This is a genomic window from Acinetobacter sp. YH12251, assembly GCF_013417465.1.
Lineage (GTDB): Bacteria > Pseudomonadota > Gammaproteobacteria > Pseudomonadales > Moraxellaceae > Acinetobacter > Acinetobacter amyesii.
Window position 1 is genome coordinate 57672 of record NZ_VPDZ01000015.1, and the last position, 57671, is coordinate 115342.

Below are 57671 nucleotides of genomic sequence, written 5' to 3' on the forward strand. Positions count from 1 at the left end.
GGTATGTAATGATTGATACTGTTCACCCTGTAATACATGTACAGCATAACGCATCACTGTATCAGGTTGAAATGGTTGATAAATTGGTAATAAGGTGTGGTGGTTGATTAAATAGAGTGCATCATAGCAATCGGGTAAATAACTAGCCAATTTTCCTATATGAGATGGTAAATCGTAAGTTGGCGTCAAATTTCTATTATTGAATAATTCTTCAGTAAGGTATTTGGGACTTAAAATTCCATTGTGAATAGCATAACGTGCAATCACGCTGTAAATTAACTCATCTGGATATGGTATTGGAAAATTTGAAATCATAATACACTTACTCTCTATTTTTTGTTTAATGCAACACAGGAGAGGTGGGATCAAACAAATAGTGAGATGATTTTAATAGCTCATAAACATCTACTTCCTTTTCTTGTGCTTGACTGAAAAAATTCCGTAAGTCATTGGCTTCAGTGCTCTTCCATTCTTCTGCTTTCATGACTTTGCGTGATGTTCTTGGTTTTCTTACCGAAGTTGTGGTCTGAGGCTGGTCCAATTTATCTTTTGCTACAGAGCCGTCTAATACTTCCAGAATATGCTGGAGTAGTACCTGTAAGTTCTCGTTTGGATATTTTTTTAATGCAGAAGTGACATGCAGATCTATTGTAGCAGCGGGGTGACCTAAGGCCGTTAGCATACCTATAAGTGTGGAATAATGTGGTCCTAGATCTTTACGCTGTATTTCCGTTTTTAATGCAGCTTTTAAACGGTGTTGTTCAACATATTCCTCAATTTGAACTTGAGGGATAGTTAAGTCAGAATACCGTGCAATACGTGTGGGGTTGCCTGAGCGGAGTGCATCCAAAATATCGTGGACTGGCTGTAATTGTTCTTCGTAGACTTTTTTAAAAAGTTCAGATGTAATTTTTTCCAGACCAATGGTGATTGCATGAATCTGCACCAAGCAGAACAGTTTAACCACTAAATCTGGAATGCCCTGCGTATAATAATACCAAGTGTTTCTTAATTCATCGGTCAGTTCAGCTGGTTGTTGAACCCATTGATATTGCCACAGCTTGTTGGTGAAAGCATACCATTCAGAAATGATCATTTGATCAGGGGTGCTAGGATCGGGAGTGGGTACTTCATTGCGCATAGGTTCCCAGATTAAAGAGCCTAATCCCGCACTGCGTCTAGCTGATCTTAAGTCTTCTTGCAGAATTTCATTGGCTTTGGGTGTCCCAATCATCACAATTGGAATGGATGCCACATTCACAAGGGTGACAAAGAAATTAAGAATGATTTCAGCCCCGCCAGATTTTTTTGTATTCAAATGCTGGATTTCATCAATGATTAAAAGTCCAATTGAATAATTATTTGCGATAATTTTCATCTGCTGCAGCATGGCATTCACATTTAAGCGACTTCTGGTGAAACGATGCTCGAAGTTCGTATCTCCTAATGCTAAATCTACTGCTCTAAAAAAGTTTGAGCATAAGTTTTTTAAAGAGCTGTCATGTGGACAATCAATTTTAAGGTAAACAATTTGTTTTAATCCCAGCTCTCTATGTTCAATCACTTGCGGGTAATAACGCAAAATTTTGTTCATTGTCGTTGTTTTACCGCTTCCCGAACATCCTATAATTGACATGCTGGTTGCAGTCGACTCTGGAGGTGCATAGCGGTAAGAGCTTTCATTTGATGGTTCTAGTTGCTGAAAAGCAGCGTGTAAATGTCGATGTCTATCCCCATTAGTGATGTTTCTACTCACATAACCTTGCCGAATCATAATAGAAATTTTTTGCTCAAGGGATAGATGTTTGGTCAGTGGTTGAAAAAAATCATGAGGCAATTGAGCAATCAGATGGATTCTTTCGGGTTGGGGCAAGAAACGCTGCTCTGGAATAAATTTCAGTTTCCCTCGTAGGTGTTTAATGACCGACTTAGTGTCAAGGATAGGCGGTAATTGAGTAATAAGAGGATTATCCCCATAGATGTCTTCTATTGATGTGTTGACCGCGAGTTCATTATTATTCATTCTTCATCGTCCTCTTCAAATAATTGTCTCATTAAGTCTGGTTGACTGGTCAAATCCAGATTGCTGCTGTGAGATGGGGGTGTTGGAGTATTGTCTTGGTTGGAATGGATAGTCCGGATAGAATTGACGGACCTATTTTGGAGATGTTCCTCACGTTCCACCTGAATTGCTTCTTGTTTGTTCTGACGAATATCCCGAGTACGTTGTGCTTTAGAAAGTTGGTGAACTCCTGCTTGAGCCTGCCGGCTCTGTGCTGTGTGGATGATTTTGTCAGTAAAATCCTGTAATTCACTAATGGCTACAGACTTTAGTTGTGAATGTTGTTTTTCAACAGTTTTGATTGCTTTTTGAATTTGTTCAGCTTCCCACCAGGTCAGATGCTGATATTGACGTGAGGCATCACTTAAGTGCGCTTCCCAGTATTCCAACTTATTTTCATCAAAGAAAACATAAATGGTATTTACTGAGTATGGGTCAAAACCAATCCGCAACTTTTTCGGGCGGGATTTGGTCGTGTTACGAATAAACCAGCCTTGTTGATGCATTTCCAGACATTGATAGAGTAAGCCTTTGACTTTAAGTCCCTTGTCACTTAAGGAGGCGTCGGTCCTAGGTAACAAGCCAACATATAGTGATTTGTTATCCACTTGTCTTAACATCCCAGTACGGTGCTGTAGACCCCACTGCCAGAGCTTAAGGGGGGTAGAAGGCAGGTCAGTCGGCATATCGGCACTACGATCGTATTTCGTCAAAATATCAAAATTATTGCGTAACAAGACGCAGCTTAAGATGATTTTTCTGAACTCTTCCAGAGTTAGACAAGCTTCTAGTCGATAATCATGTCCGCCTTTCTTTTTTTCCTTGAATCCAGAAACAACACCAATATTCTCGTAGGATTTAAAGCGTGACTGAATGATTCCAAAAGCCCTCTCCACAATACCTTTGGCATCGCTTCGATACGGTGGCGCATTTTCAATACGAACAGAAAAGTTTTTTTCAAGAAGTTCAATTTGATAGCCAATTAGTTCACCGCGGTCTGCAAGTATGGCACCAGGTAAACCATAAATAGGCCAGTCTTCTGGTTGTATTTGCAAGCCATAACTCTGACAGAATGTCACTTTATCTTGGATTGCAACGCTGAGGCATTGTATAGCTGTGTTAAATGAACTGTTTTCCATACCGACATAAAGTCCAGTAATCATCCTGCTGAATACATCGATAACAATATATACGGTAGGTCGGCCAATAATCTGTGATGGATCTCGTGATGATACTAGATAGATGTCAGCGACTGTTGAATCTATCTCATAACGTGCACCAGGACCATTTGCTTGCTTGGTCGCTGTTGAAGTCAGAGGTTTGTGATCTTTCAGGGTTTTCTGATTCTTCAGAATTTCCTTGGAATTGTTCTTATTTCTATATCGCGTATTATAAAAGTAGTAGAATTGAGCATACGTTGGAATATCTCCAGCTTGCACTTGATGAAAGTGCTTGGAAAATAAATTTTTAAACCGAAGATAAGTTTCGTTAATGGATTGTTTTTTGACAGGAACTAAATACTCTTCGATGGCTTTCTTAAAATATAATTCAACCTGTTCAGTAACATTCTTACCTTCATTTGATTCATAGATGCGTGGTCTGCCAATTTTTTTATCACCTATCGTTCTTTTTTGGCCTTTTCCACCTGAGTTTTCATAGTCCGGTACCAAAGCATTTATCGTTTGACCACGCTGCCAGTAGCGTCTTAGGAGTCGTAGAATTTTATTAATTGATACTTCTTTCTCTAGATGTAGAGTTTTAATTTTTGCAGTCCTGATTTTTGCATTGATAAGAACTTGTTCATCATTAATTAAATCTTGAATAATTGAAAAGTTTTCCTCTCTTTTTTTGAGTTGAATAGAATCTTCACTCAAGTTTAATCGTTTTAAGTATTCATAAGGATCTTGTGCTGGTATCAGGCTTTGATCATCTGAGAGAGTTTGAAGTTCCTTAGACAAAATGAGTTCAGGAAAAGCATTTTTATTATCAATAGAAATCCATACCGTATACTGCGGTAGGAATTTGAGTATTCGGTATTGTGTTGAATTCAAGATGTAAACTGAATTAATTAGTTGCATGGACTGTATTCTCATTCTGGAGCAAATTACTTGCATGAATATCAGAGAGTTTAAGCTCCAAGTACGAAATTTCTAAATTAAATTGCAGTATTCGCAGTGCAAATAGTTTTCTGAACAATGCGAGCGTCGTTCCGATACCCATTTTTTGAGTTTGGTCAAAATGCTTACAAAATTGGATTAATGAGCTTTGAGGGTACTGGCTAATTTCTTCCATAAAATAAACTGCTAGATCGATCATGTGATTTGTTATTTCAAGGTCATTTTTTTCTACATACAACCATTTAATGTTCTCTAGTACCGTAGCAGGAATGTCTTTTTCAGTAATCAACTTGAACGGCGTATTGTGCTCTTCTTCCCAGTAGCGACGTTTAATTTCTAATGACTCAATAACATGAGCTTTATTCAGATCTTTGCTGTAAAGAGTGTCAAGGGCTATAGAAAACTTACCAAAATCAACTAAAAAATCTGAAGATAGGGTAAAAGGTATATAGTCAATCGACACTTTTTTCATTCGGAAACGAGAACAGATGGAGTTAAGATCATAGATATCCAAAGGATAATGCTCGCGAATATCTGTAACGTTCTGATTCCAGTCAAGCAGTAAAAAGGTAGATAGCTCTAGATCAGAAAATAAGTGATGAAGACGTTTACTGACACGGCCTTGTACTCTGTGAGAGCGACCAATTGAACTGAAGTTTTGAACAGTTTTACAAGGTTTATAATCGCGTCCATGGCCCTGGCCATACCCTTCTGTTACTAGTTCTTCATAGTTTTTTATAATTTTTGCCATACAGAAGACCTGTGGGTTTTGGTGGATAATTAATCATATCTGAAGCGGGTTAATTTTGTATTTAGCAAAAACATACAAACTTAAATATATTTATATACAAACAAAATTTTATAATTTTTATTTAATTATTTATTTAATTCAGCAACTTAATAATTAATATGGTATTTTAATACTCAATTAATGAGTTTAAAAAAACGTTGATGATAGGCAAAAGTATTCAAATTACATCTTAGTAAACATCGTTGCATATTCTTATGTAAACCAATTGCATATTCAGACTCAAACCCGACCATTCATTCTGGTTCATAGTAAAATGCTTATTTTCTATTCCAAATATTTTAGAACAAAATATGTAAATTTGGATCTTAAAGTACTACCTTAATCTGCTATAATTTGTACATCATTATGATGTACAAATTGGTGGAAAATATGGCTAACTTAGCAACAGAACGAATCAATGTTCGTTCAACCGTAGATGCAAAGAATGTAATTGAGCAAGCTGCGAATTTATTGGGTCTTAGTGTGAGTTCCTTTATGATCCAATCCTCATTTGAACGAGCAAAAGAATTACTTAAATCTAATCACGAGTTAAAAGTAAATAATGCTGATCGTGATATGTTAATGAATTTGCTTGAAAATCCACGCCCTGCAAATGAAGAGATGAAAAATTTAATGAGTTTATTGGATGAAAATTGAGGTTTTACAAGCCCATCATCAGAAAAAATCATTTAATTGTGGGCAAGATGATTTAAATAAGTTCATAAAACAATACGCATCCCAACATCAGAAATCAGGAACAAGTAAAACCTATGTTGCTATTGATGATGCACAGGTGAGGGGATTTTATTGTCTATCAAGTACCTCTATAGGATTTGATGGGGTTGATGCTGTTCTCACTAAACGATTACCTCGTTATCCCTTACCTTGTGTGGTTGTGGGTCGCTTTGCCGTTGATCAAGCAGCACAGGGGCAAGGAGTTGGAAAAGTACTTTTAGCACATGCTCTTAAACAAGTTTCAAAAGTTGCTCAAATTATTGGCGTAAATTTTGTTGTAATACATGCTAAGGATCAAAAAGCTATGGAGTTTTATCAGCGGTTTGGCTTTATCTCATTAACATCAAATCCATTAACATTAATATATCCAGTGAATGAAATACCTCATTTTAAATAAGGTGGGCTGCTAGTAACAGGAATAGCTAATAGACTTATTCAGAGTTTGCACATAGTTCCTTATCCCTTATTTTGCTTTATGACCAAATACTGCGTCTAATTATGGTAATTTAATTAAGTTTGTTTTATTTTTTATCTTAAGTTGTTGATATATCTTATTCATTGTTTTTTATTTTTAAAATTAAGTTTGTATTAATATTTACTATCTTTAATTCTAGATGAAATTAAGTTTGCATAATATTCTTCCGCATTTAAAATGCGAATTCTTGCGCAGAAAGGCGAAGCATACTTTAAATAAAAATGAAATTTTTTCAAGGTGAGGTCAAAAAGGAATGCTTTTTGAATCTAGGGTGAGATTTTTATATATCTATCTAATTGAATATATTAGTAATAATTTTATATTTCTGGTTTGACTCTAATTTGAATTTAATTATATTAAAAACCCTGTAGACTTGGTGAAGAATCACTGGTTCTACAGGGTGGGGGGTTATTCGTTTACTTCATTAATATCCAAACTTAAATAATTAAATCTAAACTTAATTATTTGGTACAAACTTAATTATACGAACACAATTCCAGCCCTTGATCAAAAATTATTATTCCACCGTCACGGATTTTGCCAAATTACGTGGCTGATCGACATCTGTTCCACGCAGCACTGCAACATGGTATGAGAGCAGTTGTACTGGAATGCTATACACAATTGGTGCCAAGATTTCATTCACACTTGGCACATAAACCACGTGTTGACGATCTTTCGCTTTGATCCCGCTATTTTCATCTGCAAAGACAAATAACTCACCACCACGCGCTTGAACTTCTTCCATGTTCGATTTGAGTTTGTCCAACATGTCATCTTGTGGAGCTAGAATCACCACAGGCATGTCGTTATCCACTAAAGCCAATGGACCATGTTTTAATTCACCAGCCGCGTAGCCTTCTGCATGGATGTATGAAATCTCTTTAAGTTTTAAAGCACCTTCAAGGGCGATAGGGAACTCAGTTCCACGACCCAAGAATAGGCAGTGATTTTTTTCAACAAATAATTCTGATAGACGTAGAATCTCAGCATTATTTTGTAAAGTATCTAAAATCACTTTCGGTGTATGCCAAAGCGCTGCAATAATTTCAGAGACACGGTCATTTGAAATGCTTTGCTTAATTTGACCAATTTTCAATACCAATAGCATCAATGCCGCAAGCTGTGTGGTAAAGGCTTTAGTCGACGCAACACCAATTTCAGGGCCTGCGAGTGTTAACAAACTGTAGTTGGTTTCACGTACCATCGACGAGGTTGCCACGTTGCAAATGGTCATGGTGGTGATATTCAAGCTTTTCGCTGCTGCACGTTTTTGCGTATCACGCAGTGCAGCTAAAGTATCGGCTGTTTCACCTGATTGAGAAATACAAACATACAGTGTGTTATTCACAATCACAGGCGAGCGATAACGGAATTCACTGGCAATTTCGACTTGGCAAGGTACATCGATCAGTTGTTCAAACCAATATTTGGCAATCATGCCGGCATGGTAGCTGGTACCACATGCGATGATTTGCACTTGTTGAATTTGGCTGAAATCTTGAGCTGCATTGGCAAGGAAATCATCACGAAGCGCATTACCATTTAATGCTTGTGAAATCGTTTGCTTAATCGCTTCAGGCTGCTCATAAATTTCTTTGAGCATATAGTGTTTATATTCACCTTTTGAAGCATTGCTTACAGTCGCATCAAGCTCTTTGATTGGACGATTCACCAATTTACCATCGACGAATACTTCAATAGTATTACGTGTCAAACGTGCAATATCACCTTCTTCAAGGTAGATAAAACGGTTGGTAATTGGTAAAAGTGCCAATTGATCCGAGCTAATAAAGTTCTCGCCAATACCGACACCAATCACGAGAGGTGAACCTTCACGCACCGTGATTAATTCATCAGGATGGTCTGTATGTACGATACCCAGTGCATAAGCACCTTTGAGTTGAGGTACGACACTTTTAACCGCTTCTAAAAGACTCGGAGTGGTTTTTAAAGCGTCATTGACTAAATGTGCAACAACTTCTGTATCTGTTTGTGAGGTAAAAACATAACCAAGCGCTTCAAGATCATCTTTAAGTTCTTGATAGTTTTCAATAATACCGTTATGAACAACAGCCACATTGCCTGAAATATGCGGATGGGCATTATTTTCAGTTGGTTTACCATGGGTTGCCCAGCGCGTATGTGCAATACCGACCGAACCTGCGATATCTGCTTCTTCAACGGCTTGTTCAAGATTTGCAACTTTACCTACGCGACGTTCACGTAGAACATGGCCTTTATTAATCAGCGCTAAACCCGCAGAGTCATATCCACGATATTCAAGACGCTTTAAGCCTTCAATTAAAATATTGGTAATACTACGTTCTGCAACGCCACCGACAATACCACACATAATTTAATCCTCTTATTTCTTCAATTTTTGGGGACGTTGATAGTTTTCTTTGGCAAATTGCTTCGAACGTTCTACCGCAAGGCTATTGTCTGCCACGTCACGTGTAATGGTTGAGCCAGCACCCACTGTTGCACCATGACCAATGGTGACAGGAGCGACTAATGAGCTATTTGAGCCGATGAAGGCTGAGTCACCGATAATGGTTTTAAATTTGTTTGCGCCATCATAGTTGCAGGTAATGGTGCCTGCGCCAATGTTTGAACCTGCACCGACTTCTGCATCACCTAAATAAGTAAAGTGGTTGGCTTTTGAGCCTAACCCGACAGTGGTATTTTTAACTTCAACAAAGTTACCAATATGTACTTCTGCAGCTAATTTTGCGCCAGGGCGTAAACGTGCAAATGGACCGATTTGAGCGTCTTCACCAACAATGGCACTGTCAAAAACGCTATATGATTGAACTTTAGTGCCTGCCGCAATCTTGGAGTTTTTAATGATACAACCTGCACCAATTTCAACGTTATCACCGAGTTCAACATCACCTTCAATAATCACGTTGATATCGATACGGACATCTTGACCAACAGTCAGTGTGCCACGTAAGTCGAAACGTGCAGGATCAATCAGGTGAACGCCTTGTTGCATCAGTTGTTTAGCTTGGAATGCTTGAAATTCACGCTCAAGGGCTGCCAATTGTACGCGGTCATTGACACCTTCCACTTCGAATGCACGCTCTGGTTCAACAGATGCCACTTCGAGACCGTCGGCAATCGCCATGGCAACGATATCGGTCAGGTAATATTCACCTTGCGCATTATTATTGCTTAATTTTGGTAACCATTCATGCAATTTGGCATTGCTTACTGCATAAATACCGGTATTAAATTCTTTGATTTTACGTTGTTCTTCAGAGGCATCTTTGTGTTCAACAATAGCTTGAATTTTGCCATTTTCACGTACAATACGACCATAACCTGTCGCATCATTAACCGTTAAAGTTACTAAGCCAATACCTGTTTGAGTAGATGCATCTAATAGTTTTTGTAATGTTGCTTCAGTGATACAAGGCACATCACCTGAGAGAATCAAAGAAATCCCAGTTTTTGCGAGAACAGGGAGAGTCACTTTGACTGCATGGCCTGTACCCAATTGTTCTGCTTGTTCAACCCATTTGACATTTTCATGTGCAAACGCGTTTTGAACCAATTCACCGCCATGCCCATAGATGGTAATTATTTCTTCTGCATTTAATTTTTTCGCAGTGTTGATGACATGGCCGAGTAAAGGTTGTCCTGCGAGTGGTTGTAATACTTTGGGTAAACGAGAACGCATACGTGTCCCTTTACCTGCAGCAAGAATAATAACGCTAGTAGACATGTTTAATCCTAGGTGTTTCTATTACATAGACAAAATATAAAAATAAATACAGATGCAAAGCGCAGCCCAAAGGCCCGCAATAATATCGTCAAACATGATGCCAAAGCCACCACCGACTTGACGGTCAATGACACGAATAGGCCACGGTTTCCAGACATCAAATAAACGGAATAAAGCAAAACCAATCAATGCCCAAGTCCAGCTCATTTGCCCAAGATATAAAATTGGGAGGAAGGTAATGGACTGACCGGCAAATTCATCCCATACGATGCGGCCATCATCATGAACACCCATGACTTTGGCGGTTTGACCGCAAATATAGATCCCAATAATCGACATGATGATCATGACTATAATGGAGTTGAAAAAGCCGATTGCAAGCCAACCTGGAATAAACAACAAAGCAAAAGCAGAGCCAAAGGTGCCCGGTGCTTTGGGTGCAAGACCCGAGCCAAATCCCACGCCACAAAAGGCGATGACTCGGTTAAACCAAGACATGGATTTAAAGTTAATGGCTGGCTTATGCAAAATGCTGGTATCCCTTAAATTTTATGACTTGGTCCACACCGTGGTTGTTATAACGGATTCCCAAATTTGGGGTGATTTGACCGATTTTACTAATGTTTACATCTAATTTTAGTTGCAGAAGTTTTTGATAATTCTGCGGACTTATTGTAAAGCATAACTCATAGTCATCTCCACCCGCGAGGGCGTATTGCCACTGCTTTTCTTGTTGTAATTGTTTTACATCGTGATCGATAGGAAGTTGATCTAATTCAATTTCTGCACCCACTTTAGAGGCATGCAAAATATGTCCTAAGTCCTGAGCCAAGCCGTCAGAGACATCGATCATGCTATGAGCTAAGCCTTTGAGCTGTTGGCCCAATAAGCAACGTGGTGTGGGATAATCTAAACGGCGTTGTAAGCGATGACCTAAATGGTTTAAGCCAAATGCAGCATCACCGACTTGTCCGCTGACGCAGATATAATCACCGACTTGGGCACCTGAACGTGGGACAGCTTGTCCTGATTCTACCCAGCCGAGGGCTGTAACTGAAATCGTCAGATGAGGACTTTGAGTGGTATCCCCACCAATTAAACTCACACCAAATTGATCGCAACAATCATATAAACCCTGACTAAAGCCTTTGAGCCAGTCATGATCAATTTGGGGTAGGCTCAATGCCAATAAAATACTGTGTGGTTTGGCACCCATTGCAGCAATGTCAGATAAATTGACGGCAACAGATTTCCAGCCAATAGCATGTGGGTTGGTGTTGAGAGGAAAATGACGTCCAGCAACGAGAGTATCGGCACAGATGACCAATTGTTGCTGTGGAGGAGGGGTGAGCAAGGCTGAGTCATCACCGACTCCTAAATCGACAGCACTACTGCTGTGACGATTAAAATAGGTATCAATGATAGAGAACTCAGCCATACAACGTACTACTTAATAAATTAATTAATTAGCTTGTTGCTTTTCTGCTGCACGCAATGTAGTCGCTAAACGATCCAATACACCATTGATGTACTTATGGCTGTCTGCACCGCCAAAATGTTTAGCTAACTCGATCGCTTCATCGAGTACGACACGGTAAGGAATCTCAAGGTGTTCTTTGAGTTCATACGAGCCTAAACGAAGGGTTGCAAGTTCAACGCCATCTAAGGCTTCAACTTCGCGATCGAGTACAGGGATTAAAAGCGCATCCAATGCTTCATGATTGGCAACAACCTCGGTCAATAACTCGTGGTAATAGCCGAGATCTACCTTGTGCATGGCATTTTCCACACGCGTACGTGCTTCAATCTCATGCACAGGATTGCGGCTCATTTGCCATTCATAAATTCCTTGTACAGCAAAGCGACGTGCTTTACGTTTTGCTGCATAAGTTGCTTGAAGTGTTTGCGACATAGCGTTAAATAGCCTTTAACAAGTTAACCATTTCAATAGCAGTCAAGGCAGCTTCACTACCTTTATTGCCTGCTTTTGTACCCGAGCGTTCAATCGCTTGTTCAATACTATCCGTAGTCAATACACCATTAATTACTGGTAAGCCAGTGTCTAAACCAACAACGCCTAAACCTTTGGCACATTCGCCAGCAACAAAATCGAAGTGAGGCGTGCTACCACGAATCACTGCGCCAAGCGCGATGATGGCATCGAAACGATCTGAAGCTGCAAGTTTCTTTGCAACCACTGGAAGTTCCCAAGCACCCGGTGCATGAACAATAGTGATATTATCCTCTGATACGCCATGACGTTTCAATGTATCAACGGCACCTTCTAGCAAATGTTCAACAACAAAGCTATTAAAACGACCAACTAAAATCGCATAACGGTCTTCGTTCGCGAGATGTAACATACCTTCAATACGGCGAACTGCCATAGCAACCTCGATTATTTCTCTGATGTTTGATTTGCGGTGATGTATTCCACCACTTCTAAGTTAAAACCTGATAATGCATTAAAACGTAATGGCGAGCTAAGAAGCTTCATTTTTTCCACGCCTAAATCACGTAAAATTTGTGCGCCGACACCAATGGTTTGATACTGCTGTGACAGTGCTGCATTGGATTTAACATTTTTCGGTGCAGTTAAATTTTCTAAAGCAGGACCTAAGTCCTGTAAATGACGCTGACCAATCCACACTAAAACACCACGATCGCTGGATGCGATTTCTTTGAGTGCTTTATCGAGATTCCACGCGGGAGCGCCATCTTGTTTATTCAGTTTTAGTAAGTCGCGAACGGGATTGAAACCGTGTACGCGTACAGTGGTTACACCTTGTTTTGGTTCGCCTTTAACCAGTGCCAAATGAATGTCTGGATTACCAATTTCACGGTAACGGAACAATTCAAAAGTACCATATTCAGTATCTAAAGTTTGTTGATCAATGCGCTCAACGGTTTGCTCATTGGTCATGCGGTAGTGAATTAAGTCCGCAATCGTCCCCATTTTTAAGCCATGCTTTTCAGCAAATACTTCAAGATCAGGGCGACGTGCCATAGTGCCGTCTTCATTGATGATTTCACAAATCACCGAAGCTGGCTCAAGACCTGCTAAACGCGATAAATCACAACCGGCTTCAGTATGACCTGCACGGTGAAGGACGCCACCAGGCTGTGCCATCAGCGGGAAAATATGGCCTGGCTGTACGATGTCAGCTGGTTTAGCATGTGCAGCTACCGCTGTTTGAATGGTGTGCGCACGTTCAGCAGGTGAGATGCCTGTTGAAATGCCATTTGCTGCTTCAATAGACAAGGTAAAGTTGGTACCGTGCTGCGCACCGTTTGCATCGACCATTAAAGGTAAATTTAACTGTTGGCAACGCTCTTTGCTGAGCGTTAAGCACACAAGACCACGCGCATGCGTAATCATGAAGTTGATATCTTCAGGGCGTACGTGGGTCGCAGCGATAACAAGGTCGCCTTCATTTTCACGATCTTCATCATCCATCAGGATGACCATTTTTCCTGCACGAATATCAGCTACGAGCTCTTCAACAGTATTGAGCGGCATCAATCTTCACCTTTTTGTTTGTCTCGAATGACATTTACTTGCATTGATTGTTGCATAGTCTAACGTTTTTTTGCGTTCTTTGCCTATGCTTATCATTTTCCTTTAATGGCTCATTGTTATACACAGTCCTCAGAACCTTGAAAAGAGGACTTTATTTGAATTGTGCCATTTATGCCCAATCTTTAAGCGATTGAAAAGCATAAAAATGGGTAAGCTTATACAGATTTTAAATAATTCAAATGAAAGAGATGAACAGTTTGTCGGAAAACTGTCGGTCTTTAACTCCATGAACTGTCACATAAAAATCAATCACGTTGATGCAGCCACATGGCTCTCTAAATATTGCCGAATCATCATCTTATTGGCGTTTAAAATAGTTTTTTGCAAATGTGGATCTGCGGCTGCACGCGCAATTAAAATTGCACCAGCAAGTTGGGACATTATGGCCCAAGCTTTTTCTTCACTCGCCAAATGTGCGCTAAATAAAGCATGACCGCGCAGTAATTCCTTTTCATAGGCCTGTTTAATCGTGTCATCTGCGCGAGCTACTTCGGTCGCAAGTGTTGGCAAAACACAGCCTTGTTCAGGATGTTCAAGGTGGGAAGGGGTTAAGTAACGGTCTAATTCAAAATTAATCCAGTCGGCTGCATTATGATGCGGGTTGCTTTGCCACATGTTAAAGCTTTGCTGCAATTCATATTCAACCAATGCTTTGAGTAAATCCTGTTTTGACGAAAAATGTGAATAGAATGCGCCACTAGTTACACCTGCAGCTTTCATTAAGCTGTCAACACCTGTTGCAGCAAAGCCATTTTTTTTCGCAATTTGCCCCGTAATGTTGAGCAATTCTTGTCGTTTTTGTTGTTTGTATTCGGGTTTATAGCGCATGTGCATGACCCTAAAAAATTATGATTGACGATAAATTAATCATAACATAGTATTCGTTATAGTAACGATCGTTATTTAATAAAGTGTGGTTTAAAACCGACGCGTAAATAAAATGAGCGTGGAATAAAAATAAAACAGCAATGGAGTGAGACTATGCAACAAATCAACAAGACTTCAGCAAAAGTCGCTTTAGTGATTGGTGCAGGTGATGCAACCGGCGGTGAAATTGCCAAGCGTTTTGCGCGAGAGGGTTATCTTGCTTGTATGACACGACGAAATGCAGACAAATTAAAGCCTTTAATTGCTGAAATTCAAGCACAGGGAGGGACTGCTTTTGGCTTTGGTTCTGATGCTCGAAAAGAAGAGCAAGTGATTGAACTCATCGAGCATATCGAATCAAACATTGGCCCGATTGAGGTGATGGTCTTTAATATTGGTGCCAACGTCCCTTGTAGTATTTTGGAAGAAACCGCACGTAAATATTTCAAAATATGGGAGATGGCATGTTTCTCGGCTTTTTTAACTGGTCGGGAAGTGGCAAAACGCATGGTGACACGTGAACGAGGCACGATTATTTTTACTGGCGCAACAGCAGGTGTGCGCGGTGCGGCTGGCTTTGCCGCTTTTGCTGGAGCAAAACATGCGCTTCGTGCCTTGGCACAAAGTATGGCACGTGAACTTGGACCAAGAAATATTCATGTAGCGCATGTGGTGGTTGATGGTGCAATTGATACCGATTTTATCAAAGATACATTCCCTGATCTTTATGCTAAAAAAGAGCAAGATGGTATTTTAAATCCAGTACATATTGCAGAAAATTATTGGCATCTCTCACAGCAACCACGAGATGCATGGACGCATGAATTAGATCTGCGACCGTGGATGGAGCGCTGGTAAGCACTGATTTAAAAATATTAGGAAAAACAAGCAAAAAAAGGACGAAAAAAATGAAAGTCATTGAATTTTATTTTGATGTCGGCAGTCCATATAGCTACATTGGATTTCACCGTATTCAACAGATTGCGCAGCAGTATCAAGCCGAGCTGATTTGGAAGCCAATGCTTCTCGGTGGAGTGTTTAAAGCCACAGGCAATAGTAGCCCAATGGCGGTACCTGCGAAGGCACGTTATTCCATGATTGATCTTCAACGTTGGGGAAAGTTATGGCAGATACCCGTACAGATGAATCCGTATTTTCCAATCAATACTTTGCAGTTGATGCGTTTGATAACCGCAGTCCAATTATTTCAGCCTGAAGTATTTCTCAATGTACTGACGGGTATTTTTAACGCAATGTTTGGTCAGCCACGCAATTTAAATGATCTCACCACCTTCATGCAACTCTTGCAAGAACTGGGGCTAGGTGCAGAACAAGTGAAACAGTGGTTGGATGATGAAAAAGTCAAATCTGAGCTGAAAGTGGTGACCGAAGAAGCTATTGAACGTGGTGTGTTTGGGGCGCCAAGTTGGTTTGTCGATGATGAGTTATATTGGGGTGTTGATCATTTACATTTTGTTGAGTATGCCTTGTCTGCAAAATGAATGACCCAGCGCGGTAGACCGTTCATTCAATTTAAAAGCAGCACTAATAAAAAAGCGAACCGAAGTTCGCTTTTTGTTTTTTGATACTAAGACTTAGAAGAAGCCCATTGGTTTAGTGTCATAGCTCACCAAGAGGTTTTTGGTTTGTTGATAATGATCAAGCATCATTTTGTGATTTTCACGGCCGATCCCTGATTTTTTGTAGCCGCCGAATGCAGCGTGTGCAGGATAGATGTGATAACAGTTGGTCCATACACGGCCCGCCTGAATGGCACGACCCGCACGATATGAAGTATGTGCTGAACGCGACCAAACCCCTGCACCTAGACCATAAATCGTGTCATTGGCAATTTTAATGGCATCATCAAAGTCTTTAAAGGTTGCTACTGAAAGCACAGGGCCGAAGATTTCTTCTTGGAAAATCTTCATGTCATTGGTGCCTTTGAAAATGGTTGGTTCAATATAGAAACCTGTACCGACTTCATTGCGTGGATCACCACCAGTAATGAGCTGTGCACCTTCATTTTTACCTGTAGCGATACAACCTAAAATTTTGTCTTGCTGCTCTTGCGATGCCTGTGCACCAATCATGGTATCGGTATCGAGTGGATGACCCGTCTTAATACGTTTCACACGCTCTACTGCCATTTCCAAGAATCGATCTGCAATGCTTTCTTGTACCAATGCACGTGATGGACATGTGCAAATTTCACCTTGGTTGAGCGCAAACATGGCAAAACCTTCGAGTGTTTTATCTAAGAACTCATCGTCTTTGTCCATGATGTCTTCAAAGAAGATATTTGGTGATTTTCCACCAAGTTCTAAAGTCACAGGAATGATATTTTCAGTCGCATATTGCATGATCATTTGACCGACAGCGGTTGAACCTGTGAAGGCGATTTTTGAGATGCGTGGATTGGTCGCCAATGGACGACCGACTTCAACACCATAACCATTCACAATATTCAGCACGCCCGGTGGGAGTAGGTCTTGAATGAGTTCAGCCAAGACCAAGATGCTGACAGGCGTTTGCTCCGCAGGTTTCAACACGATGCAGTTTCCCGCAGCCAATGCTGGAGCAAGTTTCCAAGCCGCCATCAAGATTGGGAAATTCCACGGAATAATTTGACCGACCACACCAAGTGGTTCATGGAAATGGTAAGCAATGGTATTTTCATCAATTTCAGAAATGCCACCTTCTTGCGCACGGATACAGCCGGCAAAATAGCGGAAGTGATCGATACACAGTGGAATATCAGCAGCTAAGGTTTCACGAATTGGCTTACCGTTGTCCCATGTTTCTGCGACCGCAAGGAGCTCTAGGTTTTCTTCAAGTCGATCGGCAATTTTTAATAAAATATTTGAGCGTGTGGTTGGGGAAGAGGCGTTCCATTGGGCTTTGGCTTTATGCGCTGCATCCAAAGCCAATTCGATATCTTCAGCAGAAGAACGAGGCACTTTGGTAAAAACTTTACCGTCTACAGGGGAGATATTTTCAAAGTATTCACCTTTCACTGGCGCGACCCATTGGCCACCAATCAGGTTTTCATACTGAGCTTTAAACTGAACTTTTGAACCGGGTTGATTAGGATCGACATAACGCATATGAATTTTCCTTTGCTTGTTTATTATGATCTTGTTGGGCTGCCCATCTGTGGCAATCTACAGCTTTGGTATAAGGTACTTTTGTACATTATTTGATTAGCATAGCCTGTATAAGGTTGGAAAAAGGTTGGAGACAAGAAGGTTTACAATATTTTTTTTCAGTCTTAAAAACAAAAGCCGGGAAACGGATTTTTAGTCATGAATTGTTGTGAGAATAATGAATGATGATACAGAAGGATTTATCTGAAAAACGACAGAATGTCGAACGGTTAAGGCAGGGCATGAGTCTGTCAAAGCAGCAAACCTCGCAATTGAATGAGAGCATTGCGAGTTCTTGGCAGCGATCGGCGCAGGCGGAAATTCCGGAAAATCGGAGTGCTGCGCCTTTGGTGAATTTGAACCCTCAAAGTCAACAACAGTCGGCATTGCATCATGCCTTACAACATTGTGCAGAAGATTTAAAACACATAGCCGAACAGTCGTCGATGGTACTTGCCGTGGGCGATGTAGGTAGCACGATTATTTGGAGTGCGTCGAGTCGGCAAATGCAAAGTGCTGCGGAAAGTGTGCATTTTATTGCAGGTGGGCAATGGCGCGAAGAATTGGTCGGCACCAATGCATTAGCGTTGTCTTTAAAAACTCAGCAGTCGAGTTGTGTGTTTTCAAATGAACATTACATGCCATCAGTACATGAATGGGTCTGCTATGCAGCACCGATTATCGATCCACATACGCAGCAAATTTTGGGCGTGGTTGATTTATCCACCGTGTGGAAAAACCACAATAGTTTAGGGCTACTTGCGGCTGAACGCTGCGCTTCGATTATTCAATCGGCTTTACTCGATTTTCAAAAACAGCATTTGTATATTCGGGCCTTTGCTGTGCCGCAAGTGTTATTTAATGGCAAAGTGATGGTGCTGACCCCGCGGCAAATAGAAATTTTGACCATCTTGGCGCTATGTCCGCAAGGCATGACCTTAGATACTTTGCATCAAGCCTTATATGGTGAACGCAAGGTAAGTGTTGGGACTTTAAAAGCGGAAATGTCGCAGCTTCGTGATATTTTGGGCGGTATGTTAGGCTCACGTCCCTACCGTCTATTGGCGCAAGTCGAAGCCGATTTTTTGCAAGCCGAGCAAGCTTTAGATGCAGGTTATCTCGATTCGGCGTTAAAACTGTGTTCAGGGGTTTTCTTGGCTAAAACTGAAAGCCCATTTTTAGGGGCATGGCGTGATTGTCTTGAGTCACGATTGAGCCAAGCAATTTTTAATGCCAAAGAAACAGATGTTCTGCTCAAGCATGTCGCGCGTTTTCCTGAAGCTATTGATGCGGTTGAACGTCTGATCGAGCTGATGCCGAGATCGCATCCCGTACATCAGACCTTGTTGAAATTAAAACAGTAAGTTGCAATGTCATTCGGGTTGTTAAAGACCTTTATTGGCCAGCCATTGAAAGAGCTGGGTATAGACTTGTTCTCGCGCAGTTTTTTCCGAAAGTACTAAATCATGCAAGCCATTGTGAATGCTTTGAATGGTGACATCGCCTTGAATTTTCTTGGCATATTTTTGGATATCTTTTACACCTAAAATCACATCACTGGTCTGCGCTGCTTTACCCCATTTTTTGGGATTTTTAGTTTGATGCGAGTGCATCACTAATACCAGTACATCAATCGTCACACCTTGATGAATTTCCTTTTGAGCTTCATAAATACTGCGGACGAAACTGATGTATACCATTGGATAGCGGGTCTTTTTCCAGTCTAAATTGAAGTCCCATTCACCCTTGAGTTCATGGTGTAAGCTGGCGGTGTACCATTTATTCAGTTCACTCGGAAATTTTAAATTGGGAAAGGTTTTTGCCAATTTACTCAGCTGTGGAATACCCAGTGCGCGTTTCACCGGATTCATGTTGAAATCATAAAATGGGCTATTGACCCAAAGGGCTTGAATTAAAGGATGATTTGGATGATGGGCTGCATACAAAGTGGTGGTTAAGCCACCGGTAGAATGACCACAGAGCAGCAAGGCATCATGACCTTCATCAGCAATGATTGTTAGGGCTTGATCTATTTCGGCATCGTATTCAGACAGTGCATGCACATTATAGTATTTTTGATGCGGGCGGATTGAGCGACCATATTTTCTTAAATCCAAGGCATAAAAGTCGAAACCGTGCTGATTGAAGCGTTCCGCCATTTCGGTTTGGAAAAAATAATCGATAAAACCATGGATATAGAGCACCGCTTTGGAGGTTGGAGCCGCTGCTTTTTTGCGAACCAGTGTGGCAACCACTGGGCCTTCATAATCATCTGGGAAGGTCAGCGTGGCTTGTTCATAGCCTGCGCCCAAAATGTCAGGCTGATACTGAATATGTGAATGGCTCATTATTATACTCATTAATATTATTGGACATTATGCTTTATCCTTGATGAGCTATGAGCTTTTGTCAAATGAATAATCGATGCTGATATGCGGACTAAAAAAGAGTGACCTCAGTATGAAAGCAACCAATCTATGGTCGCTTTCCTGAAATAAAAGGTGAAATGGATTCAGTTGAGCCTACATCACCAGACTCAAAGGATAATGTAGGCACTTGGGTCACTTAAACATGAAGACCTATTGGGCTTAACTTAAACGGCTGCTTTGAAGTCGACCACAGAGGCATTGGCTTTAAGCGCTGCCTTGAAAATATCAACCACTTGAGCATGAGTCGCTTTACGTGGGTTGGTGAGCATACAGGCATCTTTTTGCGCATTTTCAGACATGATGCTGAGGTCTTGTTCTTTCACACCAAGTTCAGAAAGGCTCGATGGAATACCAATGGATGCTGAAAGTTCACGAATTGCTGCAATTGCTGCATAAGCTGCTTCAGTTACAGTAAGACCGTCAGTTGGTACACCCATGAGCTGCGCGATACGTGCATAGCGGTCAGGGCAGGCGATCAGGTTAAATTCGCAAACGTGTGGTAACAGCACGGCATTACATACGCCATGCGGCAAATTGTAGAAGCCGCCGAGTTGGTGCGCCATCGCGTGGACATAACCTAAAGATGCATTGTTAAATGCCATCCCTGCTAAGTACTGTGCATAGCTCATCGCATCACGCGCTTCTAAGTTTTCGCCATTGGCTACGGCAGGGCTGAGCCATTCACTGATCATGCTGATGGCTTTTTCTGCACAAGCATCGGTAATAGGATTGGCTGCTGTAGAAACATAAGCTTCGACCGCATGCGTTAACGCATCCATACCGGTTGCTGCAGTGAGCGCCGCAGGTTTCGCAATCATCAGCTTCGGGTCATCAATAGCGATAAGTGGGGTACAACGCCAATCGACAATCGCCATTTTTACATGGGTTTCAGTATTGGTAATGATACAGAAACGGGTCATTTCTGATGCCGTACCTGCGGTGGTATTAATCGCAATGAGTGGTGTCATTGGAACTGTGCTTTTATCGATGCCTTCATAGTCACGAATATGACCACCACCTGCAGTGACTAAGCCAATGCCTTTGGCACAGTCATGAGAAGAGCCGCCGCCGAGAGAGACAATAAAGTCACAGCCATTGTCATTGTAGGCATCTACACCGCTATGTACGTTGGTGTCAGTTGGGTTGGGTTCTGCGCCCGGGAATATGTGACTTTCTACGCCAGCTTCAGTTAAATATGCGGCAATGGTGTCTGCCACACCAAATTTGTATAAACCGGCATCGGTCACGATAAGCGCTTTCTTTGCGCCAAGATTTTGCGCCTTTGCACCAATTTCTTTAGCACAGCCGGGGCCAAAAAGTGAAACACAAGGGATGTAAAAACCGTTTGTTTGATCTGCAATATTTTTAAAAGCCATGGTGCGATTCCTTCTACCATTCATTGTCATTTGTTATGGGTGATACTCACCTAAACTGAGTATTGCGAGGGATGTTTTAAATTCACACCTACCAAAGACCTACCAAATTTAGGGCTTTGTATTGAACTTATTTAATTGATTGAAATTTAATCATTAATTATTTTTGCTATTTTCTGAGATTCGCTAAAAGTCGTATACATTTAAGCCAAAATAGGCGTTGCTGTGACTAGATGTATGATCGAGTTATCAGATTATAAAATCTAACTAAAACTACTATCAATTTACTAAATGCCCCAAAGCGCTCGAATCAGGATAGGCTATAACAAATAACGAGATAGTCACTTTTGTGCATTTCGCTTTTTGCAGTGCGAAACAAAAGATTAATTAAACGAGTTAAATAATGCCTAGTGAAAATTTGAAAACGAAACGTCCTTTATATATTCCTTATGCCGGAAATACACTTTTAGAACTCCCACTTTTAAATAAAGGCTCTGCGTTTAATGAAGATGAACGTAAGAGCTTTAATTTGCACGGTTTAATTCCACACGTCACGGAAAGCATTGAAGAGCAAAGTCAGCGTTCTTATCAGCAATATTGTGCATTTAATAGTGATATCAATAAGCATATTTACCTGCGCAATATTCAAGACACCAATGAAACATTGTTCTATCACTTAATTGAAAACCACCTCAGTGAGATGATGCCGATCATCTATACACCAACAGTGGGTGAGGCTTGTCAGCGCTTCTCAGACATTTACCGTCGTCATCGTGGGATTTTTATTTCATATCCTGACCGTGATCATATTGACCAAATTATTCATAACGTGAATAAAAAGAACGTGAAAGTGATCGTTATTACGGACGGTGAACGTATTCTTGGTCTTGGTGACCAAGGCATTGGCGGGATGGGGATTCCGATTGGTAAGTTGTCACTGTACACCGCATGTGGTGGGATCAGTCCAGCTTATACATTGCCGATTACTTTAGATGTCGGAACTAATAACCAACAGCTGTTGAATGACCCGATTTATATGGGATGGAGTCAGCCTCGTATCAGCGGTGAAGAATATTATCAATTTGTCGATGACGTGATTAAAGCCATTCAACAACGTTGGCCAAAAGCGCTGATTCAATTTGAAGACTTTGCACAAAAAAATGCGATGCCTTTATTGGAAAAATATCGCGATAAAATTTGCTGCTTTAATGATGATATTCAAGGAACAGCAGCGGTGTCTGTCGGAAGTTTAATTGCGGCATCACGTGCAGCAGGCAAGCAGCTCAAAGATCAAATCGTCACATTCTTAGGTGCAGGTTCAGCAGGTTGCGGGATTGCAGAGCAGATCATCAAGCAAATGGTGGCGGAAGGTTTAACCGATGCTCAAGCGCGTGCGCGGGTGTTTATGGTCGATCGCTTTGGTTTAATTACTGAAAATCAGCCGAATCTTTTAGATTTCCAACGCAAACTTGCGCAAGCACCGGATAACGTTGCTCATTGGGCAAATGCAGATTCAGTCATTTCGCTATTGGATGTAGTTACACATGCTAAACCGACTGTATTGATTGGCGTTTCGGGACAACCGGGACTGTTTAGCCAAGAGGTCATTGAAAAGATGGCTGCGAATTGTGAACAGCCTATTGTGTTGCCACTGTCTAATCCAACATCGCGTGTCGAAGCGGTGCCTGCAGATATTATCGAGTGGACCAAAGGTAAGGCCCTGATTGCGACTGGCAGTCCATTTGCACCAGTGAATTATCATGGCAAGATTCATCAGATTTCACAGTGTAATAACTCCTATATTTTCCCGGGGATTGGTCTCGGTGTGATTGCATCTGGGGCGAAACGTGTGACGGAAAATATGCTGATGGCATCGAGTACGGCGTTGGCAGACTGTTCACCAAAATTGGCAGATCCAAATGCCGATTTATTGCCAAGTTTGGATTATTTACAGGATATTTCGAAGAAAATCGCATTGAAAGTGGCATTAGCTGCGATTGCTGATGGTGTTGCGCCAAATGTCAGCATTGAAGTACTAGAACAGGCGATTGAAGAGAATTTCTGGAAACCTGAATATCGTGATTATGTCCGTGTGACTTATTAATTTGGTCTAAAGATGCTGATTGAACAGAATCGATTTTGCATCTAATTGAAAAAATACCCTAATCCAGATTAGGGTATTTTTTTATGTGTAGCGACACGCTTTGTTCTAAGAAATACGAAAAATAATCGTGAGGGTCGCTTTAAATTTTGCGTTTATCCAATTGGTTGGAAATGTGATCTCCACAGGCTTGAACCAGCATTACGATCGCGACCAAGACCACTATCACTGCCAGCATGATTTGCATATCAAAGCGTTGATAACCGTACCGATAAGCAATATCCCCCAAACCACCTGCACCGATCGCCCCTGCAATGGCAGAAGAATTAATCATGGTCACCAAGGTCACGGTAAAGCCTGCGACGATGCCGGGAAGCGCTTCAGGGAGCAGCACATGCCAAATGATTTGTTTGCGATTACAGCCGATGGCTTGAGCGGCCTCAATCAGACCTTGATCGACTTCACGTAAACTCACTTCTGCAATGCGTGCAAAAAAAGGCGTGGCCGCAAGGGTTAAAGGTACGACGGCGGCCCAAACGCCATAACTGGTGCCCACGATAAAGCGCGTGAGCGGAATGAGCGCCACCATTAAAATCAGAAAAGGCACCGAACGGGTAATATTGACCAACCAACCTAGGGTGTGGTTTAAGCTTTTTGAGGGATAAATCCCGTGTTCAGCACTACACACCAATACGACCGCTAAAGGCAGGCCGATCAGAAAGGCCACAAAGGTTGAAACGCCGACCATCAGTAAAGTATCAATGGTTCCACTAATCAGTAAATCAATGAGTTGGTCGTGCATAGCCAAGTACCTCAATCTGTGCGATATGGTGTTTAAGTTGTTCAGATAAGGCGTTGATCTCTAAATGGCTGCGGTCTACAGCAACAATCAACGAGCCAATTAAATGCCCTTGAATACTATCGATATGACTTTGATACAGATGTACTGGCGCCTGAAATTGATCAAAAATAAACTTTAAGTCAGGCGACTGTTGTAGTGTCGATTCATATCGTAATTTTAAAATGATTTGATCATTTGAATCTGACGGTTGTGGCTGAATGTCGCTTGGTAAATCAAGTTGTTCAAGGTTGAGTAACTCTTGTGTGATCTGCTGCTGAGGCGTAGAAAACACTTTCCAAACCTGTCCTGCTTCTACAATTTCGCCTTGATCGATCACCACAACTTGATCGCAAATCTCGCGAATGACCTGCATTTCATGGGTAATCAACACAATGGTGATACCAAGCTTTTGATTAATTTCTTTAAGCAAAGACAGCACAACAGAAGTACTTTCAGGATCGAGTGCAGAAGTCGCTTCATCACAGAGTAAAATTTCCGGATGATGAACTAACGCTCGTGCAATCCCGACACGTTGTTTTTGCCCGCCCGAAAGTTGAGAAGGGTAGTGCGCTGCTTTATTTTCAAGACCGACCAACTTCAGCACTTCATTCACTCGCTGAGCGATATCGGCTTGACTGAAATTGGCGATTTTAAGGGGCAGCGCGATATTGTCATACACGGTTTTGGCAGACATCAAATTAAAATGCTGAAAAATCATCCCAATACGCTGACGCAGAGCAATCAACTCTGCGTGATTTAAGCTTGATAATTCCTGTTGATGGATGTGAATACTGCCATCACTGATTTGTTCTAAGCCATTCAGCGTTCGAATCAGCGAAGATTTACCCGCGCCGCTTTTCCCAATAATGCCGAATATTTTGCCTTGTGGAATATTCAGATTGATATCTTTTAAGGCATGCACTTGTTGTCCTTGCACATCATAAAATTTATTTAAATTTTTGATTTGGATATGCGGGACGGCAAATTCAACCGATAAACCGAAACTCACCATGAGTGACTCCTTATTTCCAACCAGGGAACCACAGTTTTGCACCAAAATCTGCGTCCAATGCCTGTTTAACTTTAGGTGAGTTTTGATAAATATCGACAAATTTACGCAGTTTATCGTCGCGATCTACATAGTCATCACGTACGGCAAATAAGATGGCAAAACGCTTGTCAGTATTGGAGTCAAACAGTAAGGCATTTTCAGGATCGGCAGTTTTTGCTAGACGTAAATAATGTGGATAGCCAAAAGCCAGATCGACATCATCAATTGCACGTGCCGTTTGAGGGCCTTCCACCTCAATAAATTGAAGCTGTTTAGGATTCGCTGCAATGTCATTTAAAGTCGATAAAAAGTTATCTGGTTGTTTCAGTTCAATGAGCTTGGCTTGCTGTAACAGTTGTAAGGCACGGCCCTGATTGACCGGATCATTCGGAATCACCACTTTGGCTTTATGGGGTAAATCAGCAAAGTTTTTATACTTTTTTGAATACAGTCCGACATGGGTAGCAGCACCGACATCAAAGGCTTTGATTTTAAAATCCGTTACTTTTTTTGCATTGTCTAGAAACGGCTGATGTTGAAAAAAGTTTGCATCAATATCACCATGATTTAAGGTGATATTTGGGGTATTCCAGTCTGAAAATTCCACCAATTTCACATTCAGCCCTTGCTGCTTGGCTTCATCTGCAGCGACTTGTAAGGGTTTAGCAAAAGATGGGCTAATCCCAATCACCAATTCACTTTGATGACTTTTCTTTTGTTGATTCCAAATAACTAAGCCAATCACCAATATGGCCACGATTACACCAATCAGTGTGAATTTAGATTTTGCTGTTTGTGCCATGGCACACCTCTATATTTCGAAATAATTAAATTTTTTGTCTAAAATATTGTTTTTTAATTGCAGCTTATGCTGTCTCAACGTTTTTAAGTGCTGCCTGAGATGACGTGTCTGAAGTGGGACATCGGTAGCGATGAGCAGGATGTGTCGTCGCTAAATGGTCACCTTGTTGAAACAGTTTTTGCCTTAAACTGCCAGTGTCATACGCAGTTTTATAGCGACCACGTTGCTGTAATTCTGGAATGACCAAACGGATAAAATCTTGATGTGACTCAGGTGCGACGGTGCGAGTCAGATTAAATCCATCGATGCCAGTTTCATCCAAATAGCCAATCAACTGTTCTGCAACGTTGGCACCACTCCCAACAAAGAGCGGATAACGCCCACCTAGAACGTGCTGAGCACGCAAATCTTGGCGAGTGATTTTTTGCTCTTTAAATTTTTGATTGACCGATGCGATGCTATTGGTCTGCTGATATGGAATGGCTTCATCTTCTGCAAAGTTGGCGAGGTTCATCCCAATCGAGCTGGAAAAGTGTGCTAGTCCCGCTTCAGGGTTGGCATAGCGAATGTATTCAGCCAATTTCTCTTGGGCGAGTTCATCGGTCTCTGCGGTCACCACCGTAATGCCAACAAAGAGTTTCACAGCTTGTGGGTCACGACCTTGCGCTGCAGTTTGGCTGCGAATTTTTTGTACCTGATTTTTGACTTTTTCAGCGCTGTCTGCACCGATAAACATGCCTTCCGCATGTTGTGTGGCAAAAGCTAAGCCACGTGGTGAAGCACCGGCCTGATACAACACAGGGGTGCGCTGAATCGATGGGGAAACTTGAAATACCCCTTGGCTTTGATAGAACTTCCCTTGGTGTTGAATGGCATGTACTTTTTGGGGGTCGCTAAAGATGCGATTTGCTTTATCTTTTTGAACCGCATCATTTTCCCAAGAGCCTTCCCAAAACTTATAGCAAAGCTGCAAAAACTCTTCAGCTTGTTCATAGCGTAGATCATGATCTTTCAGGCCTTTTTGCCCAATCAAGCGTTCTGCACTGTCTAGATATCCAGTCACGATATTCCAGCCGATTCGACCTTGGGTCAGGTGGTCTAGGCTGGCAAATCGACGTGCAAATTGATAAGGCGTTTCATAGCTCAAATTGACTGTTACACCAAAACCTAAGTTTTCAGTGACCGCAGCCATTGCAGAAATCAGGGTGCTGGGGTCATGGCTCGGCAGTTGGATCGACTCTTTAAGTGTGAGATCGATATTGTCTTCATAAACATCATAGACCCCGGTGATATCCGCAATAAATAGCCCGTCAAACAGCCCTTGCTCCAAGGTTTTGGCAAGATCGGTCCAATAGCTCAGTTCATTAAAGCGGTGTGACTCATCGCGTGGATGGGTCCATAAGCCATGATTGATATGGCCGACACAGTTCATGTCGAAGGCATTCAGTAAAATTTTCTTGGCTGGATGTGATTGGGTATCTGCTGTGGTGATTTGGCTCATTACAAGGTCCCTCGACGTGGGGGCAATACGCCATTTAGGAGGTAATTGGCAATGAAGAAATATTTCCAACGCCCTGCATCATGCAAGGTGTGGACACGTGCATTACGCCAAAATCGATCTAAGCCATCTTCACGCTGACTGCCACGGCTGCCTGCAAGCTCAATCAATTTTGATGCCGCTTTCAGTGCGGTTTCAGTACTATGCGCACGCACTTTCGCGACATCTAGAGAAGCTTTTGCGATGTTTTCAGCATTGGGCTGTGGGCGAGCAGCATCGATGGCACGAGCGGCTTGTTTCAGCAAGACCTCACTGGCGCGAACATCTGCGGCAATGCGACCGAGTTCGTATTTGGTTAAAGGATCTTCGCTTGCAAGATCAAGACCTGAATCAATCCATGGTCGAGCTTGGTGTACGCGGCTCAAACTTTCTTCAAAGGCTGCGTGGGCTATACCAACTTCAATCGCAGCATGCATAATTTGCGCAAATGGCCCAACCAATGTCGGCTCCGTAAATGCCCGATCAAAGGGAATGACATCTATGGCAGGAACTGCAACTTGGTGAAATTTTACAGAGCCGCTACCCGTGGTGCGCTGTCCAAACCCTGTCCAATCATCGATCAGCTCTAAACCTGTACTTTCACGTGCAATAAAGGCTAAATATTCACGACCATCTTGGTCTTTGACCAATGTGGGAATACGATGTGCAAATAAACTGCCGGTGCAATAAAACTTTTCACCATTCACTACAAAACCCTCGTCATGAGGGCGAATCGACGTTTGTTTTTGCGCAGCGGTTTTGGTTTTAAACTCGGCTAAGGCATTGCCAAAACGAGCGCCAGCAAGTACTTCGGCATAAAGCTTTTGCTTTTGTTCAGTTGTGCCGGTGTTTCGTAATACTTCCAATGCATAAAAATGGTTTTGTGGAATTTGTCCAATTGAGCCATCTACACCACTCATAAGCGCAATCACTTGCGCCACGGTATAACTTGAAACTTCGGCACCGCCAAATGCCTTGGGAACCGTGATTGCCCAGAGACCAGATTGGCTATAGGCCTCAATTTCATCAAACGGCAGTATGCGTTCGGCATCACGTTGCACCGCATTTTTTCTAAATTGTTCGGCTAATTGTTTTGCAATTTCAAGTGCTTCTGCATCGGACTGAATAATATGCGCAGGTGTTGTTGATGCGGCCTGTAGCGAATTAATATTTGGAAATGAGGTCATCAGAATTCTCCTTAAATCCACGCATGGCGTGCAGGTAATTTATGATTTAAGTAATAGTCGCCTAAGGTATGCAGCTTCCAGCGCACAGGATCATGTAAGGTGTGTACTCGGGCATTGCGCCAGTGTTGATCAAGGTTATGGGCACTCAAACTTGCACGGCTGCCGCCTAATTCAAGGAGTTTTTCAGAGATCTGTAAGGCTGCATCATTGGCATAGATTTTGGCTTCTGCGACACGAATCGAAGCCAGAGCAGCTTGTTGTTCACTCACCTGATCAAGCTGATCTAATTCATCGAGATAATCTGCGGCTTCATCTAAAAGTAAAATCGCAGCATCCAATAAAACTGCAGATTTACCCACCTCTTGTAGGGTGTAGGGCTCAAAACTGGCTTTCTCAACTTGTGCATCCACAATCGGACGGGCTTTTTGTACCGCAGAAAGGGTGTCTGCAAAGGCAGCTTCTGCAATCCCGACATCGATCGCGACTTGCATCAATTGTGAAAAGGCACCGCGATACGTTGGCCCTGCAGAAAGCTTACGTTCATCAAAAATTAATAGGGGGTCTACTGCCACATGGTTTAGTTTGACGGTGCCACTAGACGTTGTGCGCTGACCAAAACCATTCCAGTTATCAATCACTTCTACGCCTGTAGCGTGTCGATCAATGATGGTCAGGACAACATGACCTTCAGGGTGAACGGCTTTAATCGCCAACCAATCTGCAAAACTACTGCCGGTTGAATAGAACTTTTCACCATTAACAACATACTTTCCATTTTCAATGCGCAGCGTTGTGTTTAAGGTTTTAGTGTCTTTGGTGTTGCGCTCTGGCCCACCATTAGCTAAACGTTTTCCCTGTAAAATTTCATTAAAAATAAAGGCTTTTTGCTCATCCGTTCCCATGAGGTCAATCATATACAGCAAGGCAATTTGGTTTTGTGGAATTTGGCCCACGCTAGAATCTGCTTTATTGATAATGCGAAAAACCTGCGCCAGTGTCTTGTTGGACACGTAGGCACCGCCAAATTGCTTGGGTATACGAATGCCACCTAAACCTTTTTGACTGAATAAGTCGATTTCTGCAAAAGGCAGCAGGCGGTTCTGATCACGTTCATTTCGACCTTCCAAAGCAAAATCTGCAACATGATACGCTGCATGGATTGCTTCTAAGTCATTTTCAATAACATGAATATTTTCAGAGATTAAATGAGACATAATGACACCTTTAATAGATATCAAAACGCTACTCGTAAATCCGTGATTCTTTAAATGATGGATTATTCTTAACTTAGCAAAATGTCTGTTTAGCATTTAATCTGCATAAAAAATATGCAAATTTGATAAAATAAGTGTTTGATTTAAAACAATAGATGTAGGAAAAACAACAAGAGGATTGATGATGAAAATCTGGTGTTAGCAACTTTGTAGATATTCAACTTTAAAAATAATATATCTAAGACAGGGGCTTAGCTGTTTTTTTTAATACTTTTTATTAATGGTGATCAATCAGCTTGAACTCCAATAGATGCTCAATATCATAGAACTATGCAAAGATTAAAAAAGGGCTATAAATTGATTCAAATGTTTTTCAATCTGCAATAAAAAAGCCCCCATCTTTCGATGAGGGCTTTTTGAATTTGGAGCGGGAAAGGAGACTCGAACTCCCGACCCCAACCTTGGCAAGGTTATGCTCTACCAACTGAGCTATTCCCGCGGAGTCTATCCTGTTTTTTTACTAAAAAACTGAATCGAAAAAAATTTGGAGCGGGAAAGGAGACTCGAACTCCCGACCCCAACCTTGGCAAGGTTATGCTCTACCAACTGAGCTATTCCCGCGGAGTCTATCCAATTTTTTAAATAAAAAACCGAATGAAAAAATTTTGAGCGGGAAAGGAGACTCGAACTCCCGACCCCAACCTTGGCAAGGTTATGCTCTACCAACTGAGCTATTCCCGCATAGCCACGTATAATACATTAAGGATTTTTCAGGTCAATAACTTTATGAAAATCTGTGCATCGTTTGCATAAAATAAAAACAATTTGTTTGAAAATTGGAAGATTTTTGCAGGTTGAAGGCTTCCATTTTGGTGAAATCATGCAATTCAGATGGTTTCAGCAACTTTGCGACACAAGAACTTCAACAAATACAGGCTATACTAAGACCAGTTGAACCTTTTTTGAATTTGGGAGAGCCGTTTTGAGTTTAGAACAGCAATTAATTGAGCGTCTACAGACATTAGCGCCTACACATCTTGAAGTGGTGAATGAGTCCGCAGGTCATGGTGGTTATTTCCCAGGTAAAGAGTCGCATTTTAAAGCGGTGATCGTGAGTGAGGCTTTTACAGGCTTGCGTTTGGTGCAACGTCATCAAAAAGTCTATGCCGCAGCCGGTGATTTACTTAGTCCGGGGCAAATTCATGCCTTGGCCATTCATGCGTTTTTACCTGAAGAATGGAAAGGTCAAGACACCACTAGCCCTGAATGTGCGCATGCACCTAAGTCATCTTAAGGTGAGCCATGGAAACGCAATTAATCATTAAAATCATTCATATGTGTGGCGTGGCTTTAGGCTGTGCTGCCATTTTCATTCGTGCTTTTACGCTGTTTAAAGGGACGCAGGGCAATTTACCGAATCCATCAGGTCGTAAGTTTTTTGTTGCATTGCAACATGGCTCAATGGCTTTAATTGCCGTGACGGGAATTATCTTATTGTTTATGAAGAACTTTGATGTGCAGCCATGGTTCTATGCCAAAGTTGTACTATTTCTAGCGTTGCTGTCTTCTTTATCTAAAGCGTATAAAAAAGATGACAGTGTTTTATTGGTTCAGCGCCGTGCGGGCTTATTTATTGCAGCTGTTGCACTTATTTTCATCATTACATTGGTTATAATTAAACCAGTTTTTGGATAAATGGCTTATCCACATGGCCGATTTCAAGGCTTGAGTAAAAAAACAAAGATTAGAGGGTTTTGAATGCGTACGCGTGTGGTATTTAACCAAAAAGGTGGTGTGGGGAAATCGAGTATTACGGTCAATTTAGCTGCGATAAGCGCGCACCAAGGTTTAAAAACTTTGGTGATTGACCTCGACCCTCAAGCCAATTCAAGTCAATATTTGTTGGGGGATGATGCGACCTACTCAGCAGATAAACCTGCCTTAGAGCCAAATATTGAAAATTATTTTGATGAAGTATTGGGTTCGCAGCAAAGCAAAGGTTTGTTGGGAAATGCCATTGGTTCGATTTTAAAAAATCGTACTAAAGGTCTAGAAAGCTATGTACATCAATCACCGTTTAAAAATTTAGATGTAATTCCTGCAAGCCCAAATTTGGGTGCGTTGGCACATGCCTTAGAATCTAAGCATAAAATTTACAAACTGCGTGATGCTTTGCAGCAGATGAGCGGTCAATATGATCGAGTGTTTATTGATACACCGCCGGCCTTTAACTTTTTTACTTTATCTGCGTTGATTGCGGCAGATCGCGTGCTGATTCCATTTGACTGTGACGTGTTTTCAAAACGAGCTTTACAGACCCTGATCGAAAATGTGTTGGAAACGCAGGATGATCATAATGATCGTTTGGAAATTGAAGGCATTGTGGTCAATCAATTTCAAGCACAGGCGAAGTTACCGCGTGAAGTTGTACAACAACTCAAAGATGAAGGTCTTCCTGTATTGGACAGCATGTTACCGCCTTCAGTGCTGATGAAAGAATCTCATCATAAAAATCAACCTTTAATCCATTTGGCTGCAGATCATAAATTGACGCAAGCCTATCAATCATTGTTCAATGAAATTGAGCAAAAGTAGTATCGAGAAAAGTATGAATGCACTTAAATGTGGTCTAGTTGCTTTCACTGCTGTTGTATTGGGTGCATGTGCAAGTACGCCTAAACCTAGCTATGTTTCACCTACACAGTATCAGTCTTTGAGTTGCCAGCAATTGCAAAGCGAATACAACCGAATCCACGACTATATTCAAAATGGTGTAGAAACGCCGAAGCGCACAGGCGTTGGTGTCGGTGTTGGCCTTGGTGGTGGCTGGGGCAGCCGTGGAGGTTGGGGCATTGGTCCGAGTATTTCGGTCAATATGGGACAATCTTCGAATACTAAACGTACCGAACTTTCACGTGTTTTAGGTGAGCAAGAAGCGATCGTACAGGCAGCAAAATTTAAAGGTTGTCCGATTATCGTTCGCACAAATTCGGCTACCGCATCAAAATCATAAGCGGATCATGAGCAGAGGCTTAGGCCTGTGCTATGAGAAAAGTGTAATAAAATTTGTCAGTAGGCGACGCGTCTACTGGCATTTTTTTTGAGTCAAATAAACTGCACTATTTAGAGCCAATAAAATATTTAAATCTATGAAAAAATTAAATTAAATATCATTCGTAAATTTTAATACCTCCTACTGGTCTTGAACATTCAGCGTGAGTGCATTGACTTGTACAAGGATAAAACTGACCTAGCGCGTACTTGTTTTTTTAAATTCATTTCGGCTAAGGTGTGCGCTTTGAAAAATTGTCTGGGTATTTATGATTGAGAGTTGGCTTTTTGTATTTGCAATGATTGCGGTGATGATGACGCCGGGACCTAGCAATGCACTAATGGCAAGCTCTGCACATCAACAAGGTATTGCAAAGACGTGCATGCTGATTCCTGCAGAATTATTGGGCTATTTCTATGCCATTAATTTGTGGGCGTTGATTATTCATTTAAGCGCTCCAGTGTGGCCGAATTTAATTCACTTACTGCATTTTCTCAGTATTGCCTATGTTTTATGGTTGGCTTTTCATTTGTGGAAATCGACGCATTTACATCAGTACAATCAAAAACATCCTTCAATTCAACCACGTGAATTATTCATTTCTTCATTAAAAAATCCGAAAGCCTTGCTTTTTGCTGCAGGTATTTTCCCGATTGAAACTTGGGCTAGCCCATTAAATTTTATTTTGGTTTTCGCTGTATTTAGCGTGGTTTTGCTACCAGTTGCATTGTTTTGGATGTCATTTGGACGGACGATTTTGGCGGGTAAGACTCAAAAAATTAAGGCCGATCTTCTATATAAAGGATCGGCCCTGATGCTGATTTTATGTATGTTCCCTGTGGTTTTGCGCTTTTTTGCTTAAAGGTGTTCACCACATCGGTTTATTTCTTTAATTTTGCTCGAATAAAACCAATTACACCCGGTAAAACACTAATAATAATGATGCCAAAGATCAGATGGGTGAAGTTATCTTTCACGATTGGCATATTGCCAAATAAATAACCCAAAGTGATAAATGAGCCAACCCAGCAAATCGCACCAATCATGTTAAAAGTCAGGAAGTACTTGTAGTTCATGCTGCCTGCACCTGCGACAAAAGGCGCGAAGGTTCGTGCAAAAGGAATAAAGCGGGCAAAAATAATGGTTTTACCACCATGTTTTTCAAAGAATTTTTGCGTATTCACCAAATGTTGACGGTTAATGAAGCGTGATTCAATTTCAAAGACACGTGGGCCAATATATTTACCAATATGGTAGTTCAGCGTGTCGCCCAAGACTGCCGCGATAAACAGTAAAATCACCAAAACCCATGGATCCATGGCACCTGTTGACGCAGCGAGCGCGCCTGCTGCAAACAGAAGACTGTCACCCGGTAAAAAGGGCATGACCACTAAACCGGTTTCAACAAAAATAATCAGGAACAGAATTGCATAAATCCATACGCCATAATTGGTAATGAACTCGAGTAAATGGTCATCAACATGTAGTATAAAATCAATCAGTTCCATGGGGCTTATATGCGTAAAATAGTGGTCTGATGCTATCAGTCTGGGGCAGCAAAGTCAGTATTAAAACGTAATTAATTATCAGTAAAATCGTTCTATATATGGAATGATGAGTATTATAAAAGCATATTTAAAGAGAATAAGAAACGACCTAATCTAAGCACATCTTTTGAACAGTATTAAAAATAGGTTTCAGTATGTTTAATCCAAATCTTATAGTGAAAAATCTGAGTCAACAGCCTCAAATCAATGCAGTAATCAGTCTCGTTGCACGTATATTAATGGCTTATATTTTTATTGTGGCAGGTTGGGGCAAAATTACCGCTTACACTGCAACCGCAGGTTATATGGAGTCAATGGGTGTACCGGCAGGGCTACTTCCGATCACCATTTTAGTTGAGTTGGGTGGTGGCTTAGCTTTATTGTTTGGTTTTCAAGCACGTTTTGCGGCATTGGGTCTAACCGTATTTAGTTTAATCACTGCATTTTTATTCCATGGTGGTGCTGAAGATGGCATTAACTTTATGAAAAACTTGGCGATGTCTGGCGGCTTATTATTTCTCATGTTACATGGTGCTGGTAAATTCAGTTTTGATCATTGGATTGAAAAATCAAAATAAAGTTGTCATGAGTCCGAGCATCCATCAAAGCGGCGTTCTGCCGCTTTTTTCATGTCTACCGCTGATTGAAAGCGGATGGGTAAAGTCCTGAAATGTGTTGTAAAAAACACCGTTTGGCTTGGGATTTTTGCCCCTGTCCGAATAGTGTGCGAAAGTCCAAGAAAAATGTTAGAATACGGCGCTTATATTCGTTGCCTGCATAGTTGTTTGCCATGACTACCAATACCCAAATTACTGAAGACCGTATCCTGATTTTGGATTTCGGTTCTCAATATAGTCAGCTTATTGCACGTCGTGTACGTGAAGCTGGTGTTTATTCAGAAATGTACGCATTTGATATGTCTGAAGAAGACATTCGTGCATTTAACCCAAACGGGATCATTCTTTCAGGTGGTCCAGAAAGTGTTCATGAAGAAGGTAGTCCGCGCGCACCACAAGTTGTATTTGAACTTGGTGTACCTGTTTTAGGTATTTGCTATGGTCTACAAACCATGTCAGAACAGCTTGGCGGTAAAGTTGAGCCAGGTACTGTACATGAATTCGGTTATGCAGAAGTTGATATTAAAGTCCGTGATGCTTTAATTGGTGATCTTGAAGATACCAAAGACCAATTAAAAGTATGGATGAGTCATGGCGATAAAGTGACTCAAATTCCTGAAGGTTTCCAAATCACTGCCAGCACACCAAGCTGCCCAGTGGCGATGGTTTCTGATGAAAAACGTCGTTTCTACGGTATCCAATTCCACCCAGAAGTGACACACACTGCGAAAGGTGCTGAGTTGTTGTCTAACTTCGTACATGGCGTATGTGGTTGCCGTAACTTGTGGAACTCAGAAAACATCATCGATCTTCGCGTAGAACAACTTCGTGAGCAAATTGGTGATCAAAAAGTTCTATTGGGTCTTTCAGGCGGTGTCGATTCATCTGTTGTAGCTGCACTTTTACACCGTGCGATTGGCGACCAATTGACTTGCGTATTTGTAGATAACGGTTTACTTCGTTTGAACGAAGGCGAACAAGTGATGGACATGTTTGCGAAAAACATGGGTATCCGCGTGATTCGTGCCGACGCTGAAAATCGCTTCTTAACAGCACTTGCTGGTGAAGTTGATCCAGAGAAAAAACGTAAAATTATCGGTCGTGAATTCATTGAAGTGTTTGCTGAAGAAGCACGTAAGCTTGACGGTGTGAACTTCCTTGCTCAAGGTACCATTTACCCAGACGTAATTGAATCTGCGGCAAGCAAACAAGGTAAAGCACACGTGATTAAATCACATCACAACGTGGGTGGTTTACCAGAAGATTTAGCATTCGAATTGGTTGAGCCAATCCGTGATTTGTTCAAAGATGAAGTTCGCCGTTTAGGTACAACACTTGGTCTTCCATTTGAAATGCTTTACCGTCATCCATTCCCAGGTCCAGGTCTAGGTGTACGTATTCTTGGTGAAGTGAAAAAAGAATATGCAGACATCCTTCGTCTAGCAGATGACATTTTCATGCAAGAACTTCGCGCAAGCGGCTGGTATGACAAAACTGCACAAGCATTTGCCGTATTCCAACCTGTGAAATCTGTGGGTGTCGTAGGTGATGGTCGTCGTTATGCATGGGTAATCGCGCTTCGTGCTGTAGAAACTGTGGACTTTATGACTGCACGTTTTGCACACCTTCCTTATGATCTTGTAGACAAGATTTCTACACGTATCATGAACGAGATTGCTGAAGTTTCTCGTGTTGTTTATGACGTATCGTCTAAACCACCAGCAACGATTGAATGGGAGTAAAACTGGGGTTTCACGAAGCACTGCTTCGTGCCATTTTTACGCCAAGAGCTACGCTCGCGGCAGTGAGGGATTTCAAGAAGCGAAGCTTCTTGCCTAAATTACACCGAGAGCTATGCTTGAGGTTATTTAGGGAAACCTAGATAATTCTAATAAAAAGGACGCCTCGGCGTCCTTTTTTATATCTCAACATTCTATTTATAAACAATTGACCAACTACTATCGCTTTCATTATTCGGTTCAGCTTTAGGCTTCACTTTATGGGTAAAGCTTTGCCAAGACTTCGTCGATTTACGTTCGGGTTTCATGCTTGAATCATATCGCTCTACACGGTTACGGCCATTTTCTTTTGCCTGATATAGTGCAATATCAGCTTGCTTAATCAGTTCAGTTAAATTTTGCTTATGTGATTTAAGCTGTGAAACACCAATGGAAACGGTAAATTGGATCGGGTGATTTGCGACATTCAGCAATGATTGATTTTGAAGTGTTAAACGAATACGTTCCGCGATCAACATTGCATCCTGTATTTGCGTTTCAGACAGAAGCACAATAAATTCTTCACCACCAAAGCGAGCCAAGACATCTTTTTGGCGCATTTCTTTGCGGGTGGTTTCAGCGATACATTGCAGTACTTGGTCACCAACATCATGCCCGTAATTATCATTAATATGTTTAAAATGATCGACATCAAACATCAATAAGCAAGTACTTGCAGGCGTTGGCCATTCATGGATACGGTGCTCAGCCAACTGAACAAACTGACGACGGTTGTATAACTGGGTGAGCTCATCTGTATGTGCTAAATTTTTCAGTGTATGCATATTCCAGTCGTCAAGTAGGGTACGTAAAAAATGACGACGTGCATTGAGTGTATTGTTCCAACTCATATGCAGGCTGATCATCCAAACAGGAATAGACACCACCACAAAAATCAGTGCTTCTTGCCATGATAAAAGCTGACTCACCGCAAAATACACCAATAGCGAAATGAGGCCCGAACAATACAAGGCGGGCTTAAATTGTATTTGTACGCAGACATTGGCAATTAATATAAAGATCGCTGCACCATAGATATAGGACGAGACCATTGGGCTATCTGAAGCCAATAATAAGCCAATCCAAATCGCGGTGCTACAGACCGTCCCAATCGGTAAGATCATGTCGAGCACACGAATATCTTTTTTGTATTTAAACAGATAGAAGCTGACCAATAGGGCAGCAATAATCATGGCCACTCGAGAAAGACCTGACCAAAAGAACATGTCAGGGATAATAAAAATGTCAGCAAAGAAATAAAGAAGAAATGTAATCTGCGCCATGTAGTTCACTTGACGTAAATAAGGTAACTGATGGGCATACTGATGTTGTAGAAAATAGTTTCTAAACTGCGTAGGAATACGTGCAAAAGGATCTGCAATGGCTTGTTCAATCTCGGCACGATTGGCAAGATCACACTCAGAAAGTTTCAAAGTATGATTATGATTTTTACGAACTTCCTGAGCAGACGAATTAGTCCGAGAACTCATTCGTACATCAACAGACATGTCCCTTCTCCATAAATGGCTTAGGAAAATTATGAATAAAAAACATACAAAAATATCTACCTGAAACTTGGGATTTTTCGAATGAATGATAAAAAATCGTCTGTTGAATGTTACAAAATATATTATTAACTTGCTGTTTTATAAGTTGATATTTGATTTCTTCCTGCAGATTTTGCTTGGTAAAGTGCCTGATCGGCCATGCGAATAACACTTTGTAAATCTCGGTTTTTTTGACCAAATTCGGCAACACCAATTGAAACGGTAAATTTAAGTTTTTGTAGTGTATCAAGTTCTAAATAATCATCGGCTATGGCCCGCCGTAGACGTTCGGCAATATCTTGAGCCTGACGCAGGTGTGTCTGCGGTAAAAGGATAATAAATTCTTCACCACCGAAGCGGGCAATGATGTCTTGGCTACGTAAAGTATGTCGGCACGTTTCGGCAATTTGTTGTAAAACATGATCACCAATATAGTGCCCAAACTGATCATTAATATTTTTAAATTTGTCGACATCAAAAATCAGTAATGAAAGCGGCTGTAACGGTTTGGACTGATGATGAATATGATAATTGGCAAGTTGAATAAATTGACGGCGATTGTTTAAGCCGGTCAGCACGTCGGTATGCGCCATAATATTGAGCGCTTCACGGTTCAACTGATCGAGTTTGCTATGTAAAAATACAATTCTGGATTTTTGCGTTGAATTCCAACTGATATACAAACTAAATAACAATACGGGAGAATAGATCAAGATAAACAGTTGCAGTTGATGGATATTGCCAGAAATGGCGAAATACACCCCAATCAGTAAAATTAGACTGATACATAGAGAAATGAGCACAGCAGCCTTAAAGCGGATTTGCACACATAAATTGGCTAACACAATAAAAACCAAAGATGCATATAAATAGATCGGCACATCGGGGCTATTGGATAAATTGAGTAGGCTAAACCACAGGGCAGAAGCGCCAACGATCGATAGGGGAAGCATCAAGTCAAAGAGTAAAATGCTCTTGCTATATGTATAAATGACCCATGTGATGCCCATCATCAGTAAGGTATAGGCCGTTTTTAAGCCTATCGCGAGCAAGCCCACATCGGGCAACATAAACCAATCCGCTATGGCATAAGAGAGATAGGCCAATTGTGCAACGATGTTGACTTGGAAAAAGAATTTAAAAAGTTGACGACGATGGTAGTGGAAAAATTCTTGACGAAATTGAGCAGGAACGCGAACAACGGTTCCTTTCAAGGCTTTTTGGATCAGTGCACGTGATTCTTTCTTATACTCATTGATCATGCAAGATTACCGACGGGTGAGCATGGTTTGTATGTAAGTTTATGTAACTAAAATAATTTATATCATTTTTATTTAAAATTAAACACGTAATTTCAACGATTTGTGAATTATTTGGTATTGTTTGGTCAAAAGTGAGTGTTAATTTATGTTACTTAAATTTACATTTCACGTGATTTGAACAATTAATTTCGCATTGGATATTGTCTAAATAAGCATCGAAAACTGTTATGCTGTATGTCATATTAGGCAACAAAAAAACGATTGTCCTATCTCTGTGATTCAGCGTATTAATGACAGCTGAAGAAGATTGAGTTAATGCAGATATAATGGAAAAAATGCATAGCTCTAGCCGGTAGTCCTTGCTTCGGCTTAGCCAAATTTAGGGTAAGAATATGACCAATACTAATTACACAGAAATATCTCATTCCGACGATTGTGAAAAATACGTCAATCAGTTCATTCAAGAATTTCCACTGCGCCGTGCTGAAATTGGTCAAGGCACAGTGATTAAACGTGCTTTACCAAGTCGTCATAAACGGATGATTGGTGCATGGTGTTTCCTTGATCATGCCGGTCCAGTGCATTTTCCGCAAGGTGATGGCTTAGATGTCGGTCCACATCCACATATTGGTTTGCAAACCTTTACCTGGATGATTGATGGTACCATGATGCATACCGACAGTTTGGGCACACATCAGTTAATTCAGCCCAAACAAGTCAATCTCATGACAGCGGGTTATGGTATTTCGCATACTGAGGTTGCTCCAGAGTCTGAAACACAAATGCATGCTGCGCAGCTTTGGATTGCATTGCCAGATGACAAAATCAATATGGCGCCCCAATTTGACCATTACCCAGAATTGCCTGTGGTGACGCAAGACGGGATTGAATTGACGGTATTGGTGGGTGAATTTTTACAGACTAAATCGCCGGTAAAAGTACATAGTGAATTATTGGGTGTCGATCTGCGTAGTTCGGAAAGTCAAAGTACCGTCCTGCCGCTCAATCCAAAATTTGAATATGGCTTTATGGCCCTCGAAGGGACTGCCAGTATCAATGGTCACGAGCTAAATGAAGACAATATGGTGGTTCTTGAGCCGGGCTTAACCCAAGTCAAAATTGACCTACATGCAGGTGGCCGTGTTTTATTATTAGGAGGTGAACCTTTTGAATCACCGATTTTGCTGTGGTGGAATTTTGTGGGGCGCACACAAGAAGAATTGAATATTGCCCGTGAGCAGTGGATTAATCAGGACGAACGCTTTGGCTCTATTCCAGACTATGATGGTCCACGACTAGAAGCACCGGCTTTCCCTGATAAAATGCGTCCATCACGTTAACTTAAAAATAAAAATGAACAGCCGTACCTGTGGTGAAAATGGTGCGGCATAACCATGAGGGAGTCATTATGGGTATCGTCGCAACGGCAACAGTAAACACCTTACAAGCACCGTGGTCAGGTGAAATTCAGAGTGGAAAACATCAACTTATTACCGATAAGCCCGAATCATTTGGTGGCGGGGATTTAGGTTTAGCACCGTATGATTTACTGTGTGCATCTTTAATCTCATGCACAATGATTACCTTGCGCATGTATGCAGCACATAAACAAATCCAATTGGGGGAGTTTAGTGTTGAGGCAGACTTTTGTGCGAACCGTGAAGGTGCTGAATGGGTTGAGCGACGTCTGCATTTTCAAACATCCTTGGATGCAGAATTAGAGCAAAAGATCTTGTCCATTTGTGAAAAAACTCCAGTGACAAAAACTTTATTGCGCAGTGTAGACATTAAAACCACTCTAGTTTAATTTAAATGCAGGTCGCTGCTGTACTGTGCAAAATTTAGTTTTGATACAGATCCAAGCAGTGATCTGACACTTTTTATGATTTAACTACTTCAAAATAATAATGGCTTGCCAGAAATAAGAAAATTTTAGACTTCATATAGGAGATGAACCCATGCGGGTGCTACATCATCTAGAAAAATCTCGTTCATTTCGTATTTTATGGGCAATGCAGGAATTAGGACTGGATTATCAGGTTCAGTTTTATCTGCGCCAGCCAAATTTGTCTGCTCCTCCTGAGCTTAAAGCCATCCATCCTTTAGGGAAGTCGCCCATATTGCAGGATGATGGACTGGTCTTGGTAGAATCTGCAGCGATCTTGGAGTATTTACAAGAGAAGTATGATCGGCATGATTTTTTTGCAGCCAAGGCGGAACATTCAAAACAACAATATCGCTTTTGGATGCATTATGCCGAAGGTTCTCTAATGCCGTTGTTGGTGATGCAGTTGGTCATGAGCAATGTGCCGCGCCATGTACCTTGGGTCATCAAACCCGTAGCTAATCGCATTTGTGATGGGGTCAAAAAAGGTTTTGTACGACCTCGCTTAAAAGAACATATCGAGTTTTTAGAAAACCATTTAGCGGAAAATGAATATTTTGCGGGACCGTTTAGCTTTGCGGATATTCAGATGACGTTTCCATTAGAAGCCGTCATGACCAGAACTCAAGGGCGATATCCACAAATTCAGGCTTTCTTACAACGGATGCAACAGCGTCCTGCATATCGCCGTGCCAAACAACAAGAACAACAGTTGGAAGCACAGCAAGACCGGCAGCATGATTCCGCTTAGCTCACATGATACAAGCGTTCTTTAGGGAAGACGACTTTAAACAGCGAACCACGGTTTTCTTTGGACTCAATTTCAAGGTGTGCCTGATGTTGCATCAAAACGTGTTTCACGATGGCAAGACCTAAACCTGTTCCTCCCGTTTGGCGACTACGTGCGCTGTCCACACGGTAAAACCGTTCCGTTAAACGGGGTAAGTGTTTCGGGTCAATCCCGATACCCGTATCTTCAACGGTAAAATAACCATGCGTACCATCATCATGCCAACCAATGGTCACAGTACCGCCTTTGGGGGTGTATTTAATTGCATTGGTGATGAGGTTACTAAAGGCACTCGCCAATTCCATATCTGATCCGATCAGGTCACAGTGACTATCAATCTCGAGATTCAGTGTATGTCCATAATCCACATTGTAAGCATGTGCATCGTCATATAGTTGGTTCATTAGGCTGGGCATTTCAATGATTTGATTTTTAGCAACTTTTTTATCATTTTCCAGACGAGATAATAATAACAAGTCATTAACCAAAGCATTCATACGGCGGGTTTGAGACTGCATTTGATCGAAAGCACGTTTCCAGCGTGGATTTAAATCTTCCTGATCGGTAAAGGTTTCGATATAACCACTTAAAACCGTAAGCGGTGTGCGTAACTCATGTGAAATATTATCGACAAAGTCTTTACGCATCTGCTCAAGGTTATGCATACGCGTGACGTCATAGGCCACCAGTAATCGACTTTCACGACCAAAACGGGTCAATTTCACTTGCACATAATGGTCTTCAAATACCGATGATTTCATTTTTAAACCATCGGGGGCTAAATCGATATTGGTAAAGTATTCGATAAAACTAGGCTGTCTTAAAATACTTAAAATATTGCGCCCTTGATCGAGCTGTTGAATCCCCAAAAGCTTTTCTGCGGCAGGGTTCCACCATTCGATTTGGTGTAATTCATCAATCAATACCACCGCTTCAGCAAGTGCCACCAAGGAAGATTGAGCGCGGTCGATTAGGCCGACCATTTCAGCTTGTACGATGCGTTCTTGGCGCTGCGCACGGTATACATTAAAGAGCAAAGCCCCCCAAATGCCGTCTAAATTCGGCGGGACATCATAGGGACGGTTTGAAATCCATTCGTTAACCAAGTACAGCGAACGCATTTGCAATGCAAAGAACACTGCAAAGGCAATTAAGATGCAGATCCATAAGTACCCGATACCAAAGCCGATGAGTGCAGCAATGAGCAGGAAAAATGCCAGCAGTCTTAAATCCTGCTTGGCAAAAGTCCATAAACTGCTGTAACGGAATTTTTTATGTTCACTGGCAAGTTCAGGGACGGGATACGGTTCGTACATAGAAAATTAAAGACCTAAAATGACTAACCCATCACAGCGTCTGCACGGGTAGAGAAACGGTAACCTGTACCACGAACAGTTTGCACATAACGATCGGCTTGGAAAGGTTCAAGAACTTTACGCAAACGACGAATATGAACGTCAATGGTACGGTCCTCAATATACACGTTTCCACCCCAAACCTGATCTAATAATTGAGCACGGGTATAGGCACGTTCAGGATGAGTCATGAAAAAGGCTAATAGACGATATTCAGTCGGTCCCATATCTAAAATGGTGTTACCAAAGCTGACACGTTGGCTGACTGGATCGAGGATTAAGCCATTGGCATCAATGGTTTTTTCACCACCCAATGCATTTGAGCGACGCAGCACCGCTTTAATGCGTGACACTAACTCACGGGTGGAAAAAGGTTTGGTCATGTAGTCATCTGCACCCGCGTCTAGACCTTGGACTTTATGGTCTTCTTCACCGCGCGCAGTGAGCATGATGACTGGAATTTCTGACAAATTTTCATCGCGTTTTAAACGACGACACAGGTCTACACCACTCACGCCACCAGGCATCATCCAATCTAATAAAATCAGTGCAGGACGCTGATCCACAATCATTTGGTGCGCTTGTTTGGCATCTTCAGCTTGCTGACATTGAAAACCAGCCATATCCAGTGAAGTATGGATCATTTCCCGAATCGGGAGTTCGTCGTCGACGATTAAAATATAGTCATCTTTCACAGCGCAATACCCTATTTTATGTAAACGGTAGACCGTTTTATATTTATGACAGGCTTATTACAAAGATTAATTATGACAGTATCATTGCAAAAATGATCTTTCATTGGGGTTTAGAAAGAAATTGTGACAATTTAAATCCTGAAATATTCAACAACATGGGCTTTGCATCATGCTGCTGTCACAAAAAAATCATTCAAAAAATTGTAAAGATCAGTGTTGAGCTCAGAATTTATTTCCTGGGTTTTTCAGAAAAAGCATCCAACAAGGCCAAAAAGACCACGCTACATGACGATAAAACTTCGTCAATCGGTTGTTTATAACCACTCATGACCCAGCGAATCGCGATTTGGGTGACATAACCATTGAGACCTGTTGCGACCATTGAAATTTCGCGTTCTGAACGATCAATATTCGGCATCATGAGCATGACAAAGGCATGAATCATACGGTCAAAGCGCATCATGGTTTCATGAATTGTGGCTTGGTTATGTAGCTCTTGTACCAACATGGCATCGATATAAATGATGCGCGCCATACGGGGATTATTTTTTAAAGTTAACAATAGGGCGGTTAAACCCGCTTCAATCATTTTTTTAGAATCGGTGGATGCTTGCATGATGGCTTGCATCACGTTTTGTTGCAGTTCATCGATTAATTTTAAAAAGATGGTCTGGAACAGTTGCTCACTTTTCTTAAATGATTCATAAAAATAGCGTTCGGTCAGCTTGGCTTCCAAACAAATATCTTTCACAGTCACGGAAAAAAAGCCATGTGTACCATAGGCTTCTATACCGGCTTCAATCAGTTTTTCACGTCGCGCTTGCTTACGTTCACTGAGAGAAAGCCCTTTAAATTGACGTTCCTTCACATTTTTTGCCTGTTGTTGTTCTGTGTGATTTGTTGCATCTGTCATGAAAATATACGCTGAACTAAAGCAGAATTTTGTCTTATTTTAGCAATAATTTCAGTTTAAACCTATGTTTAAGTATTGGCGATTTCAACAGCTTAGCACGTCCTAAGATGACATTGACAATATGTATTGTCAAACCTATATTAAGTCGACGAACTGCACACATTGGCAAATGAGATCACGCTGTGATAAAGCCAAGCGGCAGCATAAAGGAATAAGGAATCACAATGAAAAACTTCAAAAATAAAGTGGCTGCCATTACAGGTGCAGGTTCAGGTATTGGTCAGCAATTGGCTGTGCTTTTGGCTAAACAAGGCTGCCATCTGTCTTTAAGCGATGTGAATGAACAGGGACTAGCGGCAACCGTTGAATTGGTTAAAGCCAGCAATGTACGTGTAACGACGCAAAAACTCGATGTGTCAGACCTTGCAGCAATGAAAGCATGGGCAGCACAGACCGTTAAAGATCATGGTTCGGTGAATATGATTTTTAACAATGCGGGTGTGGCATTGGGCACGACCGTTGAAGGGGCAAGCTATGAAGAACTGGAGTGGATTGTCAATATTAACTTTTGGGGCGTGGTTTATGGCACCAAAGAATTTTTACCGTATATCAAGCAAAGTGGTGAAGGTCATATCATCAATATTTCCAGCTTGTTTGGCTTAACAGCACAGCCAACACAGTCTGCATATAATGCCACTAAATTTGCAGTACGTGGTTTTACCGAATCTTTACGCCAAGAATTGGATATTGAAAACTGTGGCGTGAGTGCGTTATGTGTACATCCGGGCGGTATTCGTACCAATATTGCCAATGCCGCAAAAATGAATGACAGCTTGAAAAGTTTAGGCATGAACCCACAAAAATCGGCACAGTCCTTTAATAAATTCTTGCGTTGTCCACCTGAAGAAGCGGCTCGTCAAATCATTGCAGCAGTACAAAAAGATAAGCGCCGTTTATTGATTGGTAATGATGCAAAAGCGATTGATTTAATTCAACGTTTGCTACCGACGGGTTATCAAAAATTAACTGCCATGGCGACTAAATTTGGTCAATAAGCGGTAATTAAAATCAATTGAAAAGAGCCCACGTCAGTGGGTTTTTTTATGCTCTAGTAATATTAGAAGCGCAATTTGATCCAAATAAAAGAACGATACGCGGTAGTGTCATCCGCAATTGTTTGAGACAAGACGACTTTTAATCACAAATGTTTTTGCGATCCTTTGAATCATTTGATGGTATTGATCGAGTTTTGTCGGTGAGGTGTATTGCACCGCAAGATGGTTTCCTTGCGAAGCACGCTTCTCATTTTGTCGAATGAGAAACAACGTTTCGTAAGAGTACCTCCAGCCGAAGGCTAATCCCGTTATTCAATCCCTAGATGTAAGACTCCATCGAATAGATTTAAAAATCATTTTAAAAATCCGAAATTACTTTTACAGGCGTAACATCAGTTATTAAAAGCCCAAAGCGTATTTCTTATTTCATAAAATGAGATATAAAAATGGAAATAACTGATGATTTGAAATAAGCAACTGTTGAATAACCAACAGTTTTTTGGCGTTAAAATCAACAGAATTTATCAGATTTAAATAATAAAACTTTAAAAAATAAATACTTAAAATGTTGGCACAGTTGTTGCCATATTAGAGTGAACAAAACTCACCACTGTATGGAACATTTATGAGTACTTTTACGCATCGATATCTTTCTGCTTTTCGTGTCCTACAACAGGCATGTTGTTGTGCTATGACACTCGCGATGATGCGCGCTTAAATTCTAAAAGCTGTCTTCGAGTTTCGGTCGTGCATAAGTTGAATAAAACCTACGACCACTCAGATTAATTTTTAAAAAACCCACGCAGTACATTCACTTCATGCACCTTGCATGGGGTTGGGGGATTTTGCGCTTTGGGAAAAATGTTAGTGAAACCAAATCATGAAAAAAACCACATTAACCGTTGCGGTCGGACTGATTTTATCCGCAACCAGTCAGCTGAGTTTTGCATCCGATGAAGCACTTCAGCAAGAACTGAGCAGCTTAAAACAACAAATTGAGAGTTTGCAAAAACGCTTAAATGCCGTGGAATCTGGTGCGACGAAAAGCCAAGTCGTCGAAACGGCCGCTGTGACGACAGAAGATACGACCAACGCCGCTGATGTTGAAGGTGAAACGCAGGTTGCAGAAGTAACCACAGCAACATCCGAAGATATCGACGGCTTACGTGCAGATATTGAAAACTATAAGTACGATCAGTCACGTCAATATGAACGTCAAACCACCAAATCGACCCGTGACACAACCCTGTATGGCACGGTTCAACTACGTGCCAGTGCGCTCGATGAAACGGGTGTGTTGGGTTCAACCAAATCGACATTTGATATTGGGACTGCGCTGATCGGTGTACGCGGGAATTTATTCCGTGATTATAACGAAGGCAAAAACCTCGATTATCAATTGTCCTTTGGTTATGGCAAACGCAATGATGGCACTAATAACAGTAACTTTAACTTACTAGATGCCTTTGTTCGCTATAACGCTTTTGCCACCAATGCGGGCCCCGAAACAGCCAAACTGAACTTTACGCTCGGTCAGCAGTTATTACCCTTTGGTTTAGATGTGCAGTCTCCTGAAGATTTGCGTCCAACCATTAGTACCGCTGCAGCTTCGACCCTTTTAGGACTGTTTAACCGTCAAAATGGATTTATCGTCCGTGGTGATGCCAAACCTTTTGTCGACTTTGCATCGAACTACCGTGCGCCGCTATTTGAGTATGCCTTAGGGGTAACCAATGGGAACGCCAGCAATAAGGCAGATGACAACAATGGCAAAGATTATATCGGTCGTGTGGCTTTTACCTTGCCAGTGGACTACGCCAGCATTTTCCGTGAGTTGAAGTTCGGTGCCTCTTATATCAAAGGCGAATCGAAAATTTCAGCCGGCGGAATCAGTGATGATGCTGCAAAACGTGATCGTTTGGGTTTCGATATTTATTATAACCACGCTCCATTTGGTGTGACCTATGAATATCTGCAAGGCAAGACCGATTATGTCGACACTGTAGCCCAAGACATCAAAGAAGCCAAAGCGGAAGGGCATACTTTTACCGCTTTCTACACCTTGGGCGATCAGTTCTACAACAGTATTAAATCCAATGCCAAATTTGATGATTTCTGGCCAAAGTCAGTCCAAGGCTATTACCGTTTTGACCGCTATAACCCGAATAAAAACAACGCAAGCTATCTCGACACCGCGAGCGGTCGTATTGGTGAATATGACATTCACTCTTTGGGCTTAAATCTGTTTTTTGCGCAAACCACAAAATTCCAATTACAGCTGAATCACTACCTGTTTGATGTCGAAACGGCAAATCAAAAAGACACCAATGAGCTGCAAGCTCAGGTTCAGTACACCTTTTAATTCAAATGTTTAAACCATTAAGGAACATTTAAAATGAAAATTATCTCTAAAAAAATCGCAGCTACATTCTTGGCACTTTCAGCACTGGGTTTAAGTGTTCAATTGCATGCTGCCAATCCCAAAGAAATTCGTATTTCTGTATCAGGCGCGGGTGAGGGGGGTAAACCCAAAGTGGGCGGTAGTTTTGTAGCTACAGCACATTTACGAGGTGTGCTCGAACAAGAATTTAAAAAAGATGGCATTAAGGTGAATTGGCTGTTCTTCCCAGGAGCAGGCCCTGCAACCAATGAAGCTTTAGCCAATGGCAAAGTTGACTTTGCATTGCATGGCGATTTGCCCTCATTGGTTGGACGTTCGACGGGATTAAAAACCAAAGTGTTGTTTTCAACAGGGCGTTTTGGCCCAACTTATGTGGTGGTGCCTGCCGGCTCTAATGCCAAATCCTTTGCAGATCTCAAAGGCAAAAAATTCTCCGTCTTCAAAGGCACCAATGGTCAGATCGTCTTTAACCGTGTATTAGCAAAATACAATTTAACTGAGCGCGATTTACGAGTGATTTCGCAAGATGCCTATTCGGCGCGTACTGCGTTAGCGACAGGTGATATTGATGCCACGATTACTTCACCGTTTAGTTTGCAAGCGCGTGGTGTGGCGAAAACATTACTAGAAATTAAAGATCCCAAAGTTGCACCGATTGCGCACTTTTGGGTGACAGAAAGTTTTGAAAAACAATATCCAGAGGTGGTGCAACGTGTCGTGACGACACTGATTAAACAAGCGCAGTGGAGTTCTCAAGAAGCTAATCGTAGTGCGCAATATAAACTTTGGGCACAAAGTGGCATTCCGTTGGTGGATTATCAAAAAACGTGGGATGGCTGGAATTTAAAGGACCGTACTACACCGCTACTAGACGAGTTCCATCGTTCACAAATTGATAGTGCTTTAAAAATTGCCAAAGACGCTCGCTTAATCCGTCGTGATGTAGATACCAAAACATGGTATGAGCCGAAGTATCTAAATAATGCCTTGAAAGAGCTGAAGTTAGAGGGTTACTGGCGCCAATTTAATGCTCAAGGTCAACCGAAGTAAGTCGCAGCCATGAGTCGTCCGATTGAAAGCAATGTAATTGCCAGTCCATTAACCACCAAATTTATGAGCAGTTTTGTGCTGCTCACGATTTTGGCTGGACTGGGTGTGGGTGTCGCACGGGTATTAATTTCCTTGTATGCCGTGCATTTAGAAGCCACCGAATTGCAATTGGGGCTAATTTCTGCAGCGCAAAATTTTGGCATTTTGATCATGGCATTGCCGATTGGTGTGTTGGTACAGCGCTCTGGATCTTTGAAAATATTCTGCATCGGCAGTGTGTTGGGCGCCGTGGTGTATAGCTTAACGCCACTCAAAGCCGGTGCATGGTATCTCTTTGCAGTCACAGCCTTAGTAAGTTTTGTCTTACCCATGCGGTTTGTTTCGATCAATACCGTTTTTTTGAGCAACTTAAAACGTTTAGGTCCAGCCCGTGCGGGTTGGTTTCGCGGTTCGCACATGATGGGATATTTCCTGATTGCGCCTGCATTGAGCGTGTTGTTGATCGAGCATTTCGGCTATGGCGGAAGTTTTTATGTGGTGTCTTTGCTTTTTTTAGGCACCTTGCTGTTGGCTCCGTGGTGCTTTCAACGTAGCACTCCGCAAGCGACGAATCACCCGCATTTTCAATGGCGAGATATTGTGGCGCCATTGGCACTGATCAAAACTCATGCCTCATTACGGATTGTTTGCATATTGGAATTTTTGAGCAGCGTGGCAAATAACTACTTTGGCTTTTTCATTGTCGTGATTGCTATCCAAAGTTTTGCACTTTCAGAGCCAATGGCGGTGATGCTGTTGACCGTACAAGGCATCGTCTTTGTGGGATCGCTATTCAGCATGGGTGGTTTGGCTGAGTTGATGGGTTATCAAAAGTTTTATTTGATTGGCCTAAGCCTGATGGCAACGGCATTACTGATTTTAGCCTTAACCAAAATCACGCTGTTGATGTGGCCTGCTTCGGTCATGTTTGGACTAGGGCTCGGTATGTTGCATATCGCCAATTTTATGTCTTTCGCCCGAGTGGGTGAGCAAACCGCGATGGCTAAGATTTCTCCAATTTTAGCCCTCGTCGGACCTTCGGGTGGACTGTTGGGTGGCTTGATAGGCGCCGTATTTGGCGCACAGGTTGGACTACAAAATTTATTTTTACCGATCGGGCTGGTGTTTATTGGTCTGATTATTTTGATCAGCAAAGATCAGGAATTTATTCAATTTTTAAAACCTGATGTCTCAGAACAGAGCGTAAAAGGACAAGAATTATGAGCCTTACGGATGTATCTGCACATTCGGTTCCCTTGCAAAGTGACCGAAGTGCGTTGGATTTTTTTAAGACCTATTTAAAACTAACTTTGCAAGTGGCGTGTGGACTCCTGATGCCAGTTTTGTTGTTGGGTCTATGGTATGTGGCAACACTTAAACAGTGGTTGCCTGAGCAGATTTTACCTGCACCGAGTCTGGTGTGGCAAAGCACAGTCGAATTATGGCAAAGCGGTGAATTGAGTTTTCATTTTGCCATCAGTGCCAAACGTATTTTATGGAGTGTCTTGCTTGGTGCCAGTGTCGGGATTTTGCTTGGTACTGTGTTGGGATTAGCAAAGCGTAGTCGGGACTTTATTTTTCCGACGGTGAATCTTGTTGCGCAATTTCCCATAGTTGGCTGGATTCCATTATTGATGATTTTCTTAGGCATCGATGAGGCTTTGAAGATTGCCGCTATTTCATTGGCTGTTTTACCACCGGTGTTGATTGCAACCTATAAGGGCATTACTCATGTGCCGAATAGTTTGATGGAAGTGGCAGAGGTTTACCAATACAGCAATTGGCAGAAACTCAAAGAAGTGATTTTCCCAGCTGCACTACCCAGTGTGATCAGTGGTTTACGTCAAGGCATTATGCAGGCGTGGTTGGCATTGGTTTTTGTCGAGTTATTAGCGAGTAGTGAAGGAATTGGTTATCTCATGGTGTGGGGACGTCAGCTAATGCAGATGGACTTGATCTTCATGGCGATCATTCTGATTGGTATTACGGGCTATGTCTTAGATACCTTGCTGGCTTGGTTAGAAAAAACTGCGCGCTTTCACGCAACCCGAGTAGGAGGGAACTCATGAGCATTCTTTCATTACACGGGGCAGCGCGCCAAGTCTTAGTTAAAGCAGCAAAAGCACTCGTTCTACCTGTGACATTTATCGCACTGTGGGCAGTAGCCTCACAGCAAAATTGGGTCGATCCAAAGTTGATTCCTAGTCCATGGCTCGTGCTGCAAAAAGCAGTAACCGTGCTCCAACAACCGAGCTTTTTGACAGGCTTTGGCGAAAGTTTGGCGCGAAATTTTATCGGCTATGGCATAGGTGCGATAGCGGGTGTGTTGTTTGGCATCTTAATCGCGAGTTCACGCCTTTCGAATTGGTTATTTGCACCGAGCTTTCATGTATTGCGTCAAATTTCACTGTTTGCATGGTTGCCACTCATTTCGACCTTTTTAGGTGCGGGACATGGCGCCAAAGTGCTGTTTATTACCTTATCGGTGTTTTATCCCGTGGCGCTACACACCTTTGAAGGTGTGAGCAGTATTTCGCATAAATATCGTGAAGTGGCCGAAGTCTACCAATTTCCCAAGACATACGCGTTTCGTAAATTGATATTACCCGGTGCTTCTGCGCAGATTTTTGTCGGTTTACAACTTGGGCTGATTTTCGCATGGCTTGCCACCATCGGCTCTGAATTTTTATTGGCGAACTATGGCAATGGTCTGGGCAATATCGTGATTCAAGGGCGTCAGGCTTTTGATTTCGAACTGATTATTTTTGGCATGTTGCTGATAGGAATTGTGGGCGTGTTGCTCAATACGGTACTGACTTGGGTTGAGCGTAAAGTTTTAGCTTGGCAGCAGGTTGGATAGGAGAACATAACAATGAAAAAAATGACAATCCATAACATTCCTCAACTCTGGCGCAATATGTTCCTTGCAGCATTGGTCGCTGGCACAGCCTTGGTTGGTTGCAGCACGCAGCGAGTGGATGAACCTCAGCAAGTGGCTTTAAAAGAATTACGCTATCAAAGCTATCCGGGACTGGTATCTTTGCCTGAGTTGGCACAAGACTTGGGCTATTTAGGCGACGTTAAACTCAGTTATGTCGGCACGGTACAAGGTGGGCCACAAGATTTACTCACCTTGGTGGCAGGAGATGTTGATTTCGCTGGCGCCTTTAATGGCGCTGTGGTGAAAGTTATTGCCGCGGGTCTAGATGTGGTCCCAGTCGTCGCATCTTATGGCAGTGATGCTGAACAAAACGTGGGTTTCTACGTGCTAGAAAATAGTCCTATTCGTGGCCCACGAGACTTTATCGGCAAGAAAGTCGCAGTGAATGCCTATGGGGCACATTATGACTTTGTGGTGAAAGATTATTTGGCCCGTCATGGCTTAACTGATGATGAAATCCGTCAGGTCGAACTGATTATGTTGCCACCCGTGAGCTCAGAACAAGCTCTACGGAATGGGCAAATTGATATTGCGGTGTTCTCAGGCATTTTGGAAAAACGGGCCTTAAAACATGGCGGTGTACGTAGCATCTTTAAAGATATTGACTTATACGGCCCCTTTACCGCAGGCAGTTTTTCGATGCGCGGAGATTTTATTCAAGCGCATCCCGAGTTGGCTCGCACCTTTGTCAGTGGCGTGGCCAAAGCTCAGGAATGGTTACACAACACGCCGAAAGAGCAAATCATTGCTCGTATGGAAAGTATTATCGAAAAACGCCAACGCAATGAAAACACAGCACTGATTCCATATTACACAGGTACAGGTGTTCACGAAGTCGGTGGCGTGCAAAAAGATCAGGATTTTGCCCCATGGGTGAGTGCCTTAGAAAAAGAACACAAATTAAAACCGAATCAAATTGAGGTCAGTCGCATCTATAGCAATGAATTTAATCCCTATGCGAAAGACCAAAAATCAAAAGGAATATAACAATGACCAGTGCATTACATTTAGATCACGTGCGTAAGGTTTTTCCTGCACAGAACCATGTCGGCAGTAAAAACTATAAGCCTGAATTTATTGCTGTAGAAAATGTCACTTTGGATATTCAACCGGGTGAATTTGTTTCAATCGTGGGGCCAAGTGGCTGTGGAAAATCTACATTATTAGACTTAATTGCGGGTTTAACCAAACCGTCGGCAGGGCAGATTTTACTGAGTGGTAAGCAGATTACTCAACCGGGTTTAGACCGTGGCATTGTGTTCCAGCAATATGCGCTCTATCCATGGTTAACCGCACTGGAAAATATTGAATTTGGTCTAGAAGCCAAAGGCGTAGCAAAAAAAGAACGCCGTGAAAAAGCCGAATACTATTTGCAGCTTGTAGGCTTAAGTGGCTTTGAAAAGCATTATCCAAATGAGCTTTCAGGTGGGATGAAGCAGCGGGTTGCGATTGCCCGTAGTTTGGCTTATGAACCAGAAATTTTATTAATGGATGAGCCCTTTGCTGCCCTAGATGCGCAAACCCGAGAAACCTTACAAGCCGAGCTGATCAATATCTGGAAAAGCTCGAAAAAAACCATTGTTTTTATTACTCACAGTATTGATGAAGCAATTTATCTGAGTCAGCGTGTGGCGATTATGACCTCAAGACCGGGGCGAATTAAGGAAGTGATTGAAATTCCTCAAAGCCTGCGCAGCTCCAGTGAAGATGTCCGTTCATTGCCTGAATATGGCCGAATTCGCCATAAAATTTGGTCATTGCTCAGTGAAGAAGTGATTAAAGCGCAAGCCCTCGAAAAACATAAACAGCTTGCACATAACTAAAATATTCAGAGGATTTATTTATGTCATCGACTAAACAAGCCATCAGTTATACACAATCGTATAACGACATTAAACCCAGACTACAATTCACTTGGTTAAACACGGTCTTTAAACGCACCATTGCCATTGTAGCTTTTTTCTTGCTGTGGGAGATTCTGCCGCGGAGTGGTGTGGTCAATCCGGCTTTTTTACCGCCGTTATCTGTGGTATTGGAAACTACATGGCAGCTATATCAAAGCGGTCAATTAGGCATCCATTTCTTGGCCAGTATAAAGCGTTCCATTATTGGTTTCATTTTGGCCCTAGCGATCGCCATTCCATTGGGTCTCATCATTGGTTGGTACAAGCTCGTGGCTGAAACTTTAAATCCATTGTTAGAACTGTTTCGAAATACCACAGCATTGGCGTTGATGCCGCTGTTTATCTTATTTTTAGGCATTGGTGAAACCTCAAAAATCAGCCTGTTGGTGTATGCGTGCACATGGCCGATTTTATTGAACACTATTACAGGCGTACAAACGGTCGATCCCTTACTGATTAAATCGGCACGAACCATGGGCCTAAAACCCTATCAATTGTTCCGAAAAGTGATTCTGCCTGCGTCGGTTCCGACGATTTTTGTCGGTATCCGTCTAGCAGGGGCAATTTCTATTTTGGCCTTAGTTGCAGTAGAAATGTTTGGTGCCAAAGCAGGTCTGGGATATCTGATTATTTATTCGCAATTTAGCTTTGAAATTCCACAAATGTTTGTAGGCATATTAGTCATTACCCTCGTGGGTTTATCCTTTAACTATTTCTTGATTGGACTAGAAAAATACTTTACAGCGTGGAAACGAAACCCCGTGGAATAATCTAGACAAAATGGAAAAATAAATAAAAACCTCGGGATATACCGAGGTTTTTTATTGCTGATTTTTTATATTTAAAATAATGCAATGAATAAAGAATAATGTAGATGAATATTTATGTATCAGTTATTGGGATTATTATTTTAATGTGGAATAAATAAAAATATGACTTATTTATAATAAGCCATATTTAATTAGGCGAGTGCGAATCACGTTCCTTGTCACTCCAAGCAAACGAGCCGTATGCACTTGATTGTATTGACAGTGCTGATACGCACTTCGGATAAATTTTTCTTCAATCAGCTCATTAATATTGTCTTGTTTCAGTTGATTTGCGGCTTGAAAAATTTGTAAAAAGGTCTGCTCAAGTAACTGTCCAGCATCTTGAATATCTTTGATGTTGGCTACAGCAGAGGTGGCATTTTGTAAGTTAAAAGGTTCTGCACGCGAAAACGACGATGCACTTTGAATACTCGAAAAACTAATATCTTCTGGTTCAATCACACCTTTTTCACTGACTAAAATCGCATGTTGAATGGTATTTTCTAATTCGCGAATATTTCCCGGCCAGCTATGTAAATGGAGTTTCTTGAGCGCCAATGGGCTGAGGCGTAATGGTGTGTCATGTGGGTTGGTTTGATAGACCTGAATGAAGTGTTTAACCAAAGGCAAAATGTCACCACGACGCTCTGAGAGACGTGGAATGCGTAGCAACGCCACATGTAAGCGGTAGAATAAATCTTCCCTGAAACGTCCTTCTTGTACTGCATGCTCTAAATCGACATTGGTTGCGGCAATGATCCGAACATTAATCGGAATGGATTTTAGTGAGCCGACTCGAACGATCTCTCTTTCTTGTAAAACACGGAGTAATTTGACTTGCATAGGCAAGGACAGGTCACCAATTTCATCTAAAAATAAGGTGCCATTATGGGCTGCTTCAAACCAACCGACACGGCTATTAATTGCCCCTGTAAAGGCTCCTTTTTCATGTCCAAATAATTCGCTTTCGACTAATGACTCGGTAAAGGCACCACAGTTCACTGCGATAAATGGACCTCTGGCACGATGGCTTAATTGGTGGATTTGGCGTGCAACCAATTCTTTTCCTGTGCCTGTATCACCAATGATGAGTGCATTGGCCTCACTTGGTGCAATTTGTTCAATTCGAGACAACAACGCTTGCGATAACGGGTCTGCAAAGACTGTCGCTGTTGCCCGTTTATGTTTCAGTGCAGAGGGCACTGCAGGGTGGGTCAAAATAGACATATCGTTTCTTATAGTTGTTGAAAATGCAGATCATGATGAAAGATTTAAAAATAAAAGATAAATAATAATTCGATATTTAAATATCAGTTTCACCTATAAATTCATGCGTGGATTATTTATCTGATTTTAAGATAAATAAAATCGGGATAACTAAAGGATAAATCAAGATATAGCAAGTGATTGAACTGTTTTATAGTAAAGCTCTCTTAATAACAAAAGGCATAATTAAAATGGCGATTACTTCAGTAAATGTGCGAAACCAATTCAAAGGCGTGATTAATGAAATCGTAGAGGGTCCTGTGGTTTCAGAAATTGATGTGGAAACCAAAGCAGGCTTTTTTACGTCCGTGATCACGACGCGTTCGGTGAAGGATTTAGATTTAAAAGTAGGTTCAGAGGTGGTGGTGTTAATTAAATCGACGGAAGTGTCGCTGGCTAAACTCTAAGGTTTAGTCCAGCAAAGTTTGTCAGCACAAATAGAGAATAATGATATGAGCGTAGAACAAGCTGGTTCGGTTTCTATTCAGCAGCTAACGAAACATTATCCCACACAAAAGCAAGAAGACTTAACCGTACTTAAGGACATTAACCTGAATATTCAGCCGGGTGAGTTCATTAGTATTGTGGGAAGTAGTGGCTGCGGAAAATCCACATTATTACGGTTGTTGGTTGGTCTAGAGCGTCAGTTTCAGGGCCAGATTTTGGTTGATGGTCAGCCTATACAGGGCACGAGTTTGGAACGTGGTATCGTGTTTCAAGATCAT

At 41.7% G+C, this 57671-nt stretch carries 55 protein-coding genes and 3 tRNA genes (2 of these 58 cut by a window edge); 27 read left to right on the plus strand and 31 right to left on the minus strand.

Annotated features, from left to right (window positions below):
* The 4 genes in view from FTV27_RS13425 to FTV27_RS13440 are tightly spaced (at most 25 nt apart) and all read right to left on the minus strand, a layout consistent with a single transcriptional unit that may run on beyond the window.
* Window positions 1–315, minus strand: the 5' portion of a protein-coding gene (locus FTV27_RS13425; RefSeq protein ID WP_180041275.1) for a TnsD family Tn7-like transposition protein. The gene continues 1227 nt to the left of window position 1, outside the view; only the first 315 of its 1542 coding nucleotides appear in the window; the start codon lies at window positions 313–315; its stop codon lies off the left edge, out of view.
* Window positions 316–340: 25 nt separating this feature from the next.
* Window positions 341–2023 carry an AAA family ATPase gene (locus FTV27_RS13430; protein WP_180078980.1) on the minus strand — a complete coding sequence of 561 codons (1683 nt, stop codon included), beginning with the start codon at window positions 2021–2023 and terminating at the stop codon, window positions 341–343.
* Complete coding sequence (locus FTV27_RS13435; protein WP_180078981.1) at window positions 2020–4140, minus strand: Mu transposase C-terminal domain-containing protein; 2121 nt, start codon at window positions 4138–4140, stop codon at window positions 2020–2022. The genes FTV27_RS13430 and FTV27_RS13435 overlap by 4 nt, the downstream gene beginning before the upstream one ends.
* The gene (locus FTV27_RS13440; protein ID WP_180078982.1) at window positions 4127–4930 is read right to left on the minus strand and encodes a TnsA endonuclease C-terminal domain-containing protein; all 804 of its coding nucleotides are present in this window, start codon (window positions 4928–4930) and stop codon (window positions 4127–4129) included. The genes FTV27_RS13435 and FTV27_RS13440 overlap by 14 nt, the downstream gene beginning before the upstream one ends.
* Before the next feature lie 429 nt (window positions 4931–5359).
* Between FTV27_RS13440 and FTV27_RS13445 the strand changes: the two genes are divergently transcribed.
* A complete protein-coding gene (locus FTV27_RS13445; RefSeq protein ID WP_180003568.1) occupies window positions 5360–5626 on the plus strand; it encodes a DUF1778 domain-containing protein in 267 nt (88 codons plus the stop codon).
* Window positions 5616–6101, plus strand: a complete 486-nt coding sequence (locus FTV27_RS13450) for a GNAT family N-acetyltransferase (RefSeq protein ID WP_180003567.1) — start codon at window positions 5616–5618, stop codon at window positions 6099–6101. Before FTV27_RS13445 ends, FTV27_RS13450 begins: the two co-directional genes overlap by 11 nt.
* 595 nt (window positions 6102–6696) lie before the next feature.
* Here the strand turns inward: FTV27_RS13450 and glmS are convergent.
* From glmS to FTV27_RS13490, 8 genes are all read right to left on the minus strand, one after another.
* Window positions 6697–8535 carry a glutamine--fructose-6-phosphate transaminase (isomerizing) gene (gene glmS / locus FTV27_RS13455; protein ID WP_180078983.1) on the minus strand — a complete coding sequence of 613 codons (1839 nt, stop codon included), beginning with the start codon at window positions 8533–8535 and terminating at the stop codon, window positions 6697–6699.
* A 12-nt stretch (window positions 8536–8547) separates the two neighbouring features.
* The gene (gene glmU, locus FTV27_RS13460; RefSeq protein WP_180078984.1) at window positions 8548–9912 is read right to left on the minus strand and encodes a bifunctional UDP-N-acetylglucosamine diphosphorylase/glucosamine-1-phosphate N-acetyltransferase GlmU; all 1365 of its coding nucleotides are present in this window, start codon (window positions 9910–9912) and stop codon (window positions 8548–8550) included.
* Between the two features lie 21 nt (window positions 9913–9933).
* The gene (locus tag FTV27_RS13465) at window positions 9934–10410 is read right to left on the minus strand and encodes a phosphatidylglycerophosphatase A (protein WP_078194116.1); all 477 of its coding nucleotides are present in this window, start codon (window positions 10408–10410) and stop codon (window positions 9934–9936) included.
* Between the two features lie 22 nt (window positions 10411–10432).
* Window positions 10433–11350 carry a thiamine-phosphate kinase gene (gene thiL / locus FTV27_RS13470; protein ID WP_180078985.1) on the minus strand — a complete coding sequence of 306 codons (918 nt, stop codon included), beginning with the start codon at window positions 11348–11350 and terminating at the stop codon, window positions 10433–10435.
* A 24-nt stretch (window positions 11351–11374) separates the two neighbouring features.
* A complete protein-coding gene (gene nusB / locus FTV27_RS13475) occupies window positions 11375–11824 on the minus strand; it encodes a transcription antitermination factor NusB (protein ID WP_180024787.1) in 450 nt (149 codons plus the stop codon).
* A 4-nt stretch (window positions 11825–11828) separates the two neighbouring features.
* Complete coding sequence (gene ribE, locus FTV27_RS13480) at window positions 11829–12299, minus strand: 6,7-dimethyl-8-ribityllumazine synthase (RefSeq protein ID WP_111885509.1); 471 nt, start codon at window positions 12297–12299, stop codon at window positions 11829–11831.
* Between the two features lie 11 nt (window positions 12300–12310).
* Window positions 12311–13432, minus strand: a complete 1122-nt coding sequence (gene ribBA, locus FTV27_RS13485) for a bifunctional 3,4-dihydroxy-2-butanone-4-phosphate synthase/GTP cyclohydrolase II (RefSeq protein ID WP_111885508.1) — start codon at window positions 13430–13432, stop codon at window positions 12311–12313.
* A 309-nt stretch (window positions 13433–13741) separates the two neighbouring features.
* On the minus strand, window positions 13742–14320 hold the full coding sequence (locus tag FTV27_RS13490; RefSeq protein ID WP_180078986.1) for a TetR/AcrR family transcriptional regulator: 579 nt from the start codon (window positions 14318–14320) through the stop codon (window positions 13742–13744).
* Window positions 14321–14473: 153 nt separating this feature from the next.
* On the opposite strand from FTV27_RS13490, the gene FTV27_RS13495 reads away from it, so the two are divergent.
* The gene (locus tag FTV27_RS13495) at window positions 14474–15217 is read left to right on the plus strand and encodes an SDR family oxidoreductase (protein WP_180078987.1); all 744 of its coding nucleotides are present in this window, start codon (window positions 14474–14476) and stop codon (window positions 15215–15217) included.
* A gap of 50 nt (window positions 15218–15267) precedes the next feature.
* Window positions 15268–15861, plus strand: a complete 594-nt coding sequence (locus FTV27_RS13500) for a 2-hydroxychromene-2-carboxylate isomerase (protein WP_180078988.1) — start codon at window positions 15268–15270, stop codon at window positions 15859–15861.
* Between the two features lie 93 nt (window positions 15862–15954).
* On the opposite strand, the gene FTV27_RS13505 is transcribed toward FTV27_RS13500, so the two are convergent.
* Complete coding sequence (locus FTV27_RS13505; protein WP_078194071.1) at window positions 15955–17466, minus strand: aldehyde dehydrogenase family protein; 1512 nt, start codon at window positions 17464–17466, stop codon at window positions 15955–15957.
* A 221-nt stretch (window positions 17467–17687) separates the two neighbouring features.
* Between FTV27_RS13505 and FTV27_RS13510 the strand changes: the two genes are divergently transcribed.
* Complete coding sequence (locus FTV27_RS13510; RefSeq protein ID WP_180003559.1) at window positions 17688–18869, plus strand: transcriptional regulator; 1182 nt, start codon at window positions 17688–17690, stop codon at window positions 18867–18869.
* Window positions 18870–18890: 21 nt separating this feature from the next.
* Here the strand turns inward: FTV27_RS13510 and FTV27_RS13515 are convergent, their stop codons facing one another.
* Window positions 18891–19853 (minus strand): alpha/beta hydrolase, encoded by a 963-nt coding sequence (locus FTV27_RS13515; RefSeq protein WP_180078989.1) that lies wholly within the window; start codon window positions 19851–19853, stop codon window positions 18891–18893.
* 245 nt (window positions 19854–20098) lie between these two features.
* Window positions 20099–21310, minus strand: coding sequence for an iron-containing alcohol dehydrogenase (locus FTV27_RS13520; RefSeq protein WP_180078990.1), 1212 nt, complete (start codon window positions 21308–21310; stop codon window positions 20099–20101).
* Window positions 21311–21710: 400 nt separating this feature from the next.
* Between FTV27_RS13520 and FTV27_RS13525 the strand changes: the two genes are divergently transcribed.
* Entirely contained in the window at window positions 21711–23411 is a 1701-nt protein-coding gene (locus FTV27_RS13525; protein ID WP_180078991.1) for an NAD-dependent malic enzyme, read from the plus strand.
* A 139-nt stretch (window positions 23412–23550) separates the two neighbouring features.
* On the opposite strand, the gene FTV27_RS13530 is transcribed toward FTV27_RS13525, so the two are convergent.
* The 9 genes from FTV27_RS13530 to FTV27_RS13570 all read right to left on the minus strand — a co-directional run bounded on the left by FTV27_RS13530 (window position 23551) and on the right by FTV27_RS13570 (window position 30781).
* Window positions 23551–24210 (minus strand): methionine ABC transporter permease, encoded by a 660-nt coding sequence (locus FTV27_RS13530; protein ID WP_180078992.1) that lies wholly within the window; start codon window positions 24208–24210, stop codon window positions 23551–23553.
* The gene (locus FTV27_RS13535) at window positions 24191–25261 is read right to left on the minus strand and encodes a methionine ABC transporter ATP-binding protein (protein ID WP_180078993.1); all 1071 of its coding nucleotides are present in this window, start codon (window positions 25259–25261) and stop codon (window positions 24191–24193) included. The genes FTV27_RS13530 and FTV27_RS13535 overlap by 20 nt, the downstream gene beginning before the upstream one ends.
* 10 nt (window positions 25262–25271) lie before the next feature.
* A complete protein-coding gene (locus FTV27_RS13540; protein WP_180078994.1) occupies window positions 25272–26102 on the minus strand; it encodes a MetQ/NlpA family ABC transporter substrate-binding protein in 831 nt (276 codons plus the stop codon).
* Window positions 26103–26166: 64 nt separating this feature from the next.
* Window positions 26167–27603, minus strand: a complete 1437-nt coding sequence (locus FTV27_RS13545; RefSeq protein ID WP_180078995.1) for an LLM class flavin-dependent oxidoreductase — start codon at window positions 27601–27603, stop codon at window positions 26167–26169.
* Window positions 27603–28826, minus strand: a complete 1224-nt coding sequence (locus FTV27_RS13550) for an SfnB family sulfur acquisition oxidoreductase (protein WP_180078996.1) — start codon at window positions 28824–28826, stop codon at window positions 27603–27605. Before FTV27_RS13550 ends, FTV27_RS13545 begins: the two co-directional genes overlap by 1 nt.
* Before the next feature lie 11 nt (window positions 28827–28837).
* A complete protein-coding gene (locus tag FTV27_RS13555) occupies window positions 28838–30064 on the minus strand; it encodes an SfnB family sulfur acquisition oxidoreductase (protein ID WP_180078997.1) in 1227 nt (408 codons plus the stop codon).
* Between the two features lie 399 nt (window positions 30065–30463).
* Window positions 30464–30539, minus strand: a tRNA-Gly gene (locus FTV27_RS13560).
* A 46-nt stretch (window positions 30540–30585) separates the two neighbouring features.
* Window positions 30586–30661 (minus strand) — tRNA-Gly (locus FTV27_RS13565).
* A 47-nt stretch (window positions 30662–30708) separates the two neighbouring features.
* Window positions 30709–30781 (minus strand) — tRNA-Gly (locus tag FTV27_RS13570).
* Between the two features lie 241 nt (window positions 30782–31022).
* Here FTV27_RS13570 and FTV27_RS13575 point away from each other — a divergent pair.
* The 5 genes from FTV27_RS13575 to FTV27_RS13595 all read left to right on the plus strand — a co-directional run bounded on the left by FTV27_RS13575 (window position 31023) and on the right by FTV27_RS13595 (window position 33954).
* On the plus strand, window positions 31023–31334 hold the full coding sequence (locus FTV27_RS13575) for a BolA family transcriptional regulator (RefSeq protein ID WP_078194061.1): 312 nt from the start codon (window positions 31023–31025) through the stop codon (window positions 31332–31334).
* 8 nt (window positions 31335–31342) lie between these two features.
* Complete coding sequence (locus FTV27_RS13580; protein WP_180024727.1) at window positions 31343–31735, plus strand: SirB2 family protein; 393 nt, start codon at window positions 31343–31345, stop codon at window positions 31733–31735.
* 63 nt (window positions 31736–31798) lie between these two features.
* Window positions 31799–32635, plus strand: a complete 837-nt coding sequence (locus FTV27_RS13585; protein WP_180078998.1) for a ParA family protein — start codon at window positions 31799–31801, stop codon at window positions 32633–32635.
* A gap of 13 nt (window positions 32636–32648) precedes the next feature.
* Window positions 32649–33053, plus strand: coding sequence for a hypothetical protein (locus tag FTV27_RS13590; protein WP_180078999.1), 405 nt, complete (start codon window positions 32649–32651; stop codon window positions 33051–33053).
* Between the two features lie 307 nt (window positions 33054–33360).
* The gene (locus FTV27_RS13595; protein WP_180035118.1) at window positions 33361–33954 is read left to right on the plus strand and encodes a LysE family translocator; all 594 of its coding nucleotides are present in this window, start codon (window positions 33361–33363) and stop codon (window positions 33952–33954) included.
* 19 nt (window positions 33955–33973) lie between these two features.
* On the opposite strand, the gene FTV27_RS13600 is transcribed toward FTV27_RS13595, so the two are convergent.
* Window positions 33974–34600 carry a DedA family protein gene (locus tag FTV27_RS13600; protein WP_078191514.1) on the minus strand — a complete coding sequence of 209 codons (627 nt, stop codon included), beginning with the start codon at window positions 34598–34600 and terminating at the stop codon, window positions 33974–33976.
* 194 nt (window positions 34601–34794) lie between these two features.
* Between FTV27_RS13600 and FTV27_RS13605 the strand changes: the two genes are divergently transcribed.
* Window positions 34795–35217 (plus strand): DoxX family protein, encoded by a 423-nt coding sequence (locus tag FTV27_RS13605; protein ID WP_180022191.1) that lies wholly within the window; start codon window positions 34795–34797, stop codon window positions 35215–35217.
* Between the two features lie 212 nt (window positions 35218–35429).
* Window positions 35430–36998, plus strand: a complete 1569-nt coding sequence (guaA, locus tag FTV27_RS13610) for a glutamine-hydrolyzing GMP synthase (protein WP_078194056.1) — start codon at window positions 35430–35432, stop codon at window positions 36996–36998.
* 191 nt (window positions 36999–37189) lie between these two features.
* On the opposite strand, the gene FTV27_RS13615 is transcribed toward guaA, so the two are convergent.
* Together FTV27_RS13615 and FTV27_RS13620 are read right to left on the minus strand one after the other, a co-directional pair.
* Window positions 37190–38524 (minus strand): GGDEF domain-containing protein, encoded by a 1335-nt coding sequence (locus FTV27_RS13615; RefSeq protein WP_249749056.1) that lies wholly within the window; start codon window positions 38522–38524, stop codon window positions 37190–37192.
* 143 nt (window positions 38525–38667) lie between these two features.
* Complete coding sequence (locus tag FTV27_RS13620; RefSeq protein WP_180063311.1) at window positions 38668–39843, minus strand: diguanylate cyclase; 1176 nt, start codon at window positions 39841–39843, stop codon at window positions 38668–38670.
* Between the two features lie 392 nt (window positions 39844–40235).
* On the opposite strand from FTV27_RS13620, the gene FTV27_RS13625 reads away from it, so the two are divergent.
* The 3 genes from FTV27_RS13625 (at window position 40236) to FTV27_RS13635 (ending at window position 42479) form a co-directional block, all read left to right on the plus strand.
* Window positions 40236–41183 carry a pirin family protein gene (locus FTV27_RS13625; protein WP_078194052.1) on the plus strand — a complete coding sequence of 316 codons (948 nt, stop codon included), beginning with the start codon at window positions 40236–40238 and terminating at the stop codon, window positions 41181–41183.
* 68 nt (window positions 41184–41251) lie between these two features.
* Window positions 41252–41650 (plus strand): OsmC family protein, encoded by a 399-nt coding sequence (locus FTV27_RS13630; protein ID WP_180059666.1) that lies wholly within the window; start codon window positions 41252–41254, stop codon window positions 41648–41650.
* Between the two features lie 151 nt (window positions 41651–41801).
* The gene (locus tag FTV27_RS13635; RefSeq protein ID WP_180079001.1) at window positions 41802–42479 is read left to right on the plus strand and encodes a glutathione S-transferase family protein; all 678 of its coding nucleotides are present in this window, start codon (window positions 41802–41804) and stop codon (window positions 42477–42479) included.
* Here the strand turns inward: FTV27_RS13635 and phoR are convergent.
* The 3 genes from phoR to FTV27_RS13650 all read right to left on the minus strand — a co-directional run bounded on the left by phoR (window position 42476) and on the right by FTV27_RS13650 (window position 45481).
* Window positions 42476–43834 (minus strand): phosphate regulon sensor histidine kinase PhoR, encoded by a 1359-nt coding sequence (gene phoR, locus FTV27_RS13640; RefSeq protein ID WP_180024719.1) that lies wholly within the window; start codon window positions 43832–43834, stop codon window positions 42476–42478. The genes FTV27_RS13635 and phoR overlap by 4 nt on opposite strands.
* A 23-nt stretch (window positions 43835–43857) precedes the next feature.
* Entirely contained in the window at window positions 43858–44568 is a 711-nt protein-coding gene (gene phoB, locus FTV27_RS13645) for a phosphate regulon transcriptional regulator PhoB (protein WP_078194048.1), read from the minus strand.
* A gap of 229 nt (window positions 44569–44797) precedes the next feature.
* Window positions 44798–45481, minus strand: coding sequence for a TetR/AcrR family transcriptional regulator (locus FTV27_RS13650; RefSeq protein WP_111885789.1), 684 nt, complete (start codon window positions 45479–45481; stop codon window positions 44798–44800).
* 224 nt (window positions 45482–45705) lie between these two features.
* On the opposite strand from FTV27_RS13650, the gene FTV27_RS13655 reads away from it, so the two are divergent.
* From FTV27_RS13655 to FTV27_RS13695, 9 genes are all read left to right on the plus strand, one after another.
* Window positions 45706–46536 (plus strand): SDR family oxidoreductase, encoded by an 831-nt coding sequence (locus tag FTV27_RS13655; RefSeq protein ID WP_180010800.1) that lies wholly within the window; start codon window positions 45706–45708, stop codon window positions 46534–46536.
* Window positions 46537–47416: 880 nt separating this feature from the next.
* The gene (locus tag FTV27_RS13660; protein WP_180079002.1) at window positions 47417–48898 is read left to right on the plus strand and encodes a carbohydrate porin; all 1482 of its coding nucleotides are present in this window, start codon (window positions 47417–47419) and stop codon (window positions 48896–48898) included.
* 33 nt (window positions 48899–48931) lie between these two features.
* Complete coding sequence (locus tag FTV27_RS13665; RefSeq protein ID WP_078194045.1) at window positions 48932–49987, plus strand: ABC transporter substrate-binding protein; 1056 nt, start codon at window positions 48932–48934, stop codon at window positions 49985–49987.
* Between the two features lie 9 nt (window positions 49988–49996).
* The gene (locus FTV27_RS13670) at window positions 49997–51250 is read left to right on the plus strand and encodes an MFS transporter (protein WP_180079003.1); all 1254 of its coding nucleotides are present in this window, start codon (window positions 49997–49999) and stop codon (window positions 51248–51250) included.
* A complete protein-coding gene (locus FTV27_RS13675; protein ID WP_180073556.1) occupies window positions 51247–52095 on the plus strand; it encodes an ABC transporter permease in 849 nt (282 codons plus the stop codon). Before FTV27_RS13670 ends, FTV27_RS13675 begins: the two co-directional genes overlap by 4 nt.
* Window positions 52092–52886 carry an ABC transporter permease gene (locus tag FTV27_RS13680; protein WP_180079004.1) on the plus strand — a complete coding sequence of 265 codons (795 nt, stop codon included), beginning with the start codon at window positions 52092–52094 and terminating at the stop codon, window positions 52884–52886. The genes FTV27_RS13675 and FTV27_RS13680 overlap by 4 nt, the downstream gene beginning before the upstream one ends.
* A gap of 12 nt (window positions 52887–52898) precedes the next feature.
* Window positions 52899–53954, plus strand: coding sequence for an ABC transporter substrate-binding protein (locus FTV27_RS13685; protein ID WP_249749038.1), 1056 nt, complete (start codon window positions 52899–52901; stop codon window positions 53952–53954).
* A 2-nt stretch (window positions 53955–53956) separates the two neighbouring features.
* A complete protein-coding gene (locus tag FTV27_RS13690) occupies window positions 53957–54790 on the plus strand; it encodes an ABC transporter ATP-binding protein (RefSeq protein WP_180079005.1) in 834 nt (277 codons plus the stop codon).
* A 20-nt stretch (window positions 54791–54810) separates the two neighbouring features.
* A complete protein-coding gene (locus tag FTV27_RS13695; RefSeq protein ID WP_078194039.1) occupies window positions 54811–55641 on the plus strand; it encodes an ABC transporter permease in 831 nt (276 codons plus the stop codon).
* Between the two features lie 171 nt (window positions 55642–55812).
* Here FTV27_RS13695 and FTV27_RS13700 read toward each other — a convergent pair whose 3' ends face one another.
* Window positions 55813–56907, minus strand: a complete 1095-nt coding sequence (locus FTV27_RS13700) for a sigma-54-dependent Fis family transcriptional regulator (RefSeq protein ID WP_180079006.1) — start codon at window positions 56905–56907, stop codon at window positions 55813–55815.
* 230 nt (window positions 56908–57137) lie between these two features.
* On the opposite strand from FTV27_RS13700, the gene FTV27_RS13705 reads away from it, so the two are divergent.
* Together FTV27_RS13705 and FTV27_RS13710 are read left to right on the plus strand one after the other, a co-directional pair.
* Entirely contained in the window at window positions 57138–57353 is a 216-nt protein-coding gene (locus FTV27_RS13705) for a molybdopterin-binding protein (protein ID WP_067765474.1), read from the plus strand.
* Between the two features lie 45 nt (window positions 57354–57398).
* Window positions 57399–57671: the start of an ABC transporter ATP-binding protein gene (locus FTV27_RS13710; protein WP_180079007.1), read on the plus strand. The gene runs 552 nt beyond the window's last position; the window shows 273 of its 825 coding nt (coding positions 1–273); it begins with the start codon at window positions 57399–57401; its stop codon lies beyond the right edge, outside the window.

What these genes read in the sequence shown, in the direction of transcription:
- FTV27_RS13635 (WP_180079001.1), top strand. Translation starts at nt 41,802, where the DNA reads ATGCGGGTGCTACATCATCTAGAAAAATCTCGTTCATTTCGTATTTTA.
- FTV27_RS13600 (WP_078191514.1), bottom strand. Translation starts at nt 34,600, where the DNA reads ATGGAACTGATTGATTTTATACTACATGTTGATGACCATTTACTCGAG.
- guaA (WP_078194056.1), top strand. Translation starts at nt 35,430, where the DNA reads ATGACTACCAATACCCAAATTACTGAAGACCGTATCCTGATTTTGGAT.
- FTV27_RS13590 (WP_180078999.1), top strand. Translation starts at nt 32,649, where the DNA reads ATGAATGCACTTAAATGTGGTCTAGTTGCTTTCACTGCTGTTGTATTG.
- FTV27_RS13520 (WP_180078990.1), bottom strand. Translation starts at nt 21,310, where the DNA reads ATGGCTTTTAAAAATATTGCAGATCAAACAAACGGTTTTTACATCCCT.
- FTV27_RS13695 (WP_078194039.1), top strand. Translation starts at nt 54,811, where the DNA reads ATGTCATCGACTAAACAAGCCATCAGTTATACACAATCGTATAACGAC.
- FTV27_RS13535 (WP_180078993.1), bottom strand. Translation starts at nt 25,261, where the DNA reads ATGGTGAGTTTCGGTTTATCGGTTGAATTTGCCGTCCCGCATATCCAA.
- FTV27_RS13525 (WP_180078991.1), top strand. Translation starts at nt 21,711, where the DNA reads ATGCCTAGTGAAAATTTGAAAACGAAACGTCCTTTATATATTCCTTAT.
- FTV27_RS13660 (WP_180079002.1), top strand. Translation starts at nt 47,417, where the DNA reads ATGAAAAAAACCACATTAACCGTTGCGGTCGGACTGATTTTATCCGCA.
- FTV27_RS13670 (WP_180079003.1), top strand. Translation starts at nt 49,997, where the DNA reads ATGAGTCGTCCGATTGAAAGCAATGTAATTGCCAGTCCATTAACCACC.
- FTV27_RS13655 (WP_180010800.1), top strand. Translation starts at nt 45,706, where the DNA reads ATGAAAAACTTCAAAAATAAAGTGGCTGCCATTACAGGTGCAGGTTCA.
- FTV27_RS13675 (WP_180073556.1), top strand. Translation starts at nt 51,247, where the DNA reads ATGAGCCTTACGGATGTATCTGCACATTCGGTTCCCTTGCAAAGTGAC.
- FTV27_RS13605 (WP_180022191.1), top strand. Translation starts at nt 34,795, where the DNA reads ATGTTTAATCCAAATCTTATAGTGAAAAATCTGAGTCAACAGCCTCAA.
- ribE (WP_111885509.1), bottom strand. Translation starts at nt 12,299, where the DNA reads ATGGCAGTTCGCCGTATTGAAGGTATGTTACATCTCGCGAACGAAGAC.
- FTV27_RS13430 (WP_180078980.1), bottom strand. Translation starts at nt 2,023, where the DNA reads ATGAATAATAATGAACTCGCGGTCAACACATCAATAGAAGACATCTAT.
- FTV27_RS13625 (WP_078194052.1), top strand. Translation starts at nt 40,236, where the DNA reads ATGACCAATACTAATTACACAGAAATATCTCATTCCGACGATTGTGAA.
- FTV27_RS13630 (WP_180059666.1), top strand. Translation starts at nt 41,252, where the DNA reads ATGGGTATCGTCGCAACGGCAACAGTAAACACCTTACAAGCACCGTGG.
- FTV27_RS13665 (WP_078194045.1), top strand. Translation starts at nt 48,932, where the DNA reads ATGAAAATTATCTCTAAAAAAATCGCAGCTACATTCTTGGCACTTTCA.
- FTV27_RS13445 (WP_180003568.1), top strand. Translation starts at nt 5,360, where the DNA reads ATGGCTAACTTAGCAACAGAACGAATCAATGTTCGTTCAACCGTAGAT.
- ribBA (WP_111885508.1), bottom strand. Translation starts at nt 13,432, where the DNA reads ATGCCGCTCAATACTGTTGAAGAGCTCGTAGCTGATATTCGTGCAGGA.
- FTV27_RS13685 (WP_249749038.1), top strand. Translation starts at nt 52,899, where the DNA reads ATGAAAAAAATGACAATCCATAACATTCCTCAACTCTGGCGCAATATG.
- glmS (WP_180078983.1), bottom strand. Translation starts at nt 8,535, where the DNA reads ATGTGTGGTATTGTCGGTGGCGTTGCAGAACGTAGTATTACCAATATT.
- thiL (WP_180078985.1), bottom strand. Translation starts at nt 11,350, where the DNA reads ATGGCTGAGTTCTCTATCATTGATACCTATTTTAATCGTCACAGCAGT.
- nusB (WP_180024787.1), bottom strand. Translation starts at nt 11,824, where the DNA reads ATGTCGCAAACACTTCAAGCAACTTATGCAGCAAAACGTAAAGCACGT.
- glmU (WP_180078984.1), bottom strand. Translation starts at nt 9,912, where the DNA reads ATGTCTACTAGCGTTATTATTCTTGCTGCAGGTAAAGGGACACGTATG.
- FTV27_RS13440 (WP_180078982.1), bottom strand. Translation starts at nt 4,930, where the DNA reads ATGGCAAAAATTATAAAAAACTATGAAGAACTAGTAACAGAAGGGTAT.
- FTV27_RS13700 (WP_180079006.1), bottom strand. Translation starts at nt 56,907, where the DNA reads ATGTCTATTTTGACCCACCCTGCAGTGCCCTCTGCACTGAAACATAAA.
- FTV27_RS13615 (WP_249749056.1), bottom strand. Translation starts at nt 38,524, where the DNA reads ATGAGTTCTCGGACTAATTCGTCTGCTCAGGAAGTTCGTAAAAATCAT.
- FTV27_RS13465 (WP_078194116.1), bottom strand. Translation starts at nt 10,410, where the DNA reads ATGTCTTGGTTTAACCGAGTCATCGCCTTTTGTGGCGTGGGATTTGGC.
- FTV27_RS13515 (WP_180078989.1), bottom strand. Translation starts at nt 19,853, where the DNA reads ATGAGCCATTCACATATTCAGTATCAGCCTGACATTTTGGGCGCAGGC.
- FTV27_RS13620 (WP_180063311.1), bottom strand. Translation starts at nt 39,843, where the DNA reads ATGATCAATGAGTATAAGAAAGAATCACGTGCACTGATCCAAAAAGCC.
- FTV27_RS13585 (WP_180078998.1), top strand. Translation starts at nt 31,799, where the DNA reads ATGCGTACGCGTGTGGTATTTAACCAAAAAGGTGGTGTGGGGAAATCG.
- FTV27_RS13500 (WP_180078988.1), top strand. Translation starts at nt 15,268, where the DNA reads ATGAAAGTCATTGAATTTTATTTTGATGTCGGCAGTCCATATAGCTAC.
- FTV27_RS13450 (WP_180003567.1), top strand. Translation starts at nt 5,616, where the DNA reads ATGAAAATTGAGGTTTTACAAGCCCATCATCAGAAAAAATCATTTAAT.
- FTV27_RS13595 (WP_180035118.1), top strand. Translation starts at nt 33,361, where the DNA reads ATGATTGAGAGTTGGCTTTTTGTATTTGCAATGATTGCGGTGATGATG.
- FTV27_RS13545 (WP_180078995.1), bottom strand. Translation starts at nt 27,603, where the DNA reads ATGAGCCAAATCACCACAGCAGATACCCAATCACATCCAGCCAAGAAA.
- FTV27_RS13680 (WP_180079004.1), top strand. Translation starts at nt 52,092, where the DNA reads ATGAGCATTCTTTCATTACACGGGGCAGCGCGCCAAGTCTTAGTTAAA.
- FTV27_RS13540 (WP_180078994.1), bottom strand. Translation starts at nt 26,102, where the DNA reads ATGGCACAAACAGCAAAATCTAAATTCACACTGATTGGTGTAATCGTG.
- FTV27_RS13495 (WP_180078987.1), top strand. Translation starts at nt 14,474, where the DNA reads ATGCAACAAATCAACAAGACTTCAGCAAAAGTCGCTTTAGTGATTGGT.
- FTV27_RS13435 (WP_180078981.1), bottom strand. Translation starts at nt 4,140, where the DNA reads ATGCAACTAATTAATTCAGTTTACATCTTGAATTCAACACAATACCGA.
- FTV27_RS13530 (WP_180078992.1), bottom strand. Translation starts at nt 24,210, where the DNA reads ATGCACGACCAACTCATTGATTTACTGATTAGTGGAACCATTGATACT.
- FTV27_RS13580 (WP_180024727.1), top strand. Translation starts at nt 31,343, where the DNA reads ATGGAAACGCAATTAATCATTAAAATCATTCATATGTGTGGCGTGGCT.
- FTV27_RS13690 (WP_180079005.1), top strand. Translation starts at nt 53,957, where the DNA reads ATGACCAGTGCATTACATTTAGATCACGTGCGTAAGGTTTTTCCTGCA.
- FTV27_RS13510 (WP_180003559.1), top strand. Translation starts at nt 17,688, where the DNA reads ATGATGATACAGAAGGATTTATCTGAAAAACGACAGAATGTCGAACGG.
- FTV27_RS13505 (WP_078194071.1), bottom strand. Translation starts at nt 17,466, where the DNA reads ATGCGTTATGTCGATCCTAATCAACCCGGTTCAAAAGTTCAGTTTAAA.
- FTV27_RS13550 (WP_180078996.1), bottom strand. Translation starts at nt 28,826, where the DNA reads ATGACCTCATTTCCAAATATTAATTCGCTACAGGCCGCATCAACAACA.
- FTV27_RS13705 (WP_067765474.1), top strand. Translation starts at nt 57,138, where the DNA reads ATGGCGATTACTTCAGTAAATGTGCGAAACCAATTCAAAGGCGTGATT.
- FTV27_RS13490 (WP_180078986.1), bottom strand. Translation starts at nt 14,320, where the DNA reads ATGCGCTATAAACCCGAATACAAACAACAAAAACGACAAGAATTGCTC.
- FTV27_RS13650 (WP_111885789.1), bottom strand. Translation starts at nt 45,481, where the DNA reads ATGACAGATGCAACAAATCACACAGAACAACAACAGGCAAAAAATGTG.
- phoR (WP_180024719.1), bottom strand. Translation starts at nt 43,834, where the DNA reads ATGTACGAACCGTATCCCGTCCCTGAACTTGCCAGTGAACATAAAAAA.